The sequence below is a fragment of the Hallella seregens ATCC 51272 genome (assembly GCF_000518545.1).
Lineage (GTDB): Bacteria > Bacteroidota > Bacteroidia > Bacteroidales > Bacteroidaceae > Prevotella > Prevotella seregens.
In genome coordinates, this window is sequence record NZ_JADU01000010.1 from 1 (window position 1) to 57,671 (window position 57,671).

Sequence of the window (57,671 nt, forward strand, 5' to 3'; positions counted from 1 at the left end):
CCGTTTCAATCCACGCGCCTACGTGAGACGCGACTGTATAAATTCGTAATATTTAGTACTCAGTTACTTATAAAGCACTTTTTGCGAACAGAATTCTTAAAAACATAGAATAGAAAAAGAAACCAGTATGTTTTCCTGTAGCCAAAGGGTTGCGAACATTGCACCATTTCAGGTATAGCATAGGGTTCGCACAAAATTAAGCTATATGATAAGCTCTTCCTCGATGTTTATTCCTCGAATTAATCCCATGGTTTCAACCTTAGCATGATAGTGGTTACCCAAATTATAAATACGGATGCTATCCTTTTGCTTGTTTATAATGTCTGACAGCAATATCTTCAGTTGAGCAAGCTGTGTGACATCTACAACACATTCAAATACAGAATTCTGCACTCGCTGTCCATGATTCATGCAAATCTTTGCAACACCTTGTAATCGCTTACGACCATCCGGCGTTTCCGTGTTTACATCATAAGTAACGAGAATCAACATTATTTTATTGTATTAAAAAGACAGGATATCCATCTAAATCTCCACGAAGGAACCGCGCTAAGAGCATAGCTTGAATATAAGGAAGAAGACCTATAGGAACCTGCTCTTTCAGATAAGGATGTAAGATGGATTCTTTCTTCCGCTTCTGCCAAGCTGATAAAATATTCCGCTTGCAAGAATCTGTCATCAATACATTGTCGGCCCCATTGTCCAGAAAGTCGTTCGAAGTAACTTGGTTGCGATTGATGAGTGATAACACAAGCCGGTCACCGAGATAACCTCGAAATTCCTCCATCAGATCTAGTGCCAAACTGATACGTCCCGGTCGGTCTGTATGGAGGAATCCTACATAAGGGTCAAGGCCCACTGTCTCCAAAGCAGACTGCACCTCGTGTGCCAAAAGTGTATAAACAAATGATAACATGGCATTTGTTTTGTCTTTCGGAGGGCGTCTATTCCTACCGTGAAAAGCAAAACTTTCTTTTTGATTAATTATCATATCATTGAATAAAGAGAAATAGTTGACGGCTGCATCTCCTTCTATACCACGAAGTATATCCTTATTTGAGGCCCTCAAAGCAAATCTTTTGTTGAGACTCAAATTGCAAGACACTTCCTCTACCGCTTGTAGGTTTGATATACGATCTGCATAGTCACGCTTGAAGCGTTCAATGATTTTTCGAGAATTAAAAATTTTACCAGCAACTATTGTACTACTGATAGATAGAGAAAAGGCTTCGTCATCTGCCAATCTATATTGCTTGCGACGGAGAAGTACATTACCATTGATGCTTCCCACCACTCGCGCTAAAAATTTTCCGTTGGGTGACAAGAAACACAAACCAACCCCGCGTTCAACGCAAAGATTCATAAGATAAGGTGAAGCTCCCATACGATTAAAGCATACAATTCCTTCGATATTTAATATCGGGACACGAAGAACCTCATCGTTTCTCAGCTTAGCAATAATATTTTCACCATCTTTTGTCAGATAGATGTCTGGATTGGTAACATAAAGCGTATTAAGTAGTTTCCTCATCTTCCTCTATTTGTTTAAGATAATTCCTTACGGTAGAAGTTCTCTGTAAAGGTGCTATAAAGCACTTGTCCAAAAGCGAGCACGACTTACATTGCCGACGATATTCTGCCCGAGGAGTTATGCCTGAGGAGAATGCATCGTGCATCTCACGAGAATAACTTTCGACCAATTGCCGCAGTGGTATGGATAAACTCACTTTCTCTCGATGCCGTGTCTCACCATAAAAGAAACTTCCCTCTGTAATATGGATACCATACATCTCTTCCAAGCACATTGCTTGCGCACACAACTGCACTTCATCTATCGGCTCTTTCTTTGGCCTGCCATGTTTGTATTCAAGCGGATAAACTTTCCATCTGCCTGAATATTTAGGAACAGTGATGCTATTTTCCTCATCATTAGTAGCACATAGTTCCAACATGTCTGCAACGCCAAAGAATCCTAACGAATGAGATTTGAGCGCAACAGACCGTAAATGTACGATACTGCCATTGCGCTCTATTCTAAACGGGTTGTCCACTTTCCGGTGCATCCATGCACCTTCGACTGTCAGTCGGTTTTCTTGCCACTGTTGCTCCACATGGATTAAGGCCCATTGCCGACGACAGAAAGCGAAGTGCTGAATGCCGGAAAGCATCAAAAGGTCATCATCGTCGTACATCAAATCATCTCATCCAATAATTCTATCCCATTGGGAATACTGGCACGATCTATACTCACCTCGTAGTCACTGAATGTACGGGCGGGCTTACTTTCGTCTTTCTGTCGGACTTTTACTAAATCAAACAACTGGTAAGACGGTGCATTACCTAACTCAGAAGAATGTTTAAAAACAATAAGTTTCCGAGGACACATCTGCCCCCGAGCTGCACTGTGATCCAAATCGAACATATTCTTCAATGCCTCCCAGAAAAGCTGCAGATCTTCCTCCGAGAAGCCTGTTTGTCTGGCCAGATTAGCAGAAATGAAACCCTGCACTTGATAAAGTGCATAAGGAATAGTGTATTTACGCCCCATCGTTTGTCGTGTTCCCATCTCATTGGCGTCTGTATCCTTTGCATCTGTCACTGCCATACGGGTAATAGTATGCTCTGCCGTAATAATAGGTGAGACGGATCGCGAAAACGTCAGCTGAATCGGACCTCTCACTTGGCCGGCATTCTTTTTACCCGTAGTCATTACAGCCCCAAAGGCACGTACATCATAGAAACGATTGCACATGGACTTACGTGCCTCTTCCTTCGTCTTGGTATCTTTTGCCGTATTGTTTATTGTATCATTGAGTACACTACCTTCCTTAATAAAGATATCATAGGGAGCCTCAAAGCCTTTAGTTGTTTGCACGTAGTTGCGAACCTTACGCTTCAAGCAAACATCTGACACAAGTCCATTTCCCGTTTCGGCATCAATTCGCGGCATATTGCCAGCATCTGGATCACCATTAGGATTGCCATCCACTACATCAAAAAGATAAATAAAATCGTACCTGTTTTTTAATTCTTCCATAATCATATTATTTTAGTTGTTATTATTGTCTTGGAAGTTAGCCACCTCTTTCTTGGTATAGAAAAATTGTCGTTGATGATAATAGCCGATGGCAAACCGACTTTGGTCATCAAGGGAGAAATGGGTATCAAATCCTCGAGCATTTATATCAAGCATTACTTCCCCTTTCATTCGTTCATAATACACCTTTTCTTTCTCGCTTAATTTCACAAGATGATGGTTAGACAGATCTATTAATCGAGGGAACACAACAGACGGAGTTCGTGAAGCTGCCCCATAATAACGATCACGAATAGTTGCATTAAGCTTACCCGTAGCAGATTCTTCTTGAATTCTCTCAAGAATAGCAAAAAGTCGCCCACAGAGATACGCCTGATTCTTGTTTTCTAAGTCTAAAGCCATAGTAATATCCTTTTCTATATTTTGTTTATTGTTTCTATTCTTACGGTTAAGATATGCTTTCAGTAATCCGGCACGTCTACAATTAACTTTCCGGTCTGCCTTAATTCTACCTATACACTGCATTTGAGCCAATGCAGGAAAAGGCAGGTTTTCAATAGCTGCACGTACCATGCCATTGAAAAGTGTACGTGGCAAATTCTTCGTATCATTTTGCAAAGCTATATTAGCCAACAGCTCGTAAAGTGAGTAATATGGCTTGTCCATTTTCCCTCGTGAGATATTCAAATCCTCAAAATATTGTCGAATGTTTGCTCCTGCCTCTCTTACTGTTGTCTCTTCCCATAGTTTAACTGCGATGCGAGCCACATTAGGACTTAGCAAGAGGATATAAAAGCGTGTTTCGTCATTATCGTGAATCGTCCCTGACAAAGGAGCTTTCATCAAATGGCTTATCATCTCAACACTTTTATCCGGATTATCCTTGGGTGGAGCAGCAAAAAAGAAAGAAAATTGATTTTCAAATTCATTCTCCCTGCTGGCCCAGAAAACCAAAGTATCTCCACTAAAATAAAAATGATTCTTGCTATCCTTGGCGAGCATGGTATTCAATGCCATTGTATAGGCATTGTTGGCTTGTTGCGAGATTGGCGCATTGAGCCCCTGTTCCTTATGATAGGAGTCATAGCCTGCACCTTTTTGGAATCCCACTAATTTTGCCCCCATAGAACTGGCACCTATCAATGACACACTATTATTAAGGACTGCTATTGGTTTGCGATCGCCATGAACAAGGCAGAGCCTCACAGGTGCATCCTTTCCATCCTCTCCATAGTCGATCGTTGAATCTACACCAACAGGTTCAAGCTGACCTAATATCTTAAATGCAAAATTTGTACCCTCCTTATTTATGCTATCTTCAAACAGAGCATCTTTTTTAATAGCATTCAAGTTGTCTTCAAAAACCGTATAAAACTGCCTTACGGCATAGATACCCACATGATTAGGATTAAGCGAAACAAGACGGTCTATTTCCTTTACAAAAGATTCATTTTGTTTCTTGCCAGTCTGCACAGCATTCTCATCAGCCAAAGCCATCTTCTTAGGTAGACCAAGCACATATCCATAGTGATCCCATAGAATATTAGCAGTCTTCCAAGAGTTGGAGCCTGACCGTCCCCGTGCATGACACATACTAAAAGATTTAGCCTCTCGTTGCTTTCCCTCACCCTCATAGGTTTCTTCCAACTTTACGAAATGTCCATCCTCCCGAATAACTATCAAATAAGGAATAGCCCTCCACTCACGTCCGTAAGGCGGCATTTCGTTAAGTGCAGCCTTACGCTGATAATATTCACATAATGCCTGAAGAATCATCTCAATACCTCCTTACTGTTTATAGACGGGACAACAACCACGCCGTGCTCCATTTTAGCTCGAAAGAATAAGGCTTCAGCCGGTTTTTCTCCATAGTGGTCTTTAAAATCCATATCGTAAAGCATAATACCGAAGTCTCGCGTCTCAGGGATACATCCCTCTCCTTTTACGGGATCATTGATTAATTTAAATCCGCAGGAGAATTCTCTACATCCCAGATAGGGTTGATTGAAACATTGTCCTTTACTGGCCCTACGCTCAAACATCGCATTATACTTGCCGGGATTCTCCTCCCCAACTCTGTCTTTATGAGGACGAAACTGTGGTTCCCGCCGTTCAATAGGTATAAACTCCAATTCAGCATAGATTCGGTAGCGTACATCCCGCAACACCAAGCTCGATTTCTGCTGCCTGTTATCTTCTATGACAATGCCATCAGAAGACGGGCTCATTGTTTTTCCCACTTCGTTACGTTTGATACTAAACCACTTGATAGGGTTTAATACCTCTATCCGAGTAATATTCCATCGAATGGCCGGCTTCCAAAAGATAGCATCAAAGATAGCCCTGGCCGCCGATGGTGTAATCACGTCATAGCTTACACGTTCCACCTTCAGCTCTGGGCGGGTAAAGCAGGCATAGTTCCCCCAAACCTCCAAACAGAATTCTTTGTTAAAATATTCCATAACTCTATAATATAATAGTATCGTCCAAATAGGGATTGTCATAAAATAGCCCCGTCTCCTTGCTATAACCTGTTGTGTCAGAAAGGTAATAAATATCATTACCCATTTCCACAGCTCCCAAAGCGACAATTTGCTCCTTTTGCCACAACGGAATGCTGACACTGTAACGTTGCAGCTTCCTGAATAGCCACGATGACGGTCCATCATGTTGCAACTGCTCCATATACCGTTTTCCCTGATTACCATATGGCACAAAAACAGTCATGTTACTTTCCTTGATTAATAGGAAATTACGGGCAGCAGTAGCAAAATTGGGAGTTGGCACATATAATAGCTCTGCAATCTTAGCTTCATCAGTAGTATCCAATTTAGAATAATAATCTCTGAAATAAGCCTCTGTTACACAAGGACTGAGGAAATCATCCATTCCTTGTTGCAGCATATCATCTGCAGCCTCAGCCGCCTTACGCACCTGTCCTCGCAGACGTGCATTCTCAAAATCAAATACCACAACCTGCCCACGCTCCAGCCGTCCCTCACGGTTACAGCGGCCTGCGGCCTGTGCAATGGAGTCGAGGCCAGCCATTGCTCGATAGACCACGGGGAAATCTATGTCTACTCCTGCCTCTATCAGCTGTGTGCTCACAACGATAATGGGCTCACCATGGTCAAGCTTCAGCCTTACCTCGTCAAGTTTATCCATAATATGTTGCTGGCACATCATCTTTGAGAGATGAACGACAGGCACATTACTCTTTACATGCACAGCTTCAAAAAGCATTTTGGCATCTCTCCGTGTATTAACCACACAAAGTATTCGCTCATATTTACAGATTTCCTCTGCCAAGCTATTATAAGTATATTTCTCTTTGACAAAGCTAATATCCACACGGCGCAACTGCTCAAAAAGCCGCATCTTATCTGTGACAATCTCCGTACTTTCCAGTCCTTGAAACTTAGCCATACCTGTCCCTATAATTCCAGACAAAGCGGGTTGTGTTGCAGTTGTCATGAGTATACTCACGCCAAAATAGCGCTGAAGCGATCTCAGCACATCGACAATAGGCTGTAGATTCACAGCCGGCAACATCTGCACCTCATCGAGTATCAGGATAGAATTGACGATATTGTGCAGTTTACGGCACCGTGAACGCTTATTGGCATAAAGCGACTCAAAGAGCTGTACATTTGTTGTCACAATGATAGGTGCATCCCAGTTCTCTGTGGCCAACTTCCATTTGACATTCTTCTCTTCATCCACGTCAACACTACTGTGATGCTCTATCACATTATCCTCCCCAAAGATGCTTTTCAAAATATTTGCGGTCTGGATAACGATGCTGGTATAAGGGATAGCAATGACGATACGCTGACATTTGTTTGCCTTTGCGTGCTCCATAGCCCACACCATCGAAGACAAAGTCTTACCCCCTCCCGTCGGCACCGTCAGTGTATAGATACCCCGAGAACCTTTACCACTTTCTCGACATAGTGATTGAATGTTGTTTCTAATCTGGTTGATTGAAGTTGATTCTTTACTTTTGAACTGCTGTAAGAATATATCAAGTCGCAGCTTCAACTCTGCCATTGAAGCAAACTTACCTCGTTGCTCATAGTCTTCTTCTTCCATAAACTTCTCTGTATCAAGACTATCGGCATCTACCAAACAGGAATAAAGCATACGAATCCATAAATGCCAAGCCATGGGATGTAATGCTTCTCGGTCAATATTTGGCTGTTCCAACAGAGGAATTTGGGTTGTCCCGAGCAGTTCCCTAATGCCATCAAGCACATGAACCTCTGTCAAATGGTGTTCCAGGTTGGCTTCTCCAGAACTTCTATAGTCGTGCAATCCCGCATGATGACCACAAATACAGTAAGCAACAGGAAGATACATGCCGCCTTGGAACAATTGCTCCTTGGCATAAACTGCTCCTGCTACGGCGTGAGTAACCTGTCCCGGATCCTTTATCGTCACATCTTGTCCCGAAGCCGCAAGTATATGGTGTTGGAAATCTAAAGCATATTTACCAATGTCGTGCCACCAGCCACACAATTTTCCCCACCCTGCCGCATGAAATTCTGCAGCAAAGTCAGAGGCCAGTGCTGCCACTCCCCGGCAGTGTTCCTCTATGCTCTGGTTAGTCCATTGGCCATCATCATAACGTGTATGTGCAATATCACGTTGCCTTTCGCTCATACTTAGGTTTGATTTGAATAGGTTCTTAGTTGCAAAGTTAAGAAAAAAAGTCAAAGGCCGTACCCTTGAATGGGATTATTTTGCGGGTTATTTGCCTATCCACGGAGAATTAGTTAATTTTGCAAACATGAATATTGAGGAGATCAAGGACAAGCGCATCGCCGTGCTACTCTCGGGTGGCGTGGACAGTTCCGTGGTGGTTTACGAACTGGCCAGCTTGGGACTTCACCCCGACTGCTTCTACATCAAGATTGGTCCCGAGGAACAAGAGGAATGGGACTGCTCGTCAGAGGAGGATCTGGAGATGGCCACGGCCGTGGCTGCCCGGTACGGCTGCAGGCTGCAGGTGGTGGATTGCCATCAAGAATACTGGAACCAGGTGACACGTTACACCATGGAAAAGGTCAAGGCTGGGTTCACGCCCAACCCCGATGTGATGTGCAACCGCCTCATCAAGTTTGGTGCTTTCGACGAGAAGATGGGGCATGCCTACGACCTTATCGCCACGGGACACTATGCGCAGACGGAGTGGATAGACGGCCGCAAGTGGCTCACCACAAGTCCGGACCCGGTGAAAGACCAGACCGACTTCCTGGCACAGATCTATCAATGGCAACTCAAGAAAGCTATCTTTCCCATCGGACACTTTGAAAAGAACGAGGTGCGCGAGATTGCCGAACGCGAGCATCTCATCAATGCCCACCGCAAAGACTCGCAGGGCATCTGCTTCCTGGGCAACATAGACTATAACGAATACGTGCGCCGCTACCTTGGCGAGCAGCCGGGCGACATCGTAGAACAGGAAACGGGAAAGAAGATTGGCGAGCATCGGGGCCTCTGGTTCCACACCATCGGGCAGCGCAAGGGACTCGGACTGGGCGGCGGGCCTTGGTTTGTCATTCGGAAAGACGTAGCCCGCAACACGCTCTACGTGAGTCATGGTTACGACCCGCAGGATGCCTACAAGCAGGATTTCCCCATTCATGGCTTCGACTTTCTCACCGAAGGGGTGAGCGACCTACCCCGCGAAGTGACGTTCAAGATTCGCCACACACCCGAATACCATCCGGCCCGCACGGAACGCATTGGCGAAGGACAATACCTCATACACTCGGCCAAGCCCATCCACGGCGTGGCCCCCGGCCAGTTTTGCGTGGTCTACGACAAGCGGCACCACAAGTGTTACGGCTCCGGCGAGATTTGCGAATAGCCCTGAGGCAGGGCCAACCCGCCCCATTCCCATGGCAATGATAGGTGTTGCCGCCATCGTCATCCGGCAGAAGCGGGGCAATTACTTGCTTCCCGCTTCTTCCTTTTGGGGTTCGGGTGCCTTCTTTTGGGAGTCCGGCACGCCCTGTTCCGTCTGCCGCGCTTGCTCCGTCCGTTCCTGTTCAGCCCTCGCCCGTTCGTTTGCGATCCGCTTTTCTTCCAGTGTTTTCTTATAAGCGTTGACGATGGGATCTTCGTCGTAGGTGTCCATCTGCTTGAACGACTTGCGCATTTTGACCAAGTGCTTCTGGTCACGACGGTAGCGTTTGTCGAGCATCTTTGCAAAATCAAACGGAAGATTAAATGCAGCTTTCGAGGCCGCATCCTCCGCCATTCCCTCTCTGATGGCTTTGCCAAAGTCCATGACCGGTCCTTTGGTACCGTCCTTGCCCCATATCGTTACCTCACTGATGCGCTTGTTGTTGGGAATAAGGAAGGTGGAGTCCTTGGCCTCCTTGAGCAACAAGCGCTCGGTCAGGTAGTTGGCCTTGTACACCGACAGCGTATCGAACTGTTCTGGAATATAGCAGATGCCCCGATAATTGGTGGTGTCCCGGTATCCATCCTTGGTCCACACGATTGCATCCCGAATGGGTACGCGCGTCTCTATATCGCACACAACAAACTTACGCAACGGCTTTTGTGGTTCCTGGCCTTTCGCACACAGCGGGGCCAAAAGCAGAAAAAGGAGGAGAATCTTTCTCATAATTTGTGCAAAGATAACCGATTCTGAGACGAGGCTTCGCCGTTGTTAGAACCTTTTATGTTATTTTTCCTTATCAAGCCTTAACATGTCATGGCATTCCGCCAAGTCCCAAACTCATTATACAAAAGTGTTTGTCAGTCTGTCCCAGTCGGCTGCCAGTTGCCTGATATTCGGATAAAGCAGATTGGCACCCTCCGCAAGCAGGGCCTCATCGGGTAATGGCCCGCTGTTGACCGCCACGGTAAAGATGCTTGCCGCCACGCCGGCACGCACGCCAAGCGGCGCATTCTCCACGACGATGGCCTCCCAAGGCTGCAGGTGGCCGGCCTTTTGCAGTCCCATGAGATAAGGGTCGGGGCTGGGCTTGCCCCGTTTCACGTCGTAAGCCGTCACAATGTGACGTTCGTCAAGGTATGTCCCAAAGTCATCGAGCAGCCGATTGATGAGAGGCCGCTGGCCGCTTCCCGTCACCACGTTCACCGTCATGCCGGCCGCTGCAATCCGTCGCATCAGCTCTTGCACGCCCTCAAAAATGGGAGCCACCGGCATTTCGTGGAAGATACGGGTCTTCTCGTCATACATTTTCTGGGCTTCCTCCAGTGTTATGTCCACGCCTTTCTGCTCTTTCACAAAATGACGGATGGTATCAATGCCTCGTGCACCCTCGGTGGCATAGGCGTCGGCCTTGGTCATCGTGATGCCAAACTTGCGCATCGACTCCACCCACGCCACGGCATGATTGGGCATGCTGTCGTAAAGCACGCCGTCCATATCAAAAAGAACGGCCTTGGGAGCGAAAGTCCCAAAGCCGTGTTCTTCTAAATACTTGCAAATGGCTCCGTTCATGCTTCCTGGGCGAGACGCTCCTGAATGGCCTTGCTCTCGGCCTCGTAACCGGGTTTGTTGAGCAAAGCGAACATGTTCTTCTTGTAAGCCTCCACACCCGGCTGGTTGAAAGGATTCACTTCTTCCAGCAGACCACTGACGCCACAGGCCCTCTCAAAGAAGTAAATCAGCTGACCGAGGTAGTATTCGTTGAGTTGAGGCATGCTGATGCGGATGTTGGGCACACCGCCGTCCACGTGAGCCAGGCGTGTGCCAAGCTCTGCCATCTTGTTCACTTCGTCCACACGCTTGCCGGCGAGGAAGTTCAAACCGTCGAGATTTTCCTCGTCAGCCGGGAAGTCGAGCTTGCGCTCGGGCGTCTCCACCGAGATAACCGTCTCGAAAATGCTGCGCTCACCATCCTGAATCCACTGCCCCATGGAGTGCAGGTCGGTCGTGAAGTCGCAGGCTGCGGGGAAGATGCCTTTCTTGTCCTTGCCCTCACTCTCTCCATAGAGCTGCTTCCACCACTCAGCGATGAAGTGCAGCTTCGGCTGGAAATTGGCCACAATCTCTATCTTCTTGCCGGCCCGGGTATAGAGTCCTTGGCGCACGGCAGCATACTGGGCGGCGGGATTCTCTGCAAAAGGCACGTCGGTACCCGTTGCCTTCTCCATATCCTGCGCTCCCTTGACCAGTGCCTTGATGTCGAAACCTGCCACGGCGATGGGCAGCAGACCCACCGGAGTGAGCACGGAGAAGCGGCCTCCCACGTTGTCGGGAATAATAAAGCTCTTGTAACCCTCCTTGTCGGCACACGTGCGGGCGGCACCTTTTCTGGCATCGGTCACGGCCACAATCACGTCTTTGGCCTCATCCTTGCCACGCTGGGCCTCGCACTGCTTCTTGAGCAGACGGAATGTCAGGGCCGTTTCGGTGGTTGTACCCGATTTGGAAATATTGATGACGCCGAACTTCTTGTTCTTCAGATAGTCGGTAAGCTCAGCCAGATAGTCCTCGCCGATATTGTTTCCGGCAAAGAGTATGTTGGGATTCTTGCGGTCATCGTTCACGAGCCAGGCAAAGCTGTTGCCCAAAGCCTCGATAACGGCACGGGCGCCCAGGTATGAACCGCCTATGCCGGCCACCACCACCACCTCGCACTTGCTGCGCAGCGTGTCGGCCACGGCCTGAACCTCGGCAAGAAACTCATCGGAAATCTCGGTCGGCAGATGGAGCCAACCCAGAAAGTCGCTGCCCTCGCACGTGCCGTTTTCCAGTGCCTCCTGGGCTGCCTTTACCTTCGATTCATAGCTCTCCACGGTTCCTGCGGGCAGAAACTGGACAGCCTTGCTTGTGTCTAATGTAATGTTCTTCATCTTTATCTAAATGAATCTGTTAATAACTTTATCTCTATCTGTGGGTTGATGCGCTCGTAAAGAATGTTGTAGACCGCATCGAGGATGGGCATGTTGACGTGCATGTGGCGGTTGATTTCCTTCATGCACTTGGTACCAAAGTAGCCCTCGGCTATCATTTCCATCTCGATTTGTGCCGACTTCACGCTGTATCCCTTGCCTATCATCGTTCCGAAAGTGCGGTTGCGCGAGAAGTTGGAGTAGCCTGTCACGAGCAGGTCGCCCAGATACACGCTGTCGTAGATGTTGCGCTCGATGGGATAGACAGCCGTCAGAAAGCGATTCATTTCCTGCACGGCGTTGCTCATCAACACCGCCTGGAAGTTGTCGCCATACTTCAATCCGTTACAGATGCCGGCAGCAATGGCATATACATTCTTGAGCACCGACGAGTACTCTATGCCCACCACGTCGCTCGATGTCTTGGTCTTGATGAAGTCGGAAGTCAGCACATCGGTAAAGGCGCACGCTTTCTCCAAGTCCTTGCACCCCACCGTGAGATAGCTCAGCCGCTCCAACGCCACCTCCTCGGCATGTGAGGGGCCGCCGATGCAGGCCAGATTCTCATAGGGTACATCGAACACTTGGTGGAAATATTCAGAGCAAACCAAGTTCTCTTCAGGCACGACACCCTTGATGGCTGTCACGACAAACTTCTCGCGCAAACCGGTCTTGAGCTTCTTCAGATGGTTCTTCAGGTAAGGCGACGGCGTGACATACACCAACGTATCATAGGCCTGCACGATCCTGTTGATATCCGACGAGAAGAATATCTCGTCCACATCGAAGCGAGCCGACGCCAAATAGGCCGGGTTGTGCCCCAGTCGCCTGAAGTCCTCGATGCGGTCGTCGCGGCGCATATACCAGCCGATGTGGTGCGTATGCGTCACCACAATCTTGGCAATGGCCGTGGCCCACGAGCCTCCGCCAATGATAGCTACCTTACCTACATTGAACATTGCGCTTACCTTTGCCCAGCCAGGTAGATCCATTGCTGGACTTCCTCCACGGCGGGCTTCTCGTAACCCAGTTTGTATTTCTTGTTGATTTCACCGAGTTTCTGCTGCAGCCCCTGTGCCTTCTCGTCCTTGATGTCGGCAATCAGGTTGAATCCGGCCTTGCGCAGCACGTACACCCAGTCTTCGGCCACGCCCAGTTCGGCCCACTCCTTCACGCTGCTCTGCGGTATTTTTCTCTCGGGCTTGAGCTGCGGGAAGAGCATCACCTCCTGAATGTTGGGCTGTCCGGTCATAAGCATCACCAGGCGGTCGATGCCAATGCCGATGCCGCTGGTGGGGGGCATGCCGTATTGCAGGGCACGCAGGAAGTCCTGATCGATAATCATGGCCTCGTCGTCGCCCTTGGCGGCCAACTTCATCTGGTCAACGAAACGCTGCTCCTGGTCTATCGGGTCGTTCAGCTCAGAGTAGGCATTGGCCAGCTCCTTGCCATTCACCATCAGCTCGAAGCGCTCGGTGAGCCCAGCCTTGGAGCGGTGCATCTTGGTCAGCGGCGACATCTCCACCGGATAGTCGATGATGAAAGTGGGCTGGATGAACGTGCTTTCGCAGAACTCTCCGAATATCTCGTCGATGAGCTTACCCTTGCCGAAAGTCTCGTCCACCGTGTCCATCTTCAGTTCTTCGGTGGCAATCCTGTAGATTTCTTCCTCGGTCTTGCCGGCCAGGTCGAATCCTGTCTTCTCCCGAATGGCTTCCAGAATGGGCAGACGACGGAACGGTGCCTTGAAAGAGATCACGTTGTCGCCGTTCTTTACCTCGGTCGTTCCGTTCACGGCGACGCAGATGGTCTCGAGCAACCGCTCTGTGAAACTCATCATCCAATTGTAGTCCTTGTACTGCACGTAAAGCTCCATGCAGGTGAACTCCGGGTTGTGGAACTTGTCCATACCCTCGTTGCGGAAGTTCTTGCCTATCTCGTACACGCCCTCGAAGCCGCCTACGATGAGTCGTTTGAGGTAGAGCTCGGTGGCAATGCGCATGTACATGTCGATGTTCAGCGCATTAAAGTGGGTGACAAACGGGCGTGCGCTCGCGCCGCCGGGGATGCTCTGCAGCGTGGGAGTCTCCACCTCGGTATAGCCGGCCTCGTCGAAGAAGTTGCGCATGGTGCGTAGCACGACGGCCCGCTTGAGAAAGGTTTCCTTGACACCGTCGTTCACCACCAGGTCCACATATCGCTGGCGGGCCCGCAGTTCTGGGTCGTCGAACTTGTCGTAGGCCACACCGTCCTTGTATTTCACGATGGGCAGGGGCTTCAGACTCTTGCCCAGCACCGTCAGTTCCTGGGCGTGCACCGACACTTCGCCGGTCTGTGTCATGAACACAAAGCCCCTGATGCCTATGAAATCGCCGATGTCGAGCAGCTTCTTGAACACCTTATTATATATGTCTTTGTCCTCGCCCGGGCAAATATCGTCACGGGTAATATAGACCTGAATGCGGCCTTTGCTATCCTGAAGCTCCACGAAACTGGCCTTGCCCATCACCCGACGGGTCATCATGCGGCCGGCAATCAGCACCTCGCGCTGCTCGCCCTCCTTGAACCCGGCCTTGATGTCGGTGGAGAAAGCATTGGTGGGAAACTCGGCGGCGGGATAAGGCTCTATGCCCATGGCGCGGAGTTCCTGCAGACTTTGGCGACGGCCAATCTCCTGCTCACTTAACTCTAAAATGTTCATGTCTGTTCTATTCGAATATATTCTTTCCGTTGTGCAAAGTTAATAAAAAGAATTTAAAGTTGCTGCGGATTTAATAATTAATAACCACGCAACGCACAATCTCCGTGCAACGGGGTGCAACCCCTCGGGCAAGGAGTCTCCGACGAGGCCTTGCCGCCCGGCAAAAACAGTTGCCCCGTGCATTCCCTCACAGGAAATGCACGGGGCAAACCGATGTTGGCAAGGGTGGTCCCTACTTCAGCCGGACAATGTTCAGCGAGTTGGCCGGCACGTCGAGCGTCACGCCCTCGCTGTCGGCACTAAGCACTTGCTCCACGGGCACCACGCGCATGGGCTCGTCGATGGTGTTCTCGCTGGTACCTTTCTCGCCGGCCAGCCGGATGACGCGGGCATGCTTCGAGGCGTGGTTGCGCAGGTTGATGCGGGCCGTGGTGGCCTGACTGTCGGTGTTCACCAGTTTCACGATGTAGTCGCCGCTGGTCTCGTCGTAGGTGGCACTGGAGAAGAAGCCGGCAAAATCGTTGGGCTTCAGCTTGGCAGCCAGGATTTGGCGGCCGTCGAGGCTGGCCGTAATGCTGTCGCCCTTCACGTGCAGCTCCACGTCGTACCAGCGGCCCGTCTCCACATGGCCGTCTACGCCGGCTATCTGCATCTTGCCACCGTCCACCACCTGCTCGATACCGTGCTGTCCATTGCCCCATCCACCGATGTTGAGCCAGCTGTAGTTGTCTTCATCCACATAGTTGAACACAACGATGAATCCCTCCCGGCCGTCGTCCTTGCGGGCTTTCACGCGATAGATGTACTCGTCGCTGGTGAAGCGGTTGGGGTTCAGACGGATGGCCCCGTCGGCATACGAGGTCTGGCGCAGCACGCCGTCCTGTTCGGCCCAGCTGCCGCTCACGTCCACCCGGTCCACCTGCTTGCCCGGCGCATTGGCCGTCGTGGTGAGGCTGGCGTCGCGGAAACTCGACTGCGTCTGCCAGGTGGCCACGCCCACCTGACAAGTGGCCGGCTTCATCTTCACCTCGTCGGCCTTCGTCTCGTAGGGGTTGTGCTGCACGGTTTTCAGGATGTGCGTGCCCACGTTGCGGGCCATCAGCTTCTGCACATAGTACGAGGGCGTGCCGAAACTGCGGCCGGCATCAAACTGAATCATGTCGGGCCGCCAGCGCGTCTCGTTGATGTTGGCAAAGATAGGAGCGTAGCTGGCCATCTTCACCACGTCGGCATTGTTCTCCATGCCCATCATGAACACGGCCTCGCCCAGGGCGGCATTCACGTTGCCCACCTTGCCGAAGCCCTGCGTCACGGCGTATTCGCCCACGTAGATGCCGGGGCCTTGACGGTCGTAGCCGTCGTAGTGGTGGAACTTTTCGGCAAACCACCGCGGTGTGCGGTAGTAATGCTCGTCGAGCAATTCCACCTGCTCCTTGGAGTCCCACGTGGGGGTGTCGGTGCCCCAGGCGGCTACATTGCCGATGAGGTGCATCTTGGGATAGCGCGCCAGCACGGCTTCCTTGAACAGTTGGAAGCGTCGATAGTAGTTGTCGCTCTGCTGGCTGGCGTTGGGTTGGTTGTTTTCATTGCCTATCTCCAGGTACTCAATGTTGAAGGGTTCCGGATGGCCGTTGCGGGCGCGCATGGCTCCATACTTGGACGTCACGGGGCCGTTGGCGTATTCCAGGGCGTTGAGCGTCTCGTCGATCCAGGGCTGCAGCGAGTCCACGGGCGTGAAACCGCCGTGCCAGATGCCCACGTTGACCACATAGAGCGGCTTGGCGCCGAGGTCTTCGGCCAGCTGTAAGTACTCGTGAAAACCCAGTCCGTCGCTGGTGCGGTAGCCCCAGTTCACGTTCATGTGGCCCACGCGCTCCTCCACCGGGCCGATGGTACGGTCCCAGCGGAAAGCATTGTCGGGGCTGTCCTGCCCCTCCACGAAACAGCCGCCGGGGAAGCGAAAGAACTTGGGCTGCAGGTCGACCAGCATCGTGGCCAGGTCGGGGCGCATGCCATTAGCCCGGTTATTGAACGTGGGCGGGAAGAGCGACACCATGTCGAAGTCCATCACGCCCTTGCCCGTAGCCGCAAACCAGAGGTAGGCCTTGGCGTGGTTCACGCTGCTTGTCATCGTGGCCTCGTAGCGGGTCCACTTGCCCGAGAACTGCTTGCCCTCGAACTCGGCCTCGGCAAACTGCCGCTTGCCGCAGCCGCAGCCCAGATAGGCCTTGAGCTTGCCCTTGAGGCGGCCCTTGGCCCAGAAGCTCAGCTTGTAGGTGCGGCCCTGCACGGAGGGGATGCCCCAGTAGCCCTCGTTGTAGAATCCGTCGCCGTCGCCGCCGAACGTCACCTGCAGAGCATGGCCCTGCACGCGGTTGAGCAGCCCCTTGGAGGTGAGCCTCAGCACGGCGTTGCCCTTGGCCCTCCAGTGTTCGGGCTCGTCGGCATTGTCCTCGAACGAGCGGTTGCGCACCAGTTCGGCATAGAGACCGCCGTCGGCGGCATGGTTGATGTCTTCGTAGAAAATGCCGTAGAGCATGGGCGAAACCTGCGGTCCCGGCCGGGCGGCGTCGAGTTCCACCGTCACCTGGGCCGAAACGCCCACGGCACCGGCCAGGAAAGCCGAGAGAAGGAATGGTTTGATGTGCATGTTGATTGGGTTTTGGTATGGTTGAAAAACGGGTTAGATTGTTTGGCAAAAATACACTTTATTCTCTGTTTTCACGGCAATATTACAAAGATTAACAGAAAATTGTGTATCTTTGCACCGTTTTATGAACACAAAACCTTTCAACCAGCGCACTGCGCTTGTCTTCAAACACTTCAACCGCAAGGGCTACAGCCTCTTTGCCGCCTTGGGCAAAGAGGTGCTCATCAGCGTGCTGAGTGTCGCGACCCTGACCCATGCCAAGGCCGACGGCATTGCCACACGCCCCTTGATGGAGCCCGACTCGGTGAGTTTTGGAGAGCAACGCATCGACGAAGTCCAAGTCATGGGCTCGCGCGCACCGCTGACTGCCTTGCAGTCGGCCAAGATCGTTGAGGTGATTTCGCGCGACGACATCAACCGTGCCGAGGCGCAAACCATCAACGACATCCTGAAACTATCCACCGGCGTCGACGTCCGTCAGCGCGGTGGATTTGGTGTACAGACGGACATCTCCATCAACGGCGGCACATTCGACCAGCTGACGATACTGCTCAACGGCGTTCCGTTGTCCAGTCCGCAGACGGGACACAACGCAGCCGACTTCCCCGTCTCGCTCTCAGACATAGAGCGCATCGAGGTGCTCGAGGGGGGCGCGGCACGCGTCTTCGGCTCGTCGGCCTTCAGCGGCGCCATCAACATCGTGACGCGGCCCGCCCGCACCATGCGTCTGCGGGTGGCGGCCGAGGGCGGTTCGTTCGGCACAGTGGGCGGCGAGGCCTTGCTGGGCTGGGCTCCCAAGGCCAACCTCACGGCCCCGCTGGCCACCCACCACCAGCTCTCGGGGGGCTACGTGCGGAGCGACGGCGGCACGGCCAACTCGGCCTTCACCAAGCGGCGCGCCTTCTACCAGGGCGACGTGGAGGGCCGATGGGCCGACGTGAGCTGGCAGACGGGCCTCTCCTCGCAGGACTATGGGGCCAACACGTTCTACTCGGCCAGGTTTCCGAACCAGTATGAGGAGACGCGCCGACTCGTGGCCTCGGTGGGCGCCGTGGTGCGGCCGTTGGCCGACAGCGAGAGCCGCTGGGGCCGGTCGCTGCGGCTGCAGCCCATGGTCTACGGGCACCGCGACTACGACCACTACCAGCTCACCCGCGGACAGCAGGGCGCCAAGGCCGGCGAAAACTATCACCGCACGGACGTCTACGGAGCCTCCCTCAACCTCACGGCCGACTGGCTGCTGGGCAAGACGGCCGTGGGAGCCGACCTGCGCAAGGAGCACATCCGCTCCACGGCCTACGGCGAGCTGCTGGACGAGGCCCGATGGAAACCCATCCACGGCTCCGACCGCCGGTACACCCGCGAGGGCAACCGCACCAACACGAGCCTCTTTCTGGAGCACAACGTCATCGTGGGCGGCCTCACGCTCTCGGCCGGACTCATGGCCAACCGCAACACAGGGCTCGACCGGCGCTTCCGCCTCTACCCGGGCATCGACGTGAGCTACCGCCCCGGCGACGCCTGGAAGCTGTATGCCGGCTGGAACAAGGCCTTGCGCGTGCCTACGTTCACCGATCTCTACACCGACAACCCTGCCCAACAGGGCGACCCCACGCTCAAACCCGAGCGCAACTCCACGTTCAAGCTGGGCGCGCGCTACCGCACAACAGGGCTGGAGACCACGGCCAGCGCCTTCCACAGCAAGGGCAACGACCTGATAGACTGGGTGTACGAGACTGCCGCCTCGACCAAATACAAGGCCATGAACATTGGCAAGCTCGACAATATGGGCCTCGGTCTCGACGCCACGCTCGACCTCTCGACCCTGTTCCATCTGGGCAAGGTTCAAGGTTCAACCCCCAAGGCTCAAAGCTCAAAGCCCAAAGTCGAAAGCCCGCCCGTGCTGCTGAAGCTGGGCTATGCCTACATCCATCAGCACCACGAGACCACGCGCAGCATCCACCGCTCGCTCTACGCGCTGGAATACCTGCGCCACAAGGTCGTGGCCGAACTCTCCCACCCCGTCATTTCGCGGCTTTCGGCCTCGTGGGCCCTGCGCTGGCAGCAGCGCATGAACGGCTACCACCCCTATGCCAAGCTCGACGGAAAGCTCGCGTGGACCGAGCGCACGTGGCAGCTTTACGTCAAGGCCGACAACCTGACTTGCCACCGCTACTACGACCTCGGCACCGTGAGGCAGCCGGGGCTGTGGGTCATGGCGGGCGCCAGCCTCACCCTCTGAATGCGGCAGCGGCCGGCCGTCGGCCAGCCATTGCGCCGTCAACGCGTCGCCGTCACGGCGTAATCGCCGCGCCGTTACACCGCAATCGCAACACGATTACACCGCCATCGCGACACGGCTGCACCGCCATTGCGACACGGCAAAACAGCCATGGCGATTCACCTTGCAGGGCCACACCCCGTGTACGGCCGCCAAAACCCAGCCCTTGGCCAACGGCCAGGGGCTTTTTCATGGAAAAAACGTGAATGGACGGCTCGTGCAACAAAAAAGCTCAAGGGGCTACCCCTTGAGCTTGAAAGAATTCTCGATGCTCATCATTTCCTCGCTGAATGCCCCGTCCACCTGCATGCGCTTCTCCACCTGCGCGCAACTGTGAATCACGGTAGAGTGGTCTCGGTTGCCCACGAGCTTGCCAATGCGGCTGGCCGGCATCTTGGTGTACTTCTGTGCAAGGTACATCGATACCTGGCGGGCCGTCACAAAGTCGCGCTTGCGGCTCTTGGAGTTGACCTGGGCCACGGTGACGTTGTAGTGGGTGCACACCTTGTCCATAATGTCGTCGACGGTGAGCGGCGTGTCGTCCACCTTGACGGCGCGCTTGATGATACGCTCGGCCAGCCGCATGTCAACGTTGCAGTCGTAGACGATGGAATAGGCCATGAGCGAGTTGATGACGCCCTGCAGGTCGCGAACGCTGCCGCTGGCCGTCTCGGCAATGTACTGTACGACGTCGCGCGGAATCTTGAGGCCGTCGCGATGAATCTTGTTTTCGAGGATGTCGATGCAGAGCTGCGTGTTGGGCTTCTCGAGCTCGGCGATGAGGCCGCAGGAGAAACGGGTGAGCAAACGGTCGGGCATGCCCTTGAGATCAACGGGCGGACGGTCGGAGGCAAGGATGATGCGCTTGCCGTTGCGGAAGAGATGGTTGAAGATGTGGAAGAACGTTTCCTGCGTCTTCACGGCCGTAGCCCACTCCTGGATGTCGTCCACGATGAGCATATCGATGGTTTGATAGAAGCCGATGAAGTCGTTGATCTTGTTCTGCATCTGGGCATTGGTGTACTGAACCTGAAACAGACGCGCGCTGACATAGAGCACGCGCTTCTGCGGATAGAGCTGGCGGGCGTGCACGCCAATGGCATTAATGAGGTGGGTTTTGCCGCAGCCCGACGGCCCGTAGATGAACATCGGGTTGAATTGCATGGTGTTGGGGTGCTCGGCAATGGACATGCCCACCGAGCGTGGCAGCTTGTTGCTGTCGCCCTCGATATAGTTGTTGAAAGTGAGGTGCGGGTTGAGCTGGGAGTCGATTTGCTGCGGACGCGCGGCGTCGAGCACCGTGGGGCTCTGGTTGGCCCGGCTGCGGGGGGCGGGTTGCTCCACGGCATCGGCCATGTCGGAGGCAATGTCCTGCGAGAGGTTGTGCTCCTTGTCGGTCACTACATGGTAGGTCAGGTGGATGCCGGCCCCGAAACACTTCTCCAATACCGTGCCCAACAGCCCGATAAACTTCTCTTCAAGATAGTTGTAGACATAGGGGCTGGGCAAGCAAATGTGCACCGTCTTGTCGGCTTCGTCGAAGCACTGGAAGACGATGGGCTTGAACCAAGTATTGTATATCTGCTCGGAGACATTCTCTCGAATCAGTGCGAGAGACCTGCCCCAGCGGGCATCCGCGTTCACTTTCATGTGCAAAAGGAGGTTTAGGACCTGCTCCACCGAGTGCCGGCGGCTCTTAGTCTTATTGCGATTGCAAATTTAGCAAAGTTTTCCGGCCCACACAAATGATGCCGAAAAGCCCGTAAAGGCCGTTCGGCATCTAACTTGCTTAGTGTGGGAAGATTAGGGACGGCTTGGGCAAAACGTTAAAAAAACACAACTTTCACCCGTCCGCGCGGCCGTCCACGGCGTGCCCGCCTGGGCATTTACCTGTTCTTGCGCCCGAAGAGCGAGAAGTGCACGTAGCGCGACGGATGGGCCTTGAGGTTGACCAGCAACGAGTCGGCGCTCTGCATCGTGGCGTTGAGGTTGTTGTAGAGGGCGGGGTCGTTCATGAGCAGCCCCAGTGTTCCCTCGCCGTTGTTGAGGCGGTCGGTGATGCTCTGCACGTTGGCCAGCGTCCGGTCTACCTTGGCCATGGTGCCCTGCACGTCGACGGCGGCCAGGTTTTCCGTCAGGCGCGAGGTGTTGTCGAGCGTTGTCCCGGCCTTGGCCAGGGCCGCGTCGGCCTTGTTCATCAGGCCCGGCATGCGGGCATTGAGCCCGGCCATGAGGGTGTTGAGGCTGCGCGTGGTGGTGGTGAGGTTGCCCGAGATGGTCTCTACATTGTGCAGCGACCGGGCCAGGGCGGGGTCGGCCAGCAGCGCGTTGACGCTGGCCAGTATGCTGTCCAGCTTGGGCAGCATCTGCTGCACGGTGGGCATCAGGGCGCCGATGGAGCCCATGAGGCCGCCGTTGATGGCTCCCACCAGCGTGTCGCCCGGCTCCACGCGGTCACGCGGGTTGTTGGCCAGCAGCAGGTTCATCTTGACATTGCCCATGAGGTCGCTCACAATCTCGGCCGAGGAGCCGCGGGGGATGCGCAGGTTGTTGTCCACATCGAAGCGGACCACCACCTCGCCGTTGCCCTCGTAGTCGTAGTCGATGCCCTTGACCACACCCACTTGGTAGCCGTCGGCATAGATGGGGTTGGAAGCCGACAGACCGCTGATGTCGCGGAACTTGATGAAATAGGAGCTGTCGTTGGAGAACAGCGACATGCCCTTCAGGAAATTGAGCCCGAAGAACAGCAAAACGATGCCGACAATGGCGACTATCGCAATCTTGACTTCTTTGGTAAAAAACTTCATAATCTGCTCTTTTGACTACCGGTTGGCCTTGAACTCGCGGATGCCTTGGTTCACATCCATCTTCTTTCCGTTCTTGAAGGCGATGATGAAACACTCGGGAAACTTCTCGAGTATCTGCTTGCGCAAGCGGTAGATCTCGTTATAATTGTTGCTGGCACCGTAGGTATACTTGCGGACGCCTCCCTCCTCGAAGCACTCGCAGCCGTCGAGTCCCTTGAGACGCTTGTCGCCGGGAGCCAGGTGTGCGGTGCAGGAGAGTATCTGTATCTTGAAAACCGGACGGGCTTCATCGGGCTTGGACGCCGGCACAGCCGCACGCACCGGGGCCGGGCGGGGGCTCGTGGGGGCCGGTTGCGGCCTGGAGGGAGCCTGGCGGGCCGGGGCGGGCAGCACGGCGGGCACGTCGACCACCTGCCCCGACCGGTCGGCATCGCTGCTGCGATAGGGCACAGTGATGTTGTCGTCGTACTTGTTCTTGTAGAGAATGAAAGCGTTGTACATGCCCTTGGCGTAGAGCGGCAGGGCGGCGTCCGAGTTGAGGAACTCCTCTTCGTCAGGAGTGGAGATGAAACCCAGCTCCAGCAGTGCGGAGGGCATGGAGGTGAGGCGCAGCACGGCCAGGTTGTTCTGGTGCGAACCGCCGTCCTGACGGCCCGTGGCACGGCACACCTCGCGCTGCATCAGCCGCGAGAGCTCCACGCTGCGCTCGCGGTTTTTGTCGGCAATGAACTCGAACATGATGTCGCTCTCGGCTGAGCTGGCATCGAATCCGCGGTAAACCGTCTTGTAGTCTTTCTCCATAAAGATGACGGAATTCTCGCGTTTGGCCACATCGAGATTCTCGCGCAGACCCTTGTCGCCCGTGCGCTCGCCGCGCCCCAGCGTGTAGCTCTGGAAGCCGTGGGCGGTATGGATGCCGTCGAGGGCGTTGATGTGGATGGAGATAAAGAGGTCGGCCTTGTTGCGGTTGGCTATCCCGGCCCGTTCGTGCAGGGGGATGAAGACATCGGTCTTGCGGGTGTAGACCACACGCACGTCGGGACAATTGGCCTCGACCATCTGGCCCAGGGCCAGCGCATACTTGAGGGTGAGGTCTTTTTCCTTGGAAAAGGCACCCGGCGCTCCATGGTCGTTGCCACCGTGGCCGGCATCGATAACCAGCGTGAAACGAGGGCTGGCGGCACGGGCCATAAGGGTGAAAGCCACGAGGGCAAGGAGTGGAAATACCTTTTTCAGCATATCAATTACGCAACTCTAAAATGGGCCCTGCATACGCCGAAAGGGCCAAATGTTTTGCAAAATTAGTGAAAATCGGGGGGAAAACCTAAAGAGGGCTTTCCGTTTTATCATTTATTAAATGTAATTCTACGCCCGCTCCCCGGCAGTCGGCCCCCATGGGCGGGTTGAGTTTGGTCAGATTGATGTCGAGACGGGCAATGGACGGCCACGCGTGCATGAGACGGCGGCCGATGCGCGCCGCCACATGCTCGACCAGACGGGAGGGCACTTGCATCTCGGCGGCCGTGATCCGATAGACCTCGCCGTAGTTCACGGTGTCGGCCACATCGTCGGTTTCCATGGCCCGCGACACGTCAACGTGGAGACAAAGGTCCACTTCGTAGTCGTTGCCCGTGAGGCGTTCCTGCGCCTCCACACCGTGGCGGGCATGGAAGCGCAGGCCCCGCAGGTGAATGGCACTGTGTTGAAGACGCATCATCCGCAGCGGCTGGCACCGCAGTTGGTGCAGATGAGACATCCCTCCTGATAGACCAACGTCTCCTGTCCACAGACCGGACACTTCTGTCCGTTGGCCTTGGTGCCGTCCACGATATACTTCTTCAGGGCACGTTCAACGCCATTTTTCCAAGTGTTGATGCTCTCGTCCTTGAGCTGAAGAGAGCTCACCAGCTTGATAACATGGTCTATAGGCATGCGGTAGCGCAGTACGCCGGAGATAAGTTTAGCATAGTTCCAGTACTCGGGATTGAACTTCTCGCTCAGCCCTTCCACGGTGGTCTTGTAGCCTCTCTTGTTTTCAAACTGGAAGTCGTAGCGGTGGCTGCCGTCCTCATTGGTCTGTTTGATGACCTTTCCCTTGACTACTGTCTTGGGCAACACGATGCCTTCGTCGTCGTCCTGCAGGCCCGTGAAGATCTCATAAGGGTAGCCATCGAGCAGCCCTACAAAGGCCACCCACTTCTCTTTATTGTTCTGAAAGCGCACCACATCGCAGTCGAGTTCCTTCGGGCGCGTCTCCTGCACGAGCGGACGAGTGAACGAAGCGGCCGTGATGGGCTCGGGAGTCTCCTGGTGTTCTTTCTCTTTCTTCTTGTCTTTCTTCGATACTGCAATCATCACGCCCGAGCGGCTGCCATCGCGATAAATGGTGCAACCCTTGCATCCGGAACGCCAGGCTTCGACGTAGAGCTTGTTGACGAGGGCCTCGTCTACGTGGTTTGGCAGGTTGACGGTGACCGAAATGCTGTGGTCAACCCACTTCTGAATGGCACCCTGCATACGTACTTTCATCAGCCAATCCACGTCGTTGGCAGTGGCTTTATAATAAGGAGAGCGAGCCACGAGCTGGTCAATCTCGTCCTGGGAGTATTTCTTGGTGGCATCAATGCCGTTGACCTGCATCCAGGTGAGGAACTTTTGGTGGTAGACAATGTACTCTTCGAAGGAGTCGCCAACCTCGTCTACAAAGTCGACATGCACGTCGGTGTCGCCGGGGTTCACCTTGCGGCGGCGCTTGTAAACGGGCATGAACACCGGCTCGATGCCGCTGGTGGTCTGCGTCATGAGCGAGGTGGTGCCGGTAGGAGCAATGGTAAGACAGGCGATGTTGCGGCGGCCATGCTTCAGCATGTCGTCGTAGAGCTGGGGATCAGCCTCTCGCAGACGGTTGATGAAAGGGTTGTTTTTCTCACGTTCGGCATCGAACACCTCGAAAGCACCGCGTTCTTCGGCCAGTGTAACCGAAGAACGGTAGGCATTGATGGCCAGATTCTTGTGCACTTCCACCGAAAAATCGGTAGCCTCCTGCGTGCCGTAGCGCAACCCCATGGCGGCAATCATGTCGCCCTCGGCCGTGATGCCCACGCCCGTGCGGCGGCCCATGCCGCTCTTGCGCTTGATTTTCTCCCAAAGATGGTACTCTGTACGCTTCACCTCATCGCTCTGCGGGTCGAGCTTTATCTTCTCCATGATGAGGTCTATTTTCTCCATTTCGAGGTCCACAATGTCGTCCATGATGCGCTGTGCAAGCTGTACATGCCGGGCGAACTTGGCGAAATCGAATGTGGCCTCACTGGTGAACGGCTTGTCTACATAGCTGTAAAGGTTGAGGCAGAGCAGCCGACAGCTGTCATAAGGACACAGGGGAATCTCTCCGCAAGGGTTGGTACTCACCGTGCGGAAGCCGAGATCGGCATAGCAATCGGGGATGCTCTCGCGCAGAATGGTGTCCCAAAAGAGCACACCGGGCTCGGCGCTCTTCCAGGCATTGTGCACTATTTTATCCCACAACTGGCGGGCAGCGATCTCCTTGCGCACCTTGGGAGAGGCTGCATCAATGGGAAATTGCTGCACGTAGGGCTTGTCTTCGACAACGGCCTGCATGAAAGCGTCGTCTATTTTGACGCTGACATTGGCACCCGTCACCTTGCCCTCGGTCATCTTGGCATCGATAAAGGCCTCCGAATCCGGGTGCTTGATGCTCACCGAGAGCATGAGAGCGCCCCGCCGTCCGTCCTGCGCCACCTCGCGTGTGGAGTTACTGTACCGCTCCATGAACGGCACCAGGCCCGTCGATGTGAGGGCCGAATTGTTGACCGGACTACCTTTCGGCCGGATATGGCTCAGGTCGTGGCCCACACCTCCGCGACGTTTCATGAGCTGCACCTGCTCCTCGTCTATCTTCAAGATGGCGCCATAGCTGTCGGCATCACCGTCCAAACCAATCACGAAACAGTTGCTCAACGAGGCCACCTGATGGTTGTTGCCGATGCCGGTCATGGGACTTCCGGCCGGCACGACATAGCGGAAGTGGTCGAGTAAATCGAATATTTGCTGCGCATCCAAGGGGTTCTTGTAGTTCTTTTCTATGCGCGCTATCTCGTTAGCAATGCGCCAGTGCATGTCCTCAGGCGACTTCTCGTAGATTGTGCCGAAGCTGTCCTTCATGGCATATTTGTTCACCCACACCCGGGCAGCCAGCTCGTCACCTCCAAAATACTTCAATGAGGCCTCGAAAGCCTCATCGTAAGAATATGTCTTTGGTTCTTCCTTCATGTATGTTGCTGTATTTATTTTTAATGAATTAGCGTTGCAAAGCTACAAAACTTTTATGATAACGGGACAACATTACCGATATATTTGCCCGAAAAGTTGCCCCGTTTAGGATATTTTGGCTAACTTTGCATCAACAAAATTCACCAAAATGAGAAGCGTTCTACAACGTAAAACGATTAGAAAATACACCCAGCAAGAGGTTTCCAACGATTTGCTCAACCAATTGCTTGAGGCTTCCCTCCGCACGCCCACGATGGGCAACCTACAGCTCTACAGCGTGGTGGTGACCCGTGAGGCGGCCATGAAAGAGAAGTTGGCCCCGGCACACTTCAACCAGCCCATGGTAACAGCGGCACCGGTAGTGCTCACTTTCTGCGCCGACTTCCGACGCACGTCGCTTTGGGCCGAGCAGCGCAAGGCACAACCAGGCTATGACAACTTCCTGAGTTTCATGAATGCGGCCACCGACACCTTATTATATTGTCAGACATTCTGCAATCTGGCCGAGGCCGAAAGGCTGGGCACCTGCTTCCTGGGCACCACCGTCTACATGCCGCAACTCATTATCGACACCCTCAGACTGCCGCGATTGGTATTCCCCGTGGCCACCATCACCTTAGGTTGGCCCGACGAAACCCCTCCCCAAAGCGACCGGCTGCCCCTGCGTGCAATCGTTCATGAAGAGACCTACAAGGACTATACGCCCCAGCGTATCGACGATTGCTACGGGGCCAAAGAGGCCTTGCCCGAGAACCAACACTTTGTGGAAATCAACCAAAAGGAGACTTTGGCCCAAGTGTTTACCGACATCCGCTACACGCGCAAGGACAACGAAGCCATGTCGCAAGGCATGCTGGACGCACTGAAAAGCCAGGGATTCCTTTAACCCTCCGCCGGGCTGCCGCCATCGGAAAGCCGTGGCTGCCCATGGATAACCATCAATTAACAACATCAACAATGAGTGTTGACATCATAAGCGTGGAGACCCGCGCCCAACTCAAGACTTTTATCCAATTCCGTTACGACCTGTACCGCGGCTGCAACAATGCCGTTCCGTTCCTCTTCGGCGAGGAAATGAACACGCTGCGCAAGGACAAGAATCCGGCGTTCGACTCCTGCGAGGCCAAGTATTTCCTGGCCATGCGCGAGGGAAAGGTGGTTGGACGCGTGGCCGGCATCATCAGCCACAGGGCCAATCAGCAGTGGGGCCGCCGGCGTGTGCGCTTTGGATGGCTCGACTTTGTGGACGACATGGAGGTGTCGCAAGCCCTTATTCTGGCCGTGGAACAGTGGGGAGCCAGCAAGGGCATGACCGAAATCGGAGGCCCGCTAGGCTTTGAAGACATGGACCGCGAGGGCATGCTCGTTGAGGGTTTCGACCGTCTCTCCACCATGTACATCAATTACAACTACGACTACTACCCCCGCCACATGGAGCAAATGGGGTTTGCCAAGGAGAACGATTGGGTGGAATTTCACATCCAGGTGCCGAAAGTGACACCACCCAAGTTTGCCAAAACAGCTGAGTTCATCGAGAAACGGTACAACCTGCAGGTGCGCAAGTACAACCGACACGACTTCATCCACGGAGGCAAAGGCCACGAACTGTTCCGCATTCTCAACCTTACCTATAAAGATTTGTATGGGTTTGCCCAGCTCTCCGAGCGGCAGATAGTCAAACTTGTGAACGACTACATCAAGCTGGCCGACCTGAATCTGGTGACCTGCGTGGTGGATGCCAACCACGACGACCGCATGGTGGCGTTCGGTGTCTCGTTCCCTTCGTTCTCGCGGGCCCTGCAAAAGACCCGTGACGGCCGGTTGCTGCCCCTTGGATGGTGGCACATGCTCCGCATCCTGAAGTGGCACAAGACCGACACCGTTGACCTGTTGCTCATCGGTGTACTGCCCGAATACCGGGCCAAGGGCGCCAATGCACTCATCTTCAACGACCTCATCGACTGGTATCGACGCTACGGATTCAAGTGGGCCGAAGCCATGCCGCAGATGGAAACCAACACGGGCGTGCTCAGCCAATGGCAGTATCTGGATGCCGAACAGCACCGCCGGCACCGCTGCTACAATAAAGACATAGCCGCGAAATAGAGCCGCGACACAGGCTCTGCCCGGCCTTTAAACAATCATTATTAATTAGGATGGCATGAATCGGAGGGTTGCCGTACCTTTGCAGGCGCGTAACAAGAACTCGATTGAGACCCATCATGCTGAGACCTTTCCTTTTATTGTACGGCCTAAGCCTCGCCGTACCTGCCTTTGCAGAGCCTGCCGACTCCGTGAGAGTCGGCGAAGACCTTAACGAAGTGTCCGTCATCGGATTCAAGCAAGACCGCGAATCCGTCTCCCCCATTTCCCAGACATCCATCGGCAGCCGGTTCATCCAGGCCAACGAACTGCAGGATCTGCGCGACCTGAGCTCAATGATGGCCAACTTCTACATGCCCGACTACGGCTCGCGACAGTCTTCTCCCATCTACATCCGCGGCATCGGCTCCAAAATCAACGCGCCCAGCGTGGGCGTCTACGTGGACGGCATGCCCAGCTTCAACCGCTCCGTGCTCGACATTGACCTCTTCGGCGTGAGCAAGATAGAGGTGCTGCGTGGCCCCCAAGGCACGCTCTTCGGCCGCAATTCCACGGCCGGCCTCATCAACATCTACACCCACTCGCCGCTGGATTACCAGAACACCACGGCCAAAATAACCTATGGAACCTACAACGACTTGCAGGTGGCCGCCTCCACCTACAACAAGCTCTGCCGCAGCCTCGGCCTGTCCATAGCGGGCAATTACCACCACAACGACGGCTACATCCGCAACATTTACCTGAACAGCAAAGCCAACAAGACCGACAACGGAACCGTCAGACTGGGGCTGGCCTGGAAGCCCACGCAGAACTGGCTCATGCGCTACACCTTCAGTTTTGACCGCACCGTCCAGAAAGGCTACCCCTACGCCATTTACGACGAAGAGGCCGGAGCACTGGGCCAGGTGAGCTACGACCGCGGGTCGGGCTACAAACGCACGGTCGTCAGCACGGGCATGAACTGGCAATATGAGGGCCGACGCGCACGCTTCAGCAGCCAGACCTCATTCCAGCACAGCCATGACAAGATGGCCACAGACCAAGACTATACCAATCAAAACCAACTTTATGCCGTCATGCCACTCCACCAGAACATGGTGAGCCAAGAGTTCACGCTGCGCTCCAAGGGCGGCATGCGGTACCAATGGATTGCCGGAGCTTTCGGCTTCTACCAGAAAGAGGACTACACCACGCTCATCGACTACGTGGCGCGCAAGCAAACTCTCGGGCTGGTCAACGGACTGCCCACCAGCGGCATTGCCGCATACCATGTCTCTACCCTTGACATCTACCGGGGGCTTTCGGCCTCCATCGGTCTGCGTTACGACTACGAAGACGCCAAAATAGACAACGAAACCTGGCTGGCACCCCTTGGCAACACCGCCGACCACAAGCAGACCGGTACTTTCAGTGGGCACAGCCACTCGTCGCAATTCACGCCAAAGTTCACGCTGAACTATCTCTTCGCCCCCGAGCAAATCGCCTACGCCACGGTGGCCCGGGGCTTTAAGGCCGGTGGCTTCAACAGTGTCATCGAGACCGAAGCCGACCGTTCCTACGATCCTGAATACACCTGGAACTACGAGCTGGGCACCAAACTGGCTTTTCCGGGCGGCCGTGTCTCCGTCGAGGCCAGCCTTTTCTACGTGGACTGGAAGCACCAGCAACTCCCCATCACCTTTCCCGGCAAGGGAAACGTGGTGCGCAACGTGGGCCACAGCAACAGCAAGGGCTTCGAGCTGACACTCCACGCCAACCCCGCCAAGGGCCTCTTGCTACAGGCCAACTACGGCTACACCTACGCCCAGATGCTCAACGGCAACATGGGCACCCAGGACTACACGGGCAACATGCTGCCCATGGTACCCCGCCACACCCTGTCTCTCGACGCCGGCTACACCCTGTGGAACCCCCTCCGCGGGCTCAACAAGCTGAGTTTCCACGCCAACCTCACCGGCACGGGCCCCATCTACTGGCGCGAGGACAATGCCATGAAGCAACCTTTCTACGCCCTGCTCAACCTGAAGGCCGCCATAACCAAGGGCCGCTTCACCTGGGAGCTGTGGACCAAAAACACCACGGACACGAAGTATATGGCCTACTACTTCGTATCCGTGCAGAAGATGGGGCAGCAAGGTCGCCCCTTTATGGCCGGCACCTCGCTGGTCTACAACCTGAAGTAGACCCGAAGTGCCGGCCCGCTTTCCGTTTTATTCCACCACAATGGGCTTGTACTTCGGCACAAGTGTCTTCATCACCACCCAGCCCACGAGGTAGGCCACGGCACAGATGCAGAAGATAATCATGTAGCCGGCCGGCTTCCCGTCGAAGCCCATGAAGCGGAACGCCTCACCCTGCCCCTCGGCATAGGTGAAGAGCATGCCCGAACCTTTGTTGATGAGGAACGAACCCAGGCCGCCCGCCATGGCGCCGATGCCGGTAATGGTGGCTATGGTCGACTTGGGGAACATGTCGCCGATGGTGGAATAGAGGTTGGCCGACCAGGCCTGATGCCCGGCTCCCAGCAGTCCGATGATGATGGCGGGCCACCAAGGACTCAAGGTGCCCATGGGTTGGGCCAGCAAACCCAGTACGGGGAAGCACGCAAAGATGAGCATGGCCCGCATGCGGCCGATGTAGGGATTCATGCCTTTCTTGTCGACGAAGTAGGTGGGCAGGTAGCCTCCACCGATGCTCAGCACCGTCACGATGGCATAGAGCGTGAAGATGAGCAGGATGCCCATGGTCGAGTCTGACGTGTAGCCATACTGGTCGGAGAAGTAGGCGGGGGCCCAGAACAGGAAGAACCACCACACGCCATCGGTGAGCAGCTTGCCCATAATGAACGACCAGGTCTGCCGGAACGTGAAGCAACGCCAGAAACCAATGACCTTTTCTTCGGCCTCGGGGGCGTCGGCCGCCGGTGTGTCAAGCGGCGCGGCCTCGTCGTCGCTGTCCTGATTGATGTAGAGCAGCTCGGCCGCATTCACGTGTTTGCTCTTGGCGGGCTTGTCGTAGAGCCAGATCCAGAGGCCCATCCACACATAGCCCAGCACGCCGATGATGACAAAGGCCCACTCCCAGCCCAGCGCACGGGCCAGCAGGGGGATGGTGGCCGGGGCGGCCAAGGCCCCGATGGAGGCGCCGCTGTTGAAGATGGAGGTGGAGAAGGCGCGGTCTTTCTTGGGAAAATACTCGGCCGTCACCTTGATGGCAGCCGGGAAGTTGCCGGCCTCGCCGGCAGCGAGGATGAGCCGGCAGGCCAGAAACAGATACACACTCACCGTGGCAATGGCCACCGCCGCGTCGCTGCCCGCCTGCACCATACGCAGGGCTTCGATAGAACCGTAGCCCTCAATCTGCATGGCCACCCAGCCGCAGCCGGCGTGCATTACGGCTCCTGTGGACCACACGAAGATGGCAATGAGGTAGCCTTTCTTAGTGCCCATCCAGTCGATGAACTTTCCTGCAAAGAGGTTGGTCATGGCATAGAAGATGGAAAAGAGGCCCGTGATGGTGCCATAGTCGTTGTCGGTCCAGTGAAATTCGGGCGAAATGAAATCCTTCCACGTCAGCGAGAGCACCTGACGGTCCATGTAATTGACCGTCGTGGCCAGAAAAAGCAGGGCACAAATCACCCAGCGGAAGTTCGACATTTTGTTGGTTTGAATCGTAGACATAGTTTTTATTCTTCAGTGTTTGAAGTTTATTCGAGGTTGGGAATGCCGACAACCTGCATGTCGGTATAGACCAGATTTTCTCCGGCCATGCCCCAGATAAAGGTGTAGTTGCTGGTGCCGGCGGCGCAGTGCACGCTCCACTGCGGGGAGATGACGGCCTGCTCGTTGTTCATCCAGATAGGGCGCGTCTCCTGCGGCTCGCCCATCACGTGCAGAATTTTCTGGCCCTGGGGCACCCTGTAGTACATATAGGCCTCCATGCGGCGGGTATGCGTGTGGGCGGGCATGGTGTTCCACACGCTGCCCTCCTTGAGTTCGGTGATGCCCATCTGGAGCTGACAGGTGTGCACGCCGGCCACGCCGTCGATAATCATCTGGTGAATCACGCGGTCATTGCTCTCTTTCAGGCTGCCGGCCTTGATGTTGTTGGCCTCTTTCAGCGTCACTTTCCTGGTGGGGTAAGTGGCGTGGGCGCAGGCCGAATTCAGGTAGAACTTGGCCGGTTCGGCGGCATTCTTGCTGGCCACCACGATGTCCTTGGCCCCGCGGCCCACGTAGAGTGCCTCCTGAAAACCGAGCGTATAGCTCTTGCCGTCCACCGTCACCGTGCCCTCTCCGCCAATGTTAATGATACCCAGCTCGCGGTTGTCGAGCAGGTTGCGGCCGTTCGTGCCCTTGCTCTCGTCCACATAGAGCGGGGCGATGGAGGTGAGTTTCAGCGGAGCTGCCGTGGGCTCTGCACCGCCGATGAGGAAGCGGTCGTAGAACGTGTAGGTCCAGTTCACCTCGCCGGGAGCAAACACTTTCTCGATGAGATACTCCTTGCGCAGTCGGTCGGTGGTGTAATGCTTAGCGTCGTCGGGGCCTGTAGCCCAGCGCACATTGTAGTGGGTGTAGGCGTTTTCGGCCTTCACCTCGTAACCCTTGTTGCAGCATTGCTGTGCCATGGCCATTCCGCCGACGAGGCACAGTGCGATTGTCATGAATGTTTTCTTCATTGTTCGTTCGGTTAAAGGGAGGCCCGCGGGGCCTCACGATGGTTGTATGGTCTTTTCGTTTCTATCGTATCGACATGCCGGCAGGGCTCAGAGGGCCTTTTCGGCCTGCAGTTTCTCATCCCTGAGGATGAGCCGACGGTTCCAGAGCATCATGCCCAGCGTGGCCAGCAGCAGGGCGCCGGCACCGATGTAGGCCCCCCACTTGCAGGCGGCGTAGATGACAAAGCCGTAGAGCGAGCTGGCAAAGTCCATGCTGCCGGCCTCGAAACCCTCGGGCACCTGCGCGGCCTTGTCACCCGTCTCACGGAACACGGTGGCGGCAGCCTGGGTGAAGTCGGGCGCCATGATGGTGACAAACCACAGCCCCAGCAGCAACGCCACCAGGCCGACAAGGTAGGTGCGCACCACGTTGCCCTTGGTATAGGGTAGCATCAGCGGGAACAGATAGAACAGGCCGGCCAGCGAAGCCAGGGGCAGGAACTGGTTGCCGGGCAGCACCACGGCGATGACCAGATAGGTGGGAATGAGCAGCAGCGTGCACACCAGCGTGGTGGGATGGCCGATGACCAGGGCCGGACTCATGCCGATATACACCTTTTTGCCATGAAAGCGCTTGTCCACCAGCTCCTTGGTCTTCTCCGAGATAGGCATCAGACCGTCGATAAACAGCTTGGTGATGCGGGGAATGAGTTCCATCACGGCACCCATCGTCACACCGAGAAAGAGCGTCTTCTTCACGTCGAGCTGGGCCACGAGGCCAATCAGTGCGCCCACGATGACACCCAGCACGAGCGGTTCGCCCAGCACGCCGAACTTCTTCTTGAGCCCCTCGGCGTCGATGTCGAGACGGTTGAAGCCGGGAATGCGCTCGAGCACCCAATTGATGCAGAGCGTGAAGGGCACAAAGCTCTGGCAGAAAGGCTGCGGCACGGAAATGCCGTCCATGCCCTCGTAGAAGCGTTGGAACTTGGAGGCCGTGAGGTCGGCCACTACCAGCGTGAACATGTAGCACACGATGGCGGCAAAATAGCCCCACACCAGATTCTCGCCGAACACGAAATAGACCACGGCGCCGATGAAGGCGAAGTGCCAGTAGTTCCACAAGTCGATGTTTACCGTGCGCGTAGTCTTGGTGAGCAGCATCAGCACGTTCACGCCCAGGCAGATGGGGATGATGAGTGCACCCACTGCCGTGTTGTAGGCCACGGCGGCGGCGGCCGGCCATCCCATGTCGAACACGTTGAGTTGCAGGTGGTAGATTTGCGAGATCAGCGTCAGCGGGTCGCTGAAGTTGGTGGTGAGCAGGGCTGTCACAATGCCCAGTCCCACGAAACCGACGCCCACATAGAGGCCCGATCTCAACGCCTTACCGAAGTTCATGCCTATGCACAGCCCAATGATGGTGAAGATAATAGGCATCATCACGCTTGCTCCCAAGCTGATGATATAGCTAAATACATTTTCCATAATTCTTTTTTGATAGATTGTTTTAGCAACAACTTGGCGCAAATTTACTAAAAATAATTGGTTCGGCGCAGGGAAACGCCAAATAATTGCATGTTTTGACACTTTGCCGCCAACGGGCCACCGCCCCGACACGGGCCCGGGCGGGCGGGCACTTCTACGCGCCATGGACACACGACCGCGGGCCGGCCGCCATGCAGCCGGATGCCGAAGCGAGAACGCCGCCGCACTATTCGCCTGGCGAAAACAGTGGTTTCGCAGAACCAATACGGTGAAAACGCATCGCGACAACGGTGTAATCGCAATGCGAAAACGGCGCAATCGCAGCACGATAACGGCCTCATCGCCAAGCCTGAACAACAGATTGACAGAAGCAAGGCTTTGGAATCAATGGAGCAAGACCATGGAATCGAGAGAGCAAGGCTTCGGAATCGAAGAGACGGAGCGGCGGCTTCGCAGTGGCGCGAGGGGGCGGCGGCAACAAATGGGGCGCCGCCCCACCCCGTCAATCCTGGAAGTAGACGCGCTTGACACGGTTGCTGATGCCGGTGAGCACTTCGTAGGGGATGGTGTCGAGGGCAGTGCTCAGCTCGGTGACAGGCAGATGGTCGCCGAAGATTTCCACGCTGTCGCCCTCCTGACAGGCAATGCCGGTCACGTCGATCATGGCCACGTCCATGCAGATGTTGCCCACGTATTCGGCCCGCTGCCCGTTCACCAGGCAGTAACCGCGGCGGTTGCCCAGGTGCCGGTTCAGTCCGTCGGCATAGCCTATGGGGATGGCCGCGATGAGACTGTCGCGGGCAATGGCACCCTTGCGGCTGTAGCCCACGGTGTCGCCCGCCTTGACCTCGCGCAGTTGCAGGATGGTGGTCTTCAGTGTAGACACGTTGTTGATGATGCTGTTGTCGCGGCTGTCGATGCCATAGAGGCCCAATCCCAGGCGGCACATGTCGAGCTGGCGTTCGGGAAAGTGCTCGATGCCGGCCGAATTGTCGATGTGCCGCAGTATCTTGTGGTCGAAAGCGGCCTGCAGCCGCCGGCTGGCCTTGTCGAAAAGCTGGAACTGACGGGCCGAGAACTCGTCGAAACCGTCGCTGTCGGCCCCCACGAAATGGGAGAAGACCGACCGCGGGATGATGGCGTTCTGGCGGCGCAGACGGCCGATGAGCTCGTCCATGTCGTGCTCGGGATCGAAGCCCAGCCGGTGCATGCCCGTGTCGAGCTTGACGTGTACGGGGTAGCCGGTGATGCCTTCTTTTTCGGCGGCGCGTATCAGGGCATCGAGCAGGCGGAAAGAGTAGACCTCGGGCTCCAGGTCGTAGTCGAACATGGTCTTGAAGGCCGAGAGCTCGGGGTTCATAATCATGATGTTGCTCGTGATGCCGTTGCCCCGCAGCATGGCTCCCTCGTCGGCCACGGCCACAGCCAGATAGTCCACGCGATGATCCTGCAGGGTCTTGGCAATCTCGATGCTTCCGGCCCCGTAGGCGTCGGCTTTAATCATGCACACGAGTTTGGTTTCGGGGTGCATGAAGGAGCGGTAGTGGTTCAGGTTCTTCACCACAGCGTTGAGATTCACCTCGAGCACGGTCTCGTGCACCTTTTGCACAAGAAGCTCGGTGATGCGGTCGAAGCCGAACTGGCGTGCGCCCTTGAGCAGAATCACCTCGTCGCGCAGGCTCCTGAACACCTCGCTGCGGATGAACGACTCCACGGTGGAGAAGAAGAATTTCTCGGAAAGCTGTATCTCGTCGGCATGGGCGGAGAGCACAGGGCCTATGCCGATGAACTTCACCACGCCGCGCTTGCGGGCCAGGTCGCTCACTTCCTTGTAGAGCCGTTCGGGCTCATCGCCGCTCTGGAAGATGTCGCTCAGGATGAGCGTGCGCCGACGGCCCTTGTGGTCGGGTCGCCGGTTCATGAAGTCGAGGGCGATGTCGAGCGAGTTGATGTCTGAATTATAGGAATCGTTGATGAGCGTGCAGCCATGGCGGCCCTCCTTTACCTCCAGACGCATGGCCACAGGTTCCAGTTGCGGCATGCGCTCGGCGAGCTGCCGGGCGTCCAGTCCCAGGTGCAGGGCCACGGCGGCGCACACGATGGAGTTCACGATGGAGGCGTCGTCGATGAAGGGAATGCTGTAGCTGGCCTCCGCCCCACCTTTATATATATAGGTGACGGTGGTGCTGCCCTCCCCTTTCGCCACCGACTTGACGAACAGCGGAGCCCGCCGATCCTGCGTGGACCAGCAGAGACGCTCGCCCTTGCTGCGGAATTCGGCCACCACGCGGGCCACGTTTTCGTCGTCGGCGTGATACACCACGGTCTCGGCATCATGGAAGAGCATCAGCTTCTCGCGGCACTTGTCCTCCATCGAATCGAAGTTTTCCTGATGGGCTGCACCCAGGTTTGTGAGCACGGCAATGGTGGGTTGGATGATGTCGCGCAGGGCCAACATCTCGCCGGGCTCGCTGATTCCGGCCTCGAAGATTCCCACCTGCGTCTGCTCATCCATGAGCCAAACAGACAGGGGCACGCCTATTTGGGAGTTGTAACTGCGCGGGCTGCGCGTCACATGAAGCCCCGGCGAGAACAGCTGGTAGAGCCACTCCTTGACCATGGTCTTGCCGTTGGAGCCCGTGATGCCCACAATGGGGATGTTGAACTCGTCGCGGTGGCGCTCGGCCAACCGCTGCAAGGCCTCCAGTGTGTTGACCACCCGCAGGAAGTTAGCTTCGGGATAGTCCACGGCATAACCGGCCGGAACATCGGCCACGACGAAGTTGCGGACACCGCGTCGGTAGAGTTCGGGGATGTAATTGTGACCGTCGTTGCGCTGCGACTTCAGGGCGAAGAACAGCGTCTCCTCGGGAAAGCAGAGCGAACGGCTGTCGGTAAGCAGGAAGCCCACGTTGGCATCGCGGTCGCCATAACGGCGTGCTCCGATGAGTGTGGTTACTTTTTCAATGGTGTAAGTCATGATGATCACGTTTTTACTTCGGTGCAAAGATAATAAAAAGCGGGTAAAACGGAAAGTAAAAACGCCAAAAACGGGGCATATTTCCACCCCTCGCCCCCTTATTTCGGGTAGGCGAGGTTGGCGGGTTGGATGCGTTCCAGCACCTCGACGAGGTACTTGCGGGCCTCCCAACGGGCCATGGGCAGGTCGTGAAGCAGGTAGTTGCCGCAGTCGCGCGGGGCGGCGCCGGGGATGTCGCCGGCGTATTCGGCCACGAAACGGAACGTGCGTTTCATGAGCTCCACGATGTCGGCCGACTCTAAATCGCCGCGCAGCAGCAGATAGTTGCCCGTGAGGCAGCCCATGGGGCCCCAGTAGACGACGCGGTCTTTCCACTCGGCATCGTTGCGCAGATACGTGGCGGCCAGGTGCTCCATGGTGTGGATGGCGCCGTTGTGAAGCGCGGGCTCGCGGTTGGGTTCTTTCATTCGGATGTCGAATGTAGTGATGGTCTCGCCGCCCACCACGTCTTTTCGCGACACGTAGATGCCGCGCAGCAGTCGCGTGTGGTCGATGGTGAAAGAGGGAATCTTGTCCATACGGTCTTGTTTTTAAATGATTTTCTGTAGAAATGTCTTGGTCATGCTGAAGCTCCCGTCGGCCATTCGGCTCCAGAAATCGAAGTACTGGGCGGCCTTGTGGTCCTTGAGCGGCACGTCGCTGATGATGCGGAACGAGATGAAGGGTGTGTGATAGAGGTGGCAGGTCTGGGCAATGGAGCAGCTTTCCATGTCCACGGCCATGGCCTCGGGGAAGCGGTCGAGGATGGTTTGCATCTTCTCCCGGCTGTCCACAAACCAGTCGCCGCTCACCGTGAGCCCGCTGCAGACCCGACCCGGACGGCCGTCTGCGTCGAGCTCGAGGGCGCGCTCCACCAGCTCGGGCGGGGCTGTGTAGCGGGCGGGAAGCCCCATCACCTGGCCAAACTCCACCTCCTGGCCACAATATGTGTCGTGATAGGCACAGGCTGTGGCCACTACCACGTCGAGCGGATTGAGCTCTACGCTGGCCCCGCCGGCCACTCCGGTGGAGACAACGAGGTCGGGATGGAAGGCGTTGATGAGCTCCACGGCCCCAATGGCCGAGTTCACCTTGCCGATGCCGCACTGCAACATGACAATCTCGGCATCGCCCATGCGGCCCGTCACAAAGTCTTTTGCGTGGCGACGCTCCGTGCGGGCAGCCTCGAGCAAGGTCTGCAGCTGCGCAAATTCCTTGTCCATCGCCACGATAATTCCTATCTTCTTCATGGCTGCAAAGTTACAAAAACGGCGGCATATTGCACCTTTTAACGTTTAACTTTTAACTTTTCGGCGAAATTTATCTACCTTTGCGCAGCATTATGCGGTAACCATCGAAGCAAAAATAAACGTTTATCACAAATCATGGGAACACTCAAGAGATGCCTGCCAGACGTTCTGGCGATTGTGCTTTTCGCCGTCATTTCCTTTGTTTACTTTATGCCCGCCGACCTTGAAGGGCGCATTCTCTACCAGCACGACTCGTCGGCTGGCCGCGGATCCGCCCAAGAGGCGCGTGCATATCAGCAGCAAACGGGCGAGCGCACCCGCTGGTCCAACGCCACCTTCAGCGGCATGCCCACCTATCAGACGGCTCCTTCGTACAACAGCACCGACGTGTTGAGCAAGGTCATCACCGTCTACCACCTCGGTCTGCCCGACTATGTGTGGTATGTCTTTGCCTATTTGCTGGGCTTTTACATTCTGCTGCGCGCCTTCAACTTCCGTGAATACCTGGCCGTGCTGGGCTCCGTCATCTGGGCTTTCTCCAGCTATTTCTTCATCATCATAGCCGCGGGCCACATCTGGAAAGTGATGGCACTGGCCTATTTGCCGCCTATGATCGGCGGCCTTGTACTGGCCTACAGGGGCAAATTTCTGTGGGGATTCATCGTGACGGCCATCTTTACGGCCTTCGAGGTGAACGCCAACCACGTGCAAATGACCTACTATTACCTGTTCATCATCCTCTTCATGGTCATTGCCTGGCTTGTCCAGGCCATTCGCGAACGCCGGATGGCCCGCTTCTGGAAAGCCTCGCTTGTGGCCATGGCCGGTGCAGCCATCGGCATTTGCATTAATCTTTCCAACCTCTACCACACGTGGCAGTACTCGCAGGAGAGCATGCGCGGCAAGAGTGAACTGGTGAAAAAGAATGCCGCCAACCAGACCTCCAGCGGCCTCGACCGCGACTACATCACGCAGTGGAGCTATGGCATCGGCGAGACTTGGACGCTGCTCGTGCCCAATGTCAAGGGCGGGGCCAGCGTTCCCATGAGCCAAAACAGGACGGCCATGGAGAAGGCCGACCCCAATTTCGTGCAGGCCTATCAGCAGATAGGCCAGTATTGGGGCGAGCAGCCCGGCACAAGCGGCCCCGTCTACGTGGGGGCTTTCGTGCTGATGCTCTTTGTTCTCGGCCTGTTCATCGTCAAAGGGCCCATGAAATGGGCACTGCTCGCCGCAACGGTGCTGTCTGTTCTCCTCTCGTGGGGCCGTAATTTCATGGACTTCACCAACTTCTTCCTCGACTATGTGCCCATGTATGCCAAGTTCCGCACGGTGGCTTCCATCCTCGTCATAGCCGAGTTCACTATCCCATTGCTGGCCATGCTCGCCCTGAAGAAGATAGTGGACGAGCCCGAAATCCTGAAGCAAAAGGCCAGATGGCTCTATCTGAGCTTCGCCCTCACCGGCGGATTCGCCCTGCTGTTCTGGCTGGCGCCGGGACTGTTCTTCCCCGATTACATTTCGACTGCCGAGTCGCAGCAGTTCGCCCAGATAGCCCAGCAGGGTGCCGAAGCCCGGCAATGGGTGGAGGGATTCAAGGCCAACCTCGTGAGTGTGCGCAAGTATATCTTTGCCGCCGACGCCCTGCGGTCGCTGCTTGTCATCCTCGCGGGCTCGCTGCTGCTCTGGCTTTACCGGGCCAAACGCCTCAATGCGAAGTTCCTGGTGGGCTGCATCGCGCTGCTTTGTCTCGTCGATATGTGGCAGGTCAACAAGCGTTATCTCAACGACGGCATGTTTGTGGAGAAGAGTGTGCGCGACACTCCGCAGCCGATGACGGCTACCGACCAACAGATTCTCAAGGACAAGGGCCTCGATTATCGCGTGCTCAATCTGGCCTCCAACACGTTCAACGAGAACGAAACATCGTATTATCACAAGAGCATCGGCGGTTACCACGCAGCCAAGCTGCGGCGTTATCAGGAGATGATCGACGCCTATATCTCGCCCGAAATGCGGAAGATGATTCCGGCGATAGCCGGTGCCGGTGGCGACATGACCAAGGTGAACGGCGACTCCATCTACCCCGTCATCAACATGCTCAACGCCAAATACATCATCATGGGCCTGCAGAACGGCCAAACCGTGCCCATCCAGAACCCCTATGCCTACGGCAATGCGTGGTTCGTGGACAAGGTGGACTACGTGGATAATGCCAATGCCGAGATTGCCGCCGTGGGTAAAATCAACCTGCGCCACGAGGCCGTGGCCGACAAACGGTTCGCCCAACAGCTCGGCCAGTCGGTGCAACAGGGCAGCATGTCCATGGCCACACTGAAGACCTATGCCCCCAATGCCCTCAGCTACGAGGTGAACTCCGACAAGGGTGGCGTGCTGGTGTTCTCCGAAGTGTACTATCCTGGCTGGACGGCCACCGTCGATGGGCAGCCCGCCGAACTGGGGCGCGTCAACTATATCCTGCGTGCCATCAACCTCAAACCAGGCAAACACACCGTCGCGCTCGACTTCCACCCGTCCTCGATCCGCAGGACAGAAACCGTGGCCTACGCGGCCTATGGCCTGCTTGCGGTGCTGATGGCCCTCGGACTCTTCTTTGAATGGAAGAAGAACAAGGGCGCAACAGCATGGCAGAAGCCCTGAACACACTACCAAGCAACGTCCTGCCGCACAGCAGAAAACGCCTGTTGCGCGGCAGGACAACCGCATAACCCAACCGCATTCCTCCCATGACATCCTGCAAGACTCTCCTCACCCTCGGTCTTCTGCTGGCCAGTGCCGCGGCACCGGCCCAGGAATACCGTCCCGGCTCCAGCCTGTTTCTGACCCCATGGCCCGTCGCCCAGGTCACCGTTCCGTTCTCCTTGTCGGCCACCGGCACGCAATTGCCCGTCCGATGGGGCCTCGACGTGGCTTGGCTCAACGAGCAAAACATCCGCAAAGGCATCAATTTCATAGGCAGGGAAAACCTGGGAATTGCCCGCAGCAGCTTCCAAATGAACGAGTCTCTGGTGGGTGACACCGCCCTCACCAAGGCGCAGCAGACCATGCTGCGACGGCGGACGGCAGCCATCAATCTGATAAGTCACAGCCTCGACATCGTGCTCAACGCCGACCAAGGCGACGGTTCTTCGCAATACATCAACAGCTACTACTCGTCGGGCAACAGGGCCAATCCCGAACGCTGGGCCCGCCTTATCGACGCCTCGGTGGCCTACATGCAGGAGAAATATCCCGCCCACAAGGTCGTGGCGGTGTCTCCTTTCAACGAGCCCGACTATACGCCGTGGAACGAGGGAACGCTGGCCAACTTCAAGGAAATAGCCAAACTGCTGAAAGAAAACTACCCCCGGTTCGAGAATATAGCCATCACGGCCGGCAATACGCTCAACAATGACCATGCCGCCAACTGGTACAACGGGGTGAAACCCTATGCCACATGGGGCAACACGCACCAGTTGGCGGGGTCGTTCAACAGCTTTGCCAACTTCTGGAAACAGGTGGTCGACGACGGCAACTACCCTTACGCCGACGAGCTGCACAACGTGGGCGAGGCCATGATAGCCGTCCATTATGGCATGAAGACCGGCATCTGGTGGGGATTCGACAGCCGCGCCCGCGGTGAATTTTGCCGCATCAGCAACCACGGCACGCGCTTGGCCTATGCCGAGAACCGCGCAACGTGGACGGCAGCATCGGTCTATCGAGACGATGCCACCGGCCAAGCCAAGGCCTTTGTGGGCGGCAGCGAGCGTCAGGCCAACAACTCCACGTACCTCTTTCTCTCGCCCGACCGCGACGTTTACTTCGACGGTCAAGGCCCCTTGCGCGCCTTCCGCATGGAATATCCCGGCGGAACAGGCTATCAAACAGGCCAGACCAACGCCGAGCGCGTGTACAATATCACCAGCGGCGAGGACGTGGAGCGCAAGCCGCTCACGGCCGGAGAGTACAAGATTATGAACAAAGGCACGCAGGGTTTGGTGGCCGCCCTCGGCACAGACGACATTGTTCAGAACTGCTACACGCCCACCGCTACTCCCCGCAAGCAGGACATCTGGGCCATTGCACCGGCCAGCGACCGCATCGGCGGCGACTACAGCTTCTACACCATCACCAATCCCGCGACTGGACTACACCTGAACGTGCTCAACAACTCGACGGAATCTGGGGCCAATGTCATTCCCTACAACGCCCAGAATGCCAGCAACGAGCAGTGGTACACGGAGTATGCGGGCGACGGCTTCTATTTCATCCGCAACCGTGAAAGCGGCCTTTACCTCAGTTTGCGCGCCAACCGCAAGGTGAGCAACATCAGCATCGTGCAGAGTAGTCTGCTCACCGGCGCCAACCTGGACCGCCAGCTGTGGCGCTTCCTGCCCACAGACGCACCCACAGAACTCACTGCACCCACCACCCCCACCGGGCTCACGGCCACGCCGCAATCGGCCAGTGTGAGGCTCAACTGGACGGCAAGCACCGACGCCGACGTGGACAACTACACCGTTCTGCGCGCCAATGCCGACGGGAACGGGTGGAACACCATCGCCCGCGGCATCGCCGCCACCGCCTATACAGACAATACTTGCCGCCCCGGCACCACCTATATATATAAGGTGGTGGCCGTGGACAAGTCGCTCAATGCCTCCGAACCCAGCACGACCATACAGGCAAGGCCCGGCAACGACAAGGATATGGTGGCCTCGTGGCAGTTTGAAGGCAGCATCAACGACGAGTCAGCCAACATGATGGACGCCGTCAGCCCTGAGGCTCCGGCCTATCAGACCGACGCCAAAGTCGGTGCCCAGGCCCTCGCACTGAACGGTACCGGCTGGCTGCAACTGCCTTACGAGGCGGGCGACATGGACGAAATGACCATCGCCCTATGGGCCAAATGGACCAACAACAGCAAGAGCTGGACGCGCCTCTTCGACTTTGGCAACGGCACAACGCAGTACATGTTCCTCACGCCGAGCAACGGCACGAACATGCGTTTCGCCATCAAGGACGGCGGAGACGAGCAGACCGTGGATGCCCCGACCAAGTTCCCGGCCAACAGCTGGCACCACGTGGCCGTCACTCTTGGCGGCGGAACCGTCACCCTCTGGCTGGACGGGCAGGCCGTCGGTTCGTCCACGGGCGTCACCATCAAGCCCAGCGACATCCACCCCGTGCTCAACTACCTGGGCCGAAGCCAGTTCAGGACCGACCCTTTGTTTGCCGGAGCCCTCGACGACGTGCGCATCTACAACCACGCGCTCAGCCAGGAACAGCTGCGAGACCTTATCTCCCAGCCCACGGGCATCGCCTCTCCCGAAGCCGAGGAGAGCCGCAAGGCTGAACCGCTCTACAATCTGGGCGGCAGCCGCGTGGCCGAAAGCTACAAGGGCGTCGCCGTGCAGAAAGGGCGCAAGGTGGTCAGGCGGTAACCCGCCGCGCCCTGCGCCAGCCCGCTACACGGCCAGCTTGCGGCTCCGCATGCCGTAAGCGGCAATGACCATAAAGCAAATCATAGGAACCACAAACGAAAAATTCATGGCGGGCAGCCCCAGCACCCGCCCCTCTACATCCATGATGGCAGCCTGAACGGGCGGGATGACGCTACCGCCCAAAATGCTCATCACCAGGCCGGCACCGGCAAATTTCACGTCGTCGCGGATGCCCGTCAGGGCGATGCCATAGATAGTGGGGAACATCAAACTCATGCAACCCGACACCGACACCAGGCACCACAGCCCCACTCTACCGTCTGCAAAGACCACGCCCACCAGCAACAGCAGGGCGGTAGCAGCCAGCAGAGCGAGCAGCGTGCCGGGGTTGACGAACTTGAGGAAGTAGGTGCACACAAACCGGCCCACGGCAAACAGTGCCAGCGCGCCCAGGTAATAATAGGTGGTGAGCTGGTGGGCCGCAGGCTCGGCCATGCCTTCCAAGTCGCAGAACACGTGGTTGCCATAGTACATGATGTAGGCCCAACACACCGTTTGCGCCCCTACATAGAAGAACTGGGCCACCACGCCGCGGCGGTAATTGGGCAGCCTTGCCAGCCGTCCCACGGCTGCCCACAGGCTGCGCCGCTCGCCGGTGTCGCCGGTTTTGGGCATGCGCGTGAGGGCAATGGCGGCCAACAGTGCCAGAATCACGATACCGATGTAGAGATAAGGCTGCACCAGGATGTCGAGGTCGTGGGCTTTGATGGCCTCGAACGCCGCCGGTTCGCCAGCCTTGAGCCGGGCGCGCAGCGCACTGTCGGCCGGGTTGAGCCCCGCCGACACGTAGGTTAGGGCGACGAATGCGCCCGAAATGGCTCCCACGGGATTGAATGCCTGCGCAAAGTTGAGCCGTCGGGTGGCCGTGTCGGCCGAGCCCATACAGTAGACATAAGGGTTGCAACTGGTCTCAAGAAACGAGAGGCCGCAGGTCATCACGAAGTAGGCGGGCAGGAAAGCCAGGAACAGTCCCGAGGCCTTGGCCGGGACAAAGGCCAGCGCGCCCACGGCATAGAGGGCCAGGCCCAGCATCACACCGGCCTTGAACGAATAGCGCTGGATGAACATGGCCGCCGGAAAAGCCATGCAGAAATAGCCCAGATAGAAAGCCACCTGCACGAAACTGCTCTCGAATTTGCTGATTTGGAAGATTTTTCCAAACGAGGAAACCAGCGGGTTGGTCACGTCGTTGGCAAAGCCCCACAGGGCAAAACACAGGGTAATCATGAGGAACGCCAGCAGAAAGCTGGTGCCGTCTTTCTTGAAAAGTCCGTCCGGACGCGATGCTGTCTTCATGTTTGTTGAATAGGTGTCAGGTCGATTCTGCCGTGGCAGGGCCGTCTGGCAGCCCCGTCGCGTGGGTCAAAGGCCCATGGTTTTGGCGCAAAAATACAACAAAAAGGCGTTATCACCAAAATTATTTTGTATTTTTGCGGGCAAGGGCACGGCCGCCAAGGCGTGCCCGCAAACCACTTAGAGACCCCACGCATGAAGAAACTGCTCTCGCTTCCCCCCAATCTCGTAGAATGTTTTCATGACATCACCGGCTGTGACCCGGCCGAATGGTTCTGCGCCCACGACCCCGTGGACCGCAAATTGGGCTCCGGCGGCGGCACCGCCTGGCTGCTACTCAAGGCCCTGGCCGGCTGCCCTTCGGCCGAGGGCAGGCTGCGGCCGGGCGACCTGCAACGGGTCCTCGACCGGCTGCCACAGGAAAAGCACATCCTCATCCACGCCGGCGGGCAGAGCCGCCGACTGCCGGCCTATGCCCCCTCGGGCAAGATTCTCACCCCCCTGCCCGTGTTCCGCTGGGAGCGCGGACAGCGGCTTTCGCAAGACTTGCTGCAATTGCAGCTGCCGCTCTACGAGCGAATCATGGCGGCTGCACCGGCCCGGCTGCACACCATGGTGGTGAGCGGCGACGTCTATATCCGCGCCACACAGCCCCTGCAGCCCATCCCCGAGGCCGACGTGGTGTGCTACGGGCTGTGGCTGGGCCCCGAGATTGCCAAGGACCACGGCGTGTTTGTCTCCTCGCGGCAGCGGCCCTCGGAGCTGGAGTGCATGCTGCAAAAGCCCACGCCAACCGTGCTGGGCCAGCTGCTCAAGGACCATTACTACCTCACCGACATCGGTGTCTGGCTGCTTTCCGACCGTGCCGTGCGCGTGCTCATGGAGCATGCCGTGGCCCACGACCGGGTAACCGACTACGATCTCTACGGCACCTTCGGCTGCTGTCTCGGCACGCGGCCCACCGTGCACGACGCCGCCGTAGCCCAATTGTCGGTGGCCGTGCTACCGTTGCCCGGCGGCGAGTTCTACCATTTCGGCACTTCCCACGAGCTGCTCTCGTCCACACTGGCCATCCAGAACTTAGTGAACGACCAGCGGCGCATCATGCACCACTCGCGAAAGCCCCACCCCGCCATCTTCGTGCAGAACGCGCTCGCCGAGTGCCGGCTCACCGAAAGCAATGTGAACATCTGGATAGAGAACAGCCACGTGGGCCCGGACTGGACGCTCTCGCGCGAGAACATCGTCACCGGCGTGCCCCGCAACGACTGGGCACTCACGCTGGAGCCGGGCCAATGCGTAGACCTTGTGCCCATGGGCGAGGCCCACTGGGCCGTGCGCCCCTATCGCTACGACGACCGTTTTGACGGCAACCTGCAGCAGAAGCCCCTGTTCCCCGTGGCCGAAAGCGTGGAGGCCGCCGGGCAGCTGCTGGCCTGCATGCTGGGCCAGGACAGGTCGGCCGAGGCCCGTGCCCGTTTCGAGCAGGCACCCAAGGTGAGTGCCGAGCAAATCTCGGCCCGGGCCAACCTGCGCCGGCTCACGGCGCAGCGCACGCGGCTGCGGGCCGAAGCCTGGCCGCGGCTGGCCCTGAACTACGAGCACAGCATCTTCTACCAGCTCGACCTGGCTGACGCCGCCCGCGAGTTTGCCCGCCACCACATGGCCGAACCGCCGGCCATCGACGCCCGTGCACCGCTCATGACCCGCATCCACGACGCCATGTTCCGCTCCGAGCTGGCCCGCCTCAACAGCAGCGACGGCCAAGGCGGCCTCGCGCAGGAGGAGCGGGCCTTTGCCCTGCTGCGCGAGGGACTGGCGGGGCCCACACCCGCCGACGGGCCCGCGGCGGCCTTGTCCACGGGCGCCACCGCCATGCCGGGGGCTCCGGCCGCCGGCCGCCGCGTGGCCACCGACCAGATTGTGTGGGCCCGCAGCCCCGTGCGCATCGACATTGCCGGCGGCTGGACCGACACCCCGCCCTACTGCCTCATGGAGGGCGGGAGCGTCATCAACCTGGCCATAGAGCTCAACGGCCAGCCGCCCATCCAGACCTACGTGAAGCCCTGCGCCGAGCCCCACATCATTCTGCGCAGCATCGACCTCGGGGCCACGGAGACGGTAACCACCTATGAAGAGCTGGCCGACTGCGACCGCGTGGGCAGTCCGTTCTCCATTCCCAAGGCGGCGCTCACGCTGGCCGGCTTCGGCCGCGGCCGGCAACCGGCCGGACACGCCACGCTGCGCGACCATCTGCGGGCCTTTGGCTCGGGCATCGAGCTCACGCTGCTCTCGGCCATCCCCGCGGGCAGCGGTCTGGGCACCAGCTCGGTGCTGGCCGCCACAGTGCTCGGAGCCCTCAGCGACTTCTGCGCACTGGGCTGGGACAAGCAGACCATAGGCCGCCGCACGCTCGAATTGGAGCAGATGCTCACCACAGGCGGCGGCTGGCAGGACCAGTTCGGCGGACTGCTGCACGGCGTGAAACTGTTGCAGACACAGCCGGGATTCGAGCAGACACCCTCCGTGAGGTGGCTGCCCGACGGGCTTTTCACCCAACCCGAGTACCGTTCCTGCCATTTGCTCTACTACACGGGCATACGGCGCACGGCCAAAACCATCCTTTCCGAGATTGTGCGGCGCATGTTTCTCAACCAGCACGACGAGCTCATGCTGCTGCGGGAGATGAAAGCACACACGATGGAGATGTACGAATCCATCCAGCGGCAGGACTTCGAGGCCGTGGGGCGACTGGTTCGCACGACCTGGAAACAGAACCAAATGCTCGACAGCGGCACCAACCCCGACGAGTGCCGACGGCTCACACAGCTGGTGGACGACCTGTGCCTGGGCTACAAACTGCCCGGGGCGGGCGGCGGAGGCTACCTCTACATGATGGCCAAAGACCCCGAGGCGGCCGCCCGCATCAAGGCCATCGTTGACGAGCACTCCCTGCGACCCAACGCCCGATTCGTGGACATGAGCCTGAGCCGGCACGGGCTGCAAGTATCGAGAAGCTGAACACCCTTGAAGCTCAAGAAGAACATCATGGATTTCAGAACCATTGTAGACATTCCCGCCGCGCCGTGGCAAATCATGCCCTGCGAGCGCATGCTCTTCGTGGGGTCGTGCTTTGCCGACAGCATGGGGCGGCGGTTCGAGCAGGAAAAGTTCCGCACCGTGGTGAATCCCTACGGTGTGATGTACAATCCGGCCAGCATCCTGCACACCGTAGAGCGGCTCATCGCCGAGGGCGGCATGCCTTTCCGTGCCGACGAGCCGGGCACGGCCGTCTTTACCCTCGGCACCAACCGCGTGTACGTGCTCAAGGAAACGGGCGAGATTGTGGACAACTGCCGCAAGCGGCCGCCGCGGCTCTTCGAGGAGCGCAGCCTCGGCACCGCCGAGTGCGCCGACTGCCTGCGCCGCAGCATCGGCCTCATCCGCCGGCATTTCCCCGCTGTGCGCTTCGTGCTCACGGTGAGTCCCATCCGCTATCGCAAGTACGGCTACCACGGCAGCCAGCTTTCCAAGGCCACGTTGCTGCTGGCCGCCGACAGCGTGGTCTCGGCGGCGGCGGCCCCTCCCGGGGACGGCGGTGAGAGCCGCGACGGGGCGTTGTACTACTTTCCCTCCTACGAGATTGTGAACGACGAGCTCCGCGACTACCGTTTCTACGCCCCCGACATGCTGCATCCCTCGGCCCAGGCCGTGGACTATATCTACGAACGCATGGCCGAGACGCTTTTCGCCCCGGCCACCCACGAGTTTCTGCGGGCATGGAAACCCATTCGCGAAGCCCTTGCCCACCAGCCGTTCCACCCGGAATCGGCCGAATACCAAGCCTTTCTGGCCAAGGCACGCGAGCAGGAGCGCGAGCTGATGCAGCGCGTGGAGGCCGCCAGGCGGCCGCGATAACGCCGCAACGGCGATGCGGCGACGGCGCAAACGCCGCGCGATTACAGCGCAAAGGCCCCGCGATAATACGTTTATCGCGGGGCCTTTGTGTCGTTGTCATTTCACCATCCACTCGAAGAGGCCCGACGAGTGCTTCTCGGGCTGCTTCACGTCGAGCCTGATGGCACGCGTCTTCACCGGGTCGAAGTGCACGGTGCAGGCCGCGCCGCGCTGCGTGGGATAGGCGTCGGCATGGGTCACGGGGTGCCAGTTGCCGGCCTCGTCCTGATAGTTCAGCGTCCAGCTGTCGGGCACCTTGCAGCCGCCCCACGGCTGGTCGTCGTACCAGTAGACGGTGCTGGTCTGCACGGTCTTGGGCTCGGGGAACGTGTAGGTTATCCACTCCGTGGTGTTCTGCTTGGGCCACCAGTGGAAATAGGGCACGCTACGGTCGTTCTCGTCGGCGGGCACCAGTCCGTCGGCAATGCTGTAGAGGCTGCGGGTGGGCGTGGACGAGGCTATCTCGGCCTGTGAGGCCAGCGTGACCGGCACGGCGGGGCGCGCGGCACGCACGTCCTGCGGCAGCCACACCTTCATGTTGCCGTTGCCGCGATGGGCCCAGGCGAAGTAGGGAATGAGCTTCAGCGTCACGTCGTGCGTGGCCAGCCGGCCGTCCTTGTCGTAGGCCAGCGTCTGGGCGGGCGTGGAGAGTGTCTGCACGGCGAGGCCGCGATACTGGGTGAGGCGGCCTTTCAGACTGTCGGCGATGAAGCTGTCGTAGGGCATGGAGCCCTGGGTGAAGACGGGCTTCTGGCCCACGAGCACGTTCATGAGATCGAACGCATTGTCGGGCCATTCGGCGGCGTAGACCAGGGGGCCGCGCTCCACACACACCTGTCCGCGGTCGGCCTCCACCTTGTTGTTGGCCCTCACGGTGCGCACCGGCATGTCGAAATGCACACACACCACGTCGCCCTTGCGCCAGTTGCGGCGTATGGTATAGTAGCCGTCGGGCGTGAGTTCGGCCGCCGCGGGCTGGCCGTTCACGGTCACGCTGTACGTAGGACGCAGCTCGTCGCTGTAGGCATAGAGGTCGGAGGGCACGGGCTTGTTGCGCACCCAACCGGGAATACGAATCTTCATGTCGAACACGCCGGCCTTGTTGCCCTCCACTTTCAGGGCCACGTCGCCGTCCCAGGGATAGCGCGTGTCCTGGCTGATCGACACCCGGCGGCCGGCCACATCAAACTGCGAGGAGCAGCTGAGGAAGAGGTTTACGTAGACGCTACGGTCGCGAACGGCATAGACATAGCCCGGAAGCGACGGCAGGAAGCGGCACACATTGCTCGGACAACAGGCGCAGCCGAACCATGCCTGACGCTGGTGCTGGCCCATGCTCTCCAGCGGATTGGGGTAGAAGAAGCCGCCGCCGTCCATCGACACGCCGTCGATGAGCCCGTTGTAGAGCGTGCGTTCCAGCACGTCGTAGTACTTGCTTTCGCCGTGAAGCAGGAAGAGCCGGTAGTTGACGTAGACGTTGCCAATGGCGGCGCAGGTCTCGTTGTAGGCGCTCATGTTGGGCAGTTCGTAGTTCTTGCCGAAAGCCTCGCCGTTGCTGGTGGCCCCGATGCCGCCTGTGATGTAGAGCTTGCGGCCCACGATGTTGTCCCAGATGCGGTCTATGGCGTGGATATAGGCCGTGTCGCCCGTGAGGGCGGCCACGTCGGCCATGCCGGCATACATGTAAGTGGCCCGCACGGCATGGCCCACAGCCTCGTCCTGCTGGAGCACGGGCAGGCGGCTCTGGGAGTAATCGTTCTTGATTTCTGTCTTTCCACGGTAGTCGAGGAAGAACTTGGCCTCGTCCAGATACTTGCGGTTGCCCGTGGCCAGGTAGAGCCGGCACAGGGCCATCTCGGCAATCTGGTGGCCCGGAACCACGCAGGCCTGTCCGGCACGGGGGCCCACCTCGCGCACCACGCAGTCGGCATAGCGCGTGGCAATGTCCAGAAACTTGCGGCTTCCGGTGGCTTGCCAGTGGGCCACGGCTCCCTCGACCATGTGTCCCAGGTTGTAAAGCTCGTGGCTCAAGTCCTCTTCCTTGCTCCATCGCGTGGCTCCCGCCCAGCCGTGTGGGTGCTTGGGGTTCTGCGTGCGGGCGGTGTAGAGGTAGCCGTCGGGCTCCTGGGCCGCCCCGATGATGTCGAGCACGCTGTCGATGTAGTGCTTCAGCCGGGCGTCGGGATAGGTCTGCAGGATGTAGCTGGCCCCCTCGATGGTCTTGTAGGGGTCGGTGTCGTCGAAGCTGAGAGGCATCAGCTTGTTCACGTCGTAGCTGTCGCTGGGGTGCACGGCCCGCTCAAAATTCTTGTAGCGGCCCTCTGTCTCGCACTTGCTGAAGGCCAGGGGGATGGTGACGCGCCGCGACGTCTCCAGGCGTTGGCCCCAGAACGTGTTGTTCCACAGCTTGACCGAGGTGAACGGCACCGGCGTGATGGGATAGCCCGGGGCCGCCTTCGGCTTCCCGGCTTGCACCGCCATGGCCAGCGTGGCCACGGCGACGGTCATGATAAGATTCTTTTTCATCGTATGGTATTGGTGTTGAAGTTTCGGACGTTGGCATGGCTTGAGCCTCCGTACAGGCGTATGCCATGCCTTTGCAAACTTACGCAAAAAACGGGTAAAACGCAGGAAAAATTCGTCTAAAACGGTGAAAATTTCGTCTCCTATCGCCGTTTTGGACAATCGTCGCATGCTTTTGGTGGCTCGTTGGACGCTTCAAGGAGACCGTGTCCTTGTTGCAACACAGTCTCCTTTGCAGGTCTTTGCAGGTCTGGAACGGGCTTTTTACTGTCCCGTAGCCTTTTTCAATCTCTGGATGGCTTCCTTGATGAAGTCATGTGTGCCGCTTCCGTCGGTCACGTATTTCATCACCATTCTGCCATAATCCACCGCCTCACGAAGTTCTTTGCTGCTGTTCCCGTCGGACCGGCCCGCGCGGGAGAGGAGGGCCGAGAGCGGCCGAAGGTCCTCCATCTCGGCCAGATTGCCCGGGCGCATGGTGTTGATGGCCTTGTTGAGCATGGAAGCTGTTCCCTCCAACTCGTCCTGCGTGATGTCTTTTTTATCCTTGGCCAGCACCTCCTGCGCCTGCAGCATGGCCTTGACCATCCGCTCATAGCCATGCGGCGCCCAAGGGGCGTGCTCCGGTTTCGTCGCCATCGCATTCCATTTCTCCTGGTCAGCCTTGCGCTGCCTGGCCATGTCCACAAGCGATTTCAGTTCCGAAAGGTCGGCCACGGCATTCTTGTCGGCTGCCGTGGCTTCCATGTCGGTGAAATGAATGCGGTAGTAATGGGTGGAGTTGACGTTACGATAGTAGTCGGGCTGGAAGACTTTTCCGTTCAAGGAGAGCGTCAACAGGTTGGCGTCCGCCCCTGTCTTCACGCCGTTTCCCTTGCCCTCCTCAACCGTTTTCAGATAACTGTCCACGTCAAGCGTGGCCTCTTTCCAGATAGCAGAGCCCGTTCCCGTCATCGCCAGCGGCCCATACATCAACGTTCCGACCCAGGCGGTTCGCAGCGGAGTGCCGTCCATGCTTGCCACTTCGCTGGTCAATTTGTCGGCCCCATACTCGATATGCTTGGTGAAAGGCATGTCTATCTCCACGACATCGCCCGCTTTCCATCTGGTCTTCTCCAAAGCCACATAACTGCTTGGCCTGAAAAGCTGTTTCACCTTCTTGCCGTTCACCTTGACCTCAAAACCGCCGGTGGCCCAGTAAGGCACGCGCAGCTTGAGGGTGAACTCGCCCTTGCCCTCGGCAATTTTGATGGCTGTGTGCTGGGCCGGCCACGCGCACTCTTGCCTGATGGTCAAGCCCTTTGCCTTCCAATGGAGGGTGGTCGGCATGTAGAGGCCTACCCAAAGCGTGTGGTCGTTGGCGAAATAGGCGGCTGCCTGATACTTGGTGTGGTTCTCCGAACCGGTTCCGCCGCAGCAGGTGCTCTGCGGGGTCTCGTTGCCAAAGGGCTTGGTGGCGTTGAGCCCTACGGCATACTGGTAGCAGGTCTCATACTTGTCGGGGTTGAGCGAACCGACAATCTGATTGTAGAGTCCACGCTCATAATAGTCCATGTATCGGGCGTCGTCAGGGTTGTAGCAGTTCAAGTCGCTCGTGAGTTTCAGGAGATTATAGGTGCAGCAAGTCTCGTTGATGTCGGGATTGGCCTGTCGCCCGCCCTCCTGCATGCCGTTGGTTGCCATGCTCAGTATTTGCGTATAGGGCTGTCGGAACATTTCGCCGTTGCCCACACCGCCCGTGGCATACATGTATCTGCCCTGCACCAGATGCCAGAAGTTCTGCGAAAGATGGTAGTAGAACGGATTCTTGTTGGTCTTGTAACTGCGCAACGCCCCCACAATCATGGGAATGTGCTGGTTGGCATGGCGCGTTCGGATGTCGTCCACGTTCTTGCACAAAGGGTTGTAGAACTTGGGGGCGTCGAAACAACCGGCCGCCTCAATGAGCTTGGCCTTTTCTCCCGGGTCGGAAACCATCTCGGACAGGCGGGCCAGCGACTCGCTCATGCCGCCAACCTCGCCTGCAATGTACATGTCCCACATCTCGTAGCGGTTGCCCGGCTTGCTGCGACGCTCGGCTTCGGTGCCATCTTCCTTGACGTAGGTGCGATAGTGCATGCGGTTCCACACCCACAGGCCCATGTCCTTGGCCGTCAAGAGCGCCTTGTCGCAAATGGCCTTGTCGTCGAAATAGGTGGCAATGTCGATGAGACCGGCCAGCTGCTTGTGCACGCTGTAATAGGGCGCCCAAACCCAATCGCTGTTGTTATAGGCACGATACATCTCGATGAGTGCACAGTGCTGGGCGGGAATAGCATTGATATAGCCATAGCCGTACTTTTCGGGATGCTTCTTGTATTGGTCGAATGCGTCCCAAGTGCCTTTCAGGCCCCGCAATTCCTCCTCGGGTGCGAAGTCACGGGCCTCCCAATAGCGGTTCAAGGCTTTGTCGAACACGAACGTTTTCTCTTGGCAAGCACGCAGTTCGTTCACCATCCGCGTGATGTTCTTGCGGAGAATGGCCTTCTGCCGCGGGTCTTTCGTCACGGCATAAGCCTGGGCTATGGCCGACATGTAATGGCCGGAGCCGTGTCCCTTGAGTTTTGTGTCGGGAGAATCCCAACCGTCGCTTCGGGTATAACCGTCGGTGCTAAGCCCGTATGTGTCGCGATAATTATAGAGTTGCTGGCTCACGTCCCAAGAACAAATCTCGCGCAAGGCCTCATCGCGGTTGTGGGTGAGCCGGTTGTCGCCGTCCAGCGTCACGTCGGCAAGAGAGAAAGCATGGGCCATCTCCTGCCCGGGAGCGGCGACGGCAGTGGCGACAACCCTGACTTGCGCCTTGATGGGATAGCCTTTGTCGGTGGTTGCATCGCCTATGATGTATCCGTTCACCTCATAACGGCTTCCCTCGGGATGCTTGGCATGGTCTGTCTCGCCCTTTTCTTCGGCCAGCGACGAGTTGCTCCATCTTGCCTGCCGGTACTCCGCGGCACCGTCTGAATAGACAACCCACACCCTGAAAGGGAGCACCGGCGACGTTCCCACAGGGCAGTCCACGACCATGGGACTAACCTCGGCTATGGAACGAGGCCTCGAATAGTCGGGAACGAATGTATGGCCCACATTCAGGTGGCGTTTATCCTTTGCAGATTTAGCCTTGCCATGTGCAAACAATGGTGTTATGGCCAGGAAAGCACAACACGCCGTTCCTAAGAACATCATAAATAGTTTTGAATTCATACTTCCACTTTTTTCTTGGCGAATGCTATTTGCAGTCAGTAGCATCGCCTCTTTTTGCACTAATAGTCAAATATTACCTACCTTATCTTCACCTCGTATGGGAATCGACGGGAAGAGGGATCTTGGGAATGGTTGGTTGGCGCTCCCATGACAACCAGATAGAGGACTTTCAGCGACTGGTTCCGGGGGGCGGCAAAAGTAACTTCTCCTTTGACAGCCTCTCCCACCTGTCCATAAATGCACCGGTCGTCTGCGGTCACTCCTACCAAGCCATAGCGATAGCCGATGGAGTGCTCCACTTTGCCCTTGCTGTTACTCCGGACCAAAGCACGGAAACCAACCGTGACCTTCTTACCGCTTTGCGGTACATCCAGCCGGATGGCGTTGAAACCATAATTCTCGGGAATGCAATCCTCGGCAGGGCGCAGACAGCCATTCGTCTGCTTCTGCATCGGTGTGGAGAATGTGCAAGCATACTCTCTTGTCTCCCTGCGGGCATAGTCGAAATCGAAGTTTACCAAATGGCGATAGCAGTCGAACATCTCGTCGTTAAACTGTTTCTGTGTCATGCCATACTTGCGTTTGTAGGTGATGACGGGGTCCTCGCCCAGCTTACCCTCGCGAAAAAGCTGGGCAATGCTTGGCAAACCATGCTTTTCGGCCCACCACTCTATGACGTATGGCGAATGATAGATGTTCTCACTATGCAGAAATCCCTTGTGGGTAAGTTTTTTGAATGCCTCGAAATGGTAGTTCTCATCGGTGAGCCAGTCGGGATTAACCCTCCATAACATCCACTGCGACGTCATCTCGAAGAACCCGGTCCCACCCCATGCCTCACCCGCACGGTCGGCCATAATCTGGGCCTGGAAGCTGTGTCCCAGCTCGTGGGCCAGGCAATTGAGCTTCCTGTCCTGGATGCGGTTGGGGGTCACCCACAAGGCACCGATGAAGTTGTCAAACGTTCCGCCATAGGCTGTTCCCTCCAGTGAATAGTTTACCATCACCATCATCTTGTATTTCTCGCAAAGGCTGCCCGGCAAAGCAAACTTCAAAGTATCACGGAAGAACCGGTAGAAACGCTCCACCCTGTTCTGTAGGTTGCCAATATCGAACTTCATGGGCTGGCCGTCGAGCAAAGGGGGATTGGAGGTGTCGTCGCCGAACGGCTTCTCCCAAAAGTAAACTACATTTTGTGTTTGTGCGCTGTGCCGCCAGCACCATCGGGCATTGTCGTCATTGAAATCGTATGGTTTCAGCGAGTCGGGCACGAATACGAGTTTCTGCGTCGCCGTCGTCGGATTCTCCGAAGGTACAGAAAGAGCTTCAAAAGGGTCTTGCGCCATGGCAGGCCACACGGCAGTAGCCGTCAGTGTCATGGACAGTAAAAGCTGTTTCATTGCTGATAAGATACAGTTATTGAGCAATTATTTAGAAGAGGGGGTTGTGTCTTTTAGTCCTCCTCTTTGTTTATAATAGTACTTATTTCGTGATTGACAATCCCAACTGATTGTCCCAATTGAGATACCAGTTGTTGGGATTCTTTAGGTCGACGGCAATTATACCTTGCATCTCAGCCAATTTTTCTGCTCCCCGTCGCGCATATACCCTGTCAGCAAGATAAGAAGGGGCGTTGCGGCGCAAAGCCACACGCATCAAGTCATAGAATCGGGTTCCCTCAAAGGCACACTCCAAGGCACACTCGTCCATGATGAGGTCTTCAACGGCATTCTGTTCCTCTTCCGCCGTATCACGTTCCGGGTAGAGGTAATAGTCGTTGTATTCCGTCCAACCTGCCCCACGAGAATGAATACCTATCGTATTCTCCGTGGAAGCGTTCGCCTTTGTTCTGAGGATATACTTACTTGTAGGGAAATCAAACTGTTTCAAGAAAGCCTCTTCCTCCGGATAATATGGAATAATGTCGTTTTCTATAACGTTATTGTTTACCCCTGTCTTCAGAATGGAGAATGCAAAAC

The 57,671-nt window shown here is 56.8% G+C and carries 38 protein-coding genes (1 of these 38 running past the window's edge); 9 read left to right on the forward strand and 29 right to left on the reverse strand.

Features of this window, described 5'->3' with window-relative positions:
- Positions 1-201: 201 nt before the first annotated feature.
- From cas2 to L888_RS0104330, 7 genes are read right to left on the reverse strand one after another with little or no spacing between them, the layout of a single operon-like run.
- Positions 202-492, reverse strand: coding sequence for a CRISPR-associated endonuclease Cas2 (cas2, locus tag L888_RS0104300; RefSeq protein WP_005846129.1), 291 nt, complete (start codon positions 490-492; stop codon positions 202-204).
- Positions 493-496: 4 nt separating this feature from the next.
- A complete protein-coding gene (gene cas1c, locus L888_RS0104305; RefSeq protein ID WP_027951984.1) occupies positions 497-1,531 on the reverse strand; it encodes a type I-C CRISPR-associated endonuclease Cas1c in 1,035 nt (344 codons plus the stop codon).
- Positions 1,515-2,192 (reverse strand): CRISPR-associated protein Cas4, encoded by a 678-nt coding sequence (gene cas4, locus L888_RS0104310; protein WP_027951985.1) that lies wholly within the window; start codon positions 2,190-2,192, stop codon positions 1,515-1,517. The genes cas1c and cas4 overlap by 17 nt, the downstream gene beginning before the upstream one ends.
- Positions 2,192-3,037 (reverse strand): type I-C CRISPR-associated protein Cas7/Csd2, encoded by an 846-nt coding sequence (cas7c, locus tag L888_RS0104315; RefSeq protein WP_027951986.1) that lies wholly within the window; start codon positions 3,035-3,037, stop codon positions 2,192-2,194. The genes cas4 and cas7c overlap by 1 nt, the downstream gene beginning before the upstream one ends.
- 12 nt (positions 3,038-3,049) lie before the next feature.
- Positions 3,050-4,813, reverse strand: a complete 1,764-nt coding sequence (gene cas8c, locus L888_RS0104320) for a type I-C CRISPR-associated protein Cas8c/Csd1 (protein ID WP_027951987.1) — start codon at positions 4,811-4,813, stop codon at positions 3,050-3,052.
- Entirely contained in the window at positions 4,810-5,499 is a 690-nt protein-coding gene (cas5c, locus tag L888_RS0104325; RefSeq protein WP_005846117.1) for a type I-C CRISPR-associated protein Cas5c, read from the reverse strand. Before cas5c ends, cas8c begins: the two co-directional genes overlap by 4 nt.
- 4 nt (positions 5,500-5,503) lie before the next feature.
- Positions 5,504-7,699, reverse strand: coding sequence for a CRISPR-associated helicase/endonuclease Cas3 (locus L888_RS0104330; RefSeq protein ID WP_027951988.1), 2,196 nt, complete (start codon positions 7,697-7,699; stop codon positions 5,504-5,506).
- Between the two features lie 127 nt (positions 7,700-7,826).
- Between L888_RS0104330 and mnmA the strand changes: the two genes are divergently transcribed.
- Complete coding sequence (gene mnmA / locus L888_RS0104335) at positions 7,827-8,909, forward strand: tRNA 2-thiouridine(34) synthase MnmA (RefSeq protein WP_027951989.1); 1,083 nt, start codon at positions 7,827-7,829, stop codon at positions 8,907-8,909.
- An 81-nt stretch (positions 8,910-8,990) separates the two neighbouring features.
- Here mnmA and L888_RS0104340 read toward each other — a convergent pair whose 3' ends face one another.
- The 6 genes from L888_RS0104340 to L888_RS0104365 all read right to left on the reverse strand — a co-directional run bounded on the left by L888_RS0104340 (position 8,991) and on the right by L888_RS0104365 (position 17,268).
- Complete coding sequence (locus L888_RS0104340) at positions 8,991-9,674, reverse strand: hypothetical protein (protein ID WP_027951990.1); 684 nt, start codon at positions 9,672-9,674, stop codon at positions 8,991-8,993.
- Between the two features lie 117 nt (positions 9,675-9,791).
- Positions 9,792-10,520 (reverse strand): HAD family hydrolase, encoded by a 729-nt coding sequence (locus L888_RS0104345; RefSeq protein ID WP_027951991.1) that lies wholly within the window; start codon positions 10,518-10,520, stop codon positions 9,792-9,794.
- Complete coding sequence (locus tag L888_RS0104350; RefSeq protein WP_027951992.1) at positions 10,517-11,878, reverse strand: glucose-6-phosphate isomerase; 1,362 nt, start codon at positions 11,876-11,878, stop codon at positions 10,517-10,519. Before L888_RS0104350 ends, L888_RS0104345 begins: the two co-directional genes overlap by 4 nt.
- 2 nt (positions 11,879-11,880) lie before the next feature.
- Complete coding sequence (locus tag L888_RS0104355; protein WP_027951993.1) at positions 11,881-12,876, reverse strand: NAD(P)H-dependent glycerol-3-phosphate dehydrogenase; 996 nt, start codon at positions 12,874-12,876, stop codon at positions 11,881-11,883.
- A 5-nt stretch (positions 12,877-12,881) separates the two neighbouring features.
- Positions 12,882-14,618 carry a lysine--tRNA ligase gene (gene lysS, locus L888_RS0104360; RefSeq protein WP_027951994.1) on the reverse strand — a complete coding sequence of 579 codons (1,737 nt, stop codon included), beginning with the start codon at positions 14,616-14,618 and terminating at the stop codon, positions 12,882-12,884.
- A 232-nt stretch (positions 14,619-14,850) separates the two neighbouring features.
- Entirely contained in the window at positions 14,851-17,268 is a 2,418-nt protein-coding gene (locus L888_RS0104365; RefSeq protein ID WP_027951995.1) for an alpha-L-arabinofuranosidase C-terminal domain-containing protein, read from the reverse strand.
- Between the two features lie 124 nt (positions 17,269-17,392).
- Between L888_RS0104365 and L888_RS0104370 the strand changes: the two genes are divergently transcribed.
- Complete coding sequence (locus L888_RS0104370; protein ID WP_027951996.1) at positions 17,393-19,510, forward strand: TonB-dependent receptor plug domain-containing protein; 2,118 nt, start codon at positions 17,393-17,395, stop codon at positions 19,508-19,510.
- Between the two features lie 279 nt (positions 19,511-19,789).
- On the opposite strand, the gene dnaA is transcribed toward L888_RS0104370, so the two are convergent.
- The 5 genes from dnaA to L888_RS0104395 all read right to left on the reverse strand — a co-directional run bounded on the left by dnaA (position 19,790) and on the right by L888_RS0104395 (position 26,652).
- Positions 19,790-21,199 carry a chromosomal replication initiator protein DnaA gene (gene dnaA / locus L888_RS0104375; RefSeq protein ID WP_015310327.1) on the reverse strand — a complete coding sequence of 470 codons (1,410 nt, stop codon included), beginning with the start codon at positions 21,197-21,199 and terminating at the stop codon, positions 19,790-19,792.
- A 236-nt stretch (positions 21,200-21,435) separates the two neighbouring features.
- Positions 21,436-22,359: an MlaD family protein gene (locus L888_RS0104380; RefSeq protein ID WP_027951997.1), complete on the reverse strand. Its 924-nt coding sequence runs from the start codon at positions 22,357-22,359 to the stop codon at positions 21,436-21,438.
- A 15-nt stretch (positions 22,360-22,374) separates the two neighbouring features.
- The gene (locus L888_RS0104385) at positions 22,375-23,598 is read right to left on the reverse strand and encodes an N-acetylmuramoyl-L-alanine amidase (protein ID WP_005846093.1); all 1,224 of its coding nucleotides are present in this window, start codon (positions 23,596-23,598) and stop codon (positions 22,375-22,377) included.
- An 85-nt stretch (positions 23,599-23,683) separates the two neighbouring features.
- A complete protein-coding gene (gene folB, locus L888_RS0104390) occupies positions 23,684-24,073 on the reverse strand; it encodes a dihydroneopterin aldolase (protein WP_027951998.1) in 390 nt (129 codons plus the stop codon).
- A complete protein-coding gene (locus L888_RS0104395; protein ID WP_027951999.1) occupies positions 24,073-26,652 on the reverse strand; it encodes an adenosylcobalamin-dependent ribonucleoside-diphosphate reductase in 2,580 nt (859 codons plus the stop codon). Before L888_RS0104395 ends, folB begins: the two co-directional genes overlap by 1 nt.
- Before the next feature lie 148 nt (positions 26,653-26,800).
- Here L888_RS0104395 and L888_RS0104400 point away from each other — a divergent pair, with 148 nt between their 5' ends.
- The 3 genes from L888_RS0104400 (at position 26,801) to L888_RS0104410 (ending at position 30,938) form a co-directional block, all read left to right on the forward strand.
- Positions 26,801-27,538, forward strand: a complete 738-nt coding sequence (locus L888_RS0104400; RefSeq protein ID WP_027952000.1) for a nitroreductase family protein — start codon at positions 26,801-26,803, stop codon at positions 27,536-27,538.
- A gap of 71 nt (positions 27,539-27,609) precedes the next feature.
- Positions 27,610-28,758 carry a hypothetical protein gene (locus L888_RS0104405; RefSeq protein ID WP_015310583.1) on the forward strand — a complete coding sequence of 383 codons (1,149 nt, stop codon included), beginning with the start codon at positions 27,610-27,612 and terminating at the stop codon, positions 28,756-28,758.
- Positions 28,759-28,874: 116 nt separating this feature from the next.
- Entirely contained in the window at positions 28,875-30,938 is a 2,064-nt protein-coding gene (locus L888_RS0104410) for a TonB-dependent receptor (protein ID WP_027952001.1), read from the forward strand.
- A 27-nt stretch (positions 30,939-30,965) separates the two neighbouring features.
- On the opposite strand, the gene L888_RS0104415 is transcribed toward L888_RS0104410, so the two are convergent.
- The 6 genes from L888_RS0104415 to L888_RS0104440 form a co-directional block, all read right to left on the reverse strand.
- On the reverse strand, positions 30,966-32,435 hold the full coding sequence (locus L888_RS0104415) for an MFS transporter (protein ID WP_005846081.1): 1,470 nt from the start codon (positions 32,433-32,435) through the stop codon (positions 30,966-30,968).
- Between the two features lie 26 nt (positions 32,436-32,461).
- Positions 32,462-33,433: a 5-dehydro-4-deoxy-D-glucuronate isomerase gene (kduI, locus tag L888_RS0104420; protein ID WP_005846079.1), complete on the reverse strand. Its 972-nt coding sequence runs from the start codon at positions 33,431-33,433 to the stop codon at positions 32,462-32,464.
- An 87-nt stretch (positions 33,434-33,520) separates the two neighbouring features.
- Positions 33,521-34,900, reverse strand: coding sequence for a PTS galactitol transporter subunit IIC (locus tag L888_RS0104425; RefSeq protein WP_005846077.1), 1,380 nt, complete (start codon positions 34,898-34,900; stop codon positions 33,521-33,523).
- Positions 34,901-35,402: 502 nt separating this feature from the next.
- Entirely contained in the window at positions 35,403-37,880 is a 2,478-nt protein-coding gene (locus L888_RS0104430; RefSeq protein WP_027952002.1) for a bifunctional UDP-N-acetylmuramoyl-tripeptide:D-alanyl-D-alanine ligase/alanine racemase, read from the reverse strand.
- Between the two features lie 98 nt (positions 37,881-37,978).
- Positions 37,979-38,458 carry an S-ribosylhomocysteine lyase gene (locus tag L888_RS0104435; RefSeq protein ID WP_027952003.1) on the reverse strand — a complete coding sequence of 160 codons (480 nt, stop codon included), beginning with the start codon at positions 38,456-38,458 and terminating at the stop codon, positions 37,979-37,981.
- 12 nt (positions 38,459-38,470) lie between these two features.
- The gene (locus L888_RS0104440) at positions 38,471-39,169 is read right to left on the reverse strand and encodes a 5'-methylthioadenosine/adenosylhomocysteine nucleosidase (RefSeq protein WP_027952004.1); all 699 of its coding nucleotides are present in this window, start codon (positions 39,167-39,169) and stop codon (positions 38,471-38,473) included.
- 135 nt (positions 39,170-39,304) lie between these two features.
- On the opposite strand from L888_RS0104440, the gene L888_RS0104445 reads away from it, so the two are divergent.
- Positions 39,305-41,830 carry a YfhO family protein gene (locus L888_RS0104445; protein ID WP_027952005.1) on the forward strand — a complete coding sequence of 842 codons (2,526 nt, stop codon included), beginning with the start codon at positions 39,305-39,307 and terminating at the stop codon, positions 41,828-41,830.
- 86 nt (positions 41,831-41,916) lie between these two features.
- Positions 41,917-44,616 carry a LamG-like jellyroll fold domain-containing protein gene (locus L888_RS0104450; RefSeq protein ID WP_027952006.1) on the forward strand — a complete coding sequence of 900 codons (2,700 nt, stop codon included), beginning with the start codon at positions 41,917-41,919 and terminating at the stop codon, positions 44,614-44,616.
- Between the two features lie 24 nt (positions 44,617-44,640).
- Here L888_RS0104450 and fucP read toward each other — a convergent pair whose 3' ends face one another.
- A complete protein-coding gene (gene fucP / locus L888_RS0104455; protein WP_027952007.1) occupies positions 44,641-45,972 on the reverse strand; it encodes an L-fucose:H+ symporter permease in 1,332 nt (443 codons plus the stop codon).
- A gap of 192 nt (positions 45,973-46,164) precedes the next feature.
- Here fucP and L888_RS0104460 point away from each other — a divergent pair, with 192 nt between their 5' ends.
- Together L888_RS0104460 and L888_RS0104465 are read left to right on the forward strand one after the other, a co-directional pair.
- Positions 46,165-48,990, forward strand: a complete 2,826-nt coding sequence (locus L888_RS0104460) for a bifunctional fucokinase/fucose-1-phosphate guanylyltransferase (RefSeq protein WP_027952008.1) — start codon at positions 46,165-46,167, stop codon at positions 48,988-48,990.
- Positions 48,991-49,017: 27 nt separating this feature from the next.
- A complete protein-coding gene (locus tag L888_RS0104465; RefSeq protein ID WP_015310581.1) occupies positions 49,018-49,887 on the forward strand; it encodes a GSCFA domain-containing protein in 870 nt (289 codons plus the stop codon).
- 96 nt (positions 49,888-49,983) lie between these two features.
- Here the strand turns inward: L888_RS0104465 and L888_RS0104470 are convergent, their stop codons facing one another.
- From L888_RS0104470 to L888_RS0104485, 4 genes are all read right to left on the reverse strand, one after another.
- Positions 49,984-52,452, reverse strand: coding sequence for a glycoside hydrolase family 127 protein (locus L888_RS0104470; RefSeq protein ID WP_027952009.1), 2,469 nt, complete (start codon positions 52,450-52,452; stop codon positions 49,984-49,986).
- Between the two features lie 261 nt (positions 52,453-52,713).
- Complete coding sequence (locus L888_RS0104475) at positions 52,714-55,692, reverse strand: beta-L-arabinofuranosidase domain-containing protein (protein ID WP_245594819.1); 2,979 nt, start codon at positions 55,690-55,692, stop codon at positions 52,714-52,716.
- Between the two features lie 77 nt (positions 55,693-55,769).
- Positions 55,770-57,092: a DUF6055 domain-containing protein gene (locus L888_RS0104480; RefSeq protein ID WP_027952011.1), complete on the reverse strand. Its 1,323-nt coding sequence runs from the start codon at positions 57,090-57,092 to the stop codon at positions 55,770-55,772.
- Positions 57,093-57,174: 82 nt separating this feature from the next.
- Positions 57,175-57,671, reverse strand: partial view of a RagB/SusD family nutrient uptake outer membrane protein gene (locus L888_RS0104485; protein ID WP_027952012.1) — the final stretch only. Its footprint extends 1,264 nt past the window's final position; the window shows 497 of its 1,761 coding nt (coding positions 1,265-1,761); its start codon lies beyond the right edge, outside the window; the stop codon is at positions 57,175-57,177.

Bases quoted from the DNA above. Each gene is read 5' to 3' on its own strand.
- cas2 (WP_005846129.1), bottom strand. From the start codon at position 492: ATGTTGATTCTCGTTACTTATGATGTAAACACGGAAACGCCGGATGGT.
- cas1c (WP_027951984.1), bottom strand. From the start codon at position 1,531: ATGAGGAAACTACTTAATACGCTTTATGTTACCAATCCAGACATCTAT.
- cas4 (WP_027951985.1), bottom strand. From the start codon at position 2,192: ATGTACGACGATGATGACCTTTTGATGCTTTCCGGCATTCAGCACTTC.
- cas7c (WP_027951986.1), bottom strand. From the start codon at position 3,037: ATGGAAGAATTAAAAAACAGGTACGATTTTATTTATCTTTTTGATGTA.
- cas8c (WP_027951987.1), bottom strand. From the start codon at position 4,813: ATGATTCTTCAGGCATTATGTGAATATTATCAGCGTAAGGCTGCACTT.
- cas5c (WP_005846117.1), bottom strand. From the start codon at position 5,499: ATGGAATATTTTAACAAAGAATTCTGTTTGGAGGTTTGGGGGAACTAT.
- L888_RS0104330 (WP_027951988.1), bottom strand. From the start codon at position 7,699: ATGAGCGAAAGGCAACGTGATATTGCACATACACGTTATGATGATGGC.
- mnmA (WP_027951989.1), top strand. From the start codon at position 7,827: ATGAATATTGAGGAGATCAAGGACAAGCGCATCGCCGTGCTACTCTCG.
- L888_RS0104340 (WP_027951990.1), bottom strand. From the start codon at position 9,674: ATGAGAAAGATTCTCCTCCTTTTTCTGCTTTTGGCCCCGCTGTGTGCG.
- L888_RS0104345 (WP_027951991.1), bottom strand. From the start codon at position 10,520: ATGAACGGAGCCATTTGCAAGTATTTAGAAGAACACGGCTTTGGGACT.
- L888_RS0104350 (WP_027951992.1), bottom strand. From the start codon at position 11,878: ATGAAGAACATTACATTAGACACAAGCAAGGCTGTCCAGTTTCTGCCC.
- L888_RS0104355 (WP_027951993.1), bottom strand. From the start codon at position 12,876: ATGTTCAATGTAGGTAAGGTAGCTATCATTGGCGGAGGCTCGTGGGCC.
- lysS (WP_027951994.1), bottom strand. From the start codon at position 14,618: ATGAACATTTTAGAGTTAAGTGAGCAGGAGATTGGCCGTCGCCAAAGT.
- L888_RS0104365 (WP_027951995.1), bottom strand. From the start codon at position 17,268: ATGCACATCAAACCATTCCTTCTCTCGGCTTTCCTGGCCGGTGCCGTG.
- L888_RS0104370 (WP_027951996.1), top strand. From the start codon at position 17,393: ATGAACACAAAACCTTTCAACCAGCGCACTGCGCTTGTCTTCAAACAC.
- dnaA (WP_015310327.1), bottom strand. From the start codon at position 21,199: ATGAAAGTGAACGCGGATGCCCGCTGGGGCAGGTCTCTCGCACTGATT.
- L888_RS0104380 (WP_027951997.1), bottom strand. From the start codon at position 22,359: ATGAAGTTTTTTACCAAAGAAGTCAAGATTGCGATAGTCGCCATTGTC.
- L888_RS0104385 (WP_005846093.1), bottom strand. From the start codon at position 23,598: ATGCTGAAAAAGGTATTTCCACTCCTTGCCCTCGTGGCTTTCACCCTT.
- folB (WP_027951998.1), bottom strand. From the start codon at position 24,073: ATGCGTCTTCAACACAGTGCCATTCACCTGCGGGGCCTGCGCTTCCAT.
- L888_RS0104395 (WP_027951999.1), bottom strand. From the start codon at position 26,652: ATGAAGGAAGAACCAAAGACATATTCTTACGATGAGGCTTTCGAGGCC.
- L888_RS0104400 (WP_027952000.1), top strand. From the start codon at position 26,801: ATGAGAAGCGTTCTACAACGTAAAACGATTAGAAAATACACCCAGCAA.
- L888_RS0104405 (WP_015310583.1), top strand. From the start codon at position 27,610: ATGAGTGTTGACATCATAAGCGTGGAGACCCGCGCCCAACTCAAGACT.
- L888_RS0104410 (WP_027952001.1), top strand. From the start codon at position 28,875: ATGCTGAGACCTTTCCTTTTATTGTACGGCCTAAGCCTCGCCGTACCT.
- L888_RS0104415 (WP_005846081.1), bottom strand. From the start codon at position 32,435: ATGTCTACGATTCAAACCAACAAAATGTCGAACTTCCGCTGGGTGATT.
- kduI (WP_005846079.1), bottom strand. From the start codon at position 33,433: ATGAAGAAAACATTCATGACAATCGCACTGTGCCTCGTCGGCGGAATG.
- L888_RS0104425 (WP_005846077.1), bottom strand. From the start codon at position 34,900: ATGGAAAATGTATTTAGCTATATCATCAGCTTGGGAGCAAGCGTGATG.
- L888_RS0104430 (WP_027952002.1), bottom strand. From the start codon at position 37,880: ATGACTTACACCATTGAAAAAGTAACCACACTCATCGGAGCACGCCGT.
- L888_RS0104435 (WP_027952003.1), bottom strand. From the start codon at position 38,458: ATGGACAAGATTCCCTCTTTCACCATCGACCACACGCGACTGCTGCGC.
- L888_RS0104440 (WP_027952004.1), bottom strand. From the start codon at position 39,169: ATGAAGAAGATAGGAATTATCGTGGCGATGGACAAGGAATTTGCGCAG.
- L888_RS0104445 (WP_027952005.1), top strand. From the start codon at position 39,305: ATGGGAACACTCAAGAGATGCCTGCCAGACGTTCTGGCGATTGTGCTT.
- L888_RS0104450 (WP_027952006.1), top strand. From the start codon at position 41,917: ATGACATCCTGCAAGACTCTCCTCACCCTCGGTCTTCTGCTGGCCAGT.
- fucP (WP_027952007.1), bottom strand. From the start codon at position 45,972: ATGAAGACAGCATCGCGTCCGGACGGACTTTTCAAGAAAGACGGCACC.
- L888_RS0104460 (WP_027952008.1), top strand. From the start codon at position 46,165: ATGAAGAAACTGCTCTCGCTTCCCCCCAATCTCGTAGAATGTTTTCAT.
- L888_RS0104465 (WP_015310581.1), top strand. From the start codon at position 49,018: ATGGATTTCAGAACCATTGTAGACATTCCCGCCGCGCCGTGGCAAATC.
- L888_RS0104470 (WP_027952009.1), bottom strand. From the start codon at position 52,452: ATGAAAAAGAATCTTATCATGACCGTCGCCGTGGCCACGCTGGCCATG.
- L888_RS0104475 (WP_245594819.1), bottom strand. From the start codon at position 55,692: ATGAATTCAAAACTATTTATGATGTTCTTAGGAACGGCGTGTTGTGCT.
- L888_RS0104480 (WP_027952011.1), bottom strand. From the start codon at position 57,092: ATGAAACAGCTTTTACTGTCCATGACACTGACGGCTACTGCCGTGTGG.